This window comes from Fibrobacter sp. UBA3629 (genome assembly GCF_002374005.1).
GTDB lineage: Bacteria > Fibrobacterota > Fibrobacteria > Fibrobacterales > Fibrobacteraceae > Fibrobacter.
Window position 1 is genome coordinate 57,672 of the sequence record NZ_DFLC01000015.1, and the last position, 57,671, is coordinate 115,342.

Here is a 57,671-nt window from a genome sequence, read left to right on the forward strand (position 1 = left end):
CTTCAATACCATTATTCTATCTATTCTGATATTTTATCTACTAAACTCTAATTACTACTACTTGTCTGGATTGCCACGTCCCCTTACAGGGGCCTCGCAATGACGCCGTTCTGCCTACCAGGTTCTAATGACCGCTTCACATCTAGATCCTTCGATTCCCCCTTTTACAGGGGTCGCTCAGGATGACACTCCAAAACATTGCACATCCCATATTCCATATCATCAATCATCAATCATCAATTATCAATCATCCATCATCAATCATCAATTATCAATTACTCCGCCTGCGCCGCGATGGAGACCTTCTTCACTCCGGCCAGGTTGCACATGTCGATTACCTGCACGAGCACGCCCGTCTCGGCACCCTTATCCGCAATCACTACGGCCTCGCGGTCGGGCGCCTTCGCGAGCGACTGCTTCAAGATATCCTGCAGGCTCGCGAGATCCACCTGTCGCTCGTTCATGTGGATTGTCCCTTCGCGCGTAATCGCAATCAGGAGGTTCTCCTTCTCGAGCTGGCTTGCAGACTGTGCCTGCGGTTTCGTCACGTCCACGCCCGTCTCGCGGGTAAACGAGGAAGTGACCACGAAAAAGATGAGGAGGATGAACACGATGTCCATCAGCGGGCCCATCTCGATGCCCATATCCTTCTGCTTTCTTCTCGGCAAGTTGAATTCCATAATAAATCCTTCATTCCTAGATTGCCACGGCTTCTTTCGAAGCCTCGCAATGACGAATCACGGGCACTTCCTCTCTACAAAATAATTCTCTATAACGGTCGCGCCGAGTTCCATCTTCTGGCGCAGCATTTCTACGCGCTCGTCCAGGCGCTGTTTCAGGAGTGTGAGCGGGAACGCCACCAGGAGTCCGCTCTGCGTAGATATTAGAGCCTCCGAGATGCCGTCGGCCATGAGCACCGGGTTCTGGTTCCCGTACAACGTAATCACCTCGAAGGTAGAAACCATTCCCGTCACCGTGCCGAGCAGGCCTAGCAACGGCGCTGCAGACGCCATCACGGATACGATATGGTTTCCCTGCTCCATGTAGCGCACCGTCTTCATCATGCGCACCTGCATATAGTCACGGAAGCCCTCGGGATTGGTGCTCGCGACGTCAATCGCATAGCAGAGTTCCCGCGAGAGGAGCCCACCACGCTTGCGCAGCCTGCGGAGAGCCTTCTTCACGCTGGGCGGTTCCGCATTCTTCTCGTCTTCCTCGATTCCGCCGTTCAGGTCCACGCGCATGCGCTTGATGACCTTGTGGATGTCGGTGCGGAAAAAGTCGCTCCCGATGCGGAACCAGCTCGAAAACAGGTAGTAGAAACCCACGACACCCGCCAGGAGAATCGGGAGCATCACCACGCCGCCGGCATGGTACGTATTCTCGAGCGACTCGATGAGTATGTAGTGGGTGTTAGTCATGACGCGGAACTTATTCTTTCTTCCCGAAAATGCGGTTCAGGAGTGCGGTGCTCTGCACGTACATCTCGCTCGTGACCTTCTCGATTTTTTCGCTCAGGAGGCCGTGCAATATCATCACGGGGATTGCAATCACGAGGCCCGTTTCCGTTGTCACGAGAGCCTCCGAAATGCCGCCCGCAAGCACGCGAGCGTCGTTCGTGCCCACCTCGGTAATCACCGTGAACAGCGTGATGATACCCGTCACCGTACCGAGCAGGCCAAGCAGCGGGGCAATCGAGCCCATCGCGGCAAGGAGCCCCATGCGGCGTTCCAGTTTCGGCTGCTCGCGGAGCAATGCCTCCTGCAGGGCGCGTTCCGCATCCTCGCGCTTGTCGCGGGCGCGGTTCAGCACCGCAAATAGCACCATCGAGAGGCTCGTTTCTTTCTTGAGGCAGAGGCTAGCCGCATCCTCGTAGCGGTTCTCCTTCACGAGGGCATCGAGCTTGCGGTTAAACCTGCGGCTCAGATGCCCGCGGTAGCTGAGCACCAGGAAGCGTTCCAGGCAAAGCAGCAGCGCGAAAATCGCCGCCAGCATGAGCGGGTACATCACGATACCGCCCTTCTTGAAGAACGCCTGAAATTCCTCGCGCCAGGTAAGTTCCTTCGTGTCGGTAATCGCGTTCTTGACCGCCTTGTTCTGCAATACATCCAGCGGGATCGTGACAACTTCGGAAGCCCCCGAGGCCTGCGATACGGCCTGCTTTATATTCGCGGCCATCTCCGGAGGGAGCGTCGCGTTCCATTCGAATATCTTGCCCTGCAATGCACCCGAGCGGAGCAGCGCCTGCACCTCGCCGTTATCCTGCGCGACCTCGCCCAAAAAGACCGTACCCAGGCGCAAGCGGTTCACGTTCACGTCGGGGCGGTTGCCCACCTGCGAAGTCTCGCGCCCGTAGAACTGCGTGTAAGTCAGCTCGTGACGCAGCAGCAGGTCGTTCATGAAATTCTGCACCGCGCCGACCGTATTCGGTACCTTCTTGTCGGCATCCTCGGAGGCCTGCTTCAGACGAATCAGGCGCCCGTTCATGCCCACCGGGTAATCGCCCATCACGTCACCGAGAGTCTTGTCAATCGAAAGCTTCACCTGCGTGTTGAGCGCATCGTACGCCGACTCGTCGGCCTGCGCCTTCTCCTCGGCATCGCCCGTCATGCTCCTGCTCGCCATGACCTCCTCGTTCACGCGTCCAAGATCCGTCGAGAGCTTGGAATAGCGGCCGTCAAGTTCACGCGATGCCGCCTGGTGCTCCTCGGTCAACTGAGATTCGGCATAGCGCTTGCGCCAGTGTTCCGCCTCAAGTTTCTCGAGCGAGTCGGCCTTCTGCAGGCGAATGCGGGTAAGCGCCTCCACCTCGCGCTGCAAGCTGCGCACCTCTTCCATCTGCAGGGAATCCTTGATGCGCGCCTGGTCCTCGGCGGTAGACTTCTTTTCGCCCGATGACCACGGCCAAGCGAATGCGGATGTGGCACACAGGAGGACTGCGATTATCTTCTTCATTTTTCACCTCCCACGATAGAGAGGCTTACGGGCAACTTCACGATCTGGGGCGGCTTCTTCGCCTGCTTCACGTCGAGCGCGAGCTTCACCGCCGCGCGCTCCTCCAGGTTCAATTCCTCGTTCCATTCGTATGCGACTTTCCCGTCCACGACCTTGCGCACCAGCGCACCGAAAACCGTGCCGTTGTCATCGCTGTAGACCATCCACTGGTTCCCGATACGCAGAATCGAGGCGTTGATGAGTTCGCCGTTCTTGCGGGTGAGCGGACTGTTGATAATCGCCACCTCGTCACCGAACTTCGTCTCTTCGGCAATGAGCGACTTGAGACGCGAAAAGCCTTCCTCCTCGCTCGCGTTCCCGCTCTCGATATCGCGGGTAAGGGATTTTACGCGGTCGAGCCTGCTTTCGAGTTCCCAGGGCACCGTCTGCGCCACCTGTGACTCGAGCCTCTTGCTGATGCCCGCAAGTTCAGCGCGCAACGCCTTGCGCTTTGCGGCCACGTTGTCCGTGCGATTCTTCGCGCGGGCCTGCTTGTTGCGTTCCGTCTGGAGTTCGCCCGCAACCGCCTTTATCTTCGCGTTCAGGCTGTCGATTTCGGCACGGCGGCGTTCCGTGTCGGCCTTGTAGCGCTGTTGCAGAGTCCTGTAGCGGGAATCGTCCGCCTTGAGCATCGAATCCGTCGCCGAGATCTGGCGATTCAGCTTCTGGATTTCGGAATTCAGCTTTTCCTTCTCGAGCTTCAGGTCCTGAATTTCGGAAACGCGGTCGGCAAGGGCCGGGCCCGAAACAAGCAGCACCAACAGCACGAAAGGCAATAATCTTAAACGTTTCATAACTTTCCGCAATGGTTAGGTATCAAAATTACATAATTAAAACACCTAAACCCGCCAAAAGTGTCACCGCAATAGAAAAAATACCCCACAGGACAGCCTGCAGGGTTATTGACCGATTTGCCGGACTTAATTTTTTTACAAATTACTCCACGACTTCGACTTTCTTGGCGCTGAATTCCTTCGTGTCGATGCTCGAAATGGTGGAACCGTCACCAAGAGAAATCTTGCGGATTTCGCCAACGTCATACATGGCAACCCATGCAGTGTTGTTGTCGATAGCCACGATATCATAGGGATTGTCCTTGTTAAGAGCGGCCTGCCAGGCAACCGTCTTGGCGCTGGTATTCACTTCAGCAATGCTACCCTTGTCGCCACGGTCCAGCACTATCAGCTTGCCATTCACATTTCTAATGACAGCGTCGGCAGAGAACTGAATGCGATCTTCATCATTGAATTCACCTTCTTCAAACCAGTACAGGGCACCAGAGCTATAGTCCGAAACATAGACGAACAGTTCTCCGCCTGCGACGGTAATGCTGTATGGCTGATAGAGGAACTCATAGGGTTCTTCAGATGTCAACGAGGTAAACGTCGTTCCATCATAGGCGCGAACACCCATGTCACTCGCTTCGAAGGTTGTCAAATCCACGACGCCACGGTCACCAATGTAAAGGAGGTTTTTATTGGCATCATAGAACAATCCGCCAGTCGCATCAACCTCCTTGCCAACGCTCTTCACAGACTTGCTCGCCAAATCAACTTCTACAACAAAGACATCACCATAAGCCCTGTAAACAGCGACATAGGCCTTGCCTTCCTTAGCATTCACTTCCATGAGATTCACGCCACCACCGAGTTCCGCGCCGCTTACCCAAAGTTCAGACTTTTTGTTCTTCAGGTCGATTTTTTCGATACCGCGGTTATCATCGGCATCAATACCCCATGTAACAGGATTGTATTCGCCCTGAGTACCCACGTACACATTACCCTTCACGACCTTGACAGCCATCGGGTTCTTGGTCAGAAGCGGAATCGTATCAAGAAGGGTTCCATCGCTCAACTTATACATGGCGAGAAGGCCCGGTTCCTTGAAATCTGCACCGCCAGTAACCGGAACATAGCGCTGGAACACGGCAAAAAGCGTATCGCCAGAGACTTCTAGGTCTGCGGCGTTCGGCGTTTCGGAAAGGTAGGTTACCTTCAGTTCGACAGAACTGCTCGATTCCGGCTCTTCGGAAGAACTGCTCACCGCCTCGCTGGAACTGGACTTCGCTTCGCTGGAGCTGGAAGCGGGCGTTTCGGAACTGCTGGACTTTTCATCCTTCTTGCTGGAGCTGGACTTGGCGTCCTTTTCGCTCGAGCTAGACTTTTCGTCTTTCTTGACAGAGCTGCTCGACTTGGCCTTCGAAGAACTGGAAGACTTCCCCTTCACGGAGCTGGAGCTCTCGTCGTCGGAAGCGCTGCTGAGATCATCGTCCAGACAGCTTTCGTTCTCGAGGCAATCCACGCCGGTGCTCGAGCTGTTGTCGTCACCGCAAGCGCTCATGAAGAACGCAAGCGACATTGAAGCAAGTAATGTGAGTATTTTCTTGTTCATGGTTTGTCCTTTCTGGCTTTACGCAATTACTTTGTCATAACCCTATGTACTCGGTAATGCGCGGGGGCTAGAACCCCTGTATGAGTGTAAACCTGTATTCTCGACCGGGCGCCGGGAAGGGCGTATAAATATTGCGATACGTCTCATCCGAAATGTTGTCTACCACGAATATAACCTGCGTCTTTTCCCACGGTTGCCATGCGAGCGAAGCGTTGTAGCGGGCAACCGGGGGCTGCCTCGTGAAATTCATGCGGTCACTGAAAATTCGCGTCCTGTAAGTCGTCTGGAAAATGGCCCTCAAATTGAGCGGCAAGAAGAACGTACCCTCGACAAAGTAACTGTGCACGGGTTCACCCGGCAGCAATTTTCCATTGTAGGCCCTGTTCGCGCCGTCATCGCGCGGGTCCTGGATAGTCCCGCGCAGCACGGTCTGGAAAAATTTCGCCGGACGGCTTTCCAGTTCGAGTTCCACCCCGCGGATAAGCGACTTGTCGACATTGAAGGCCTTCATCAAGTTGGTACTCGTAATCCAGTATATACCGTTCTCGACATGGTTCTCGAAATAGGTGGCACGCAATACCGAACGGTTCTTCGGGGTAGCAAACGAAAGACCTGCCGCAAAACGCAAGGCCGATTCATCCTTGAGCGTGGGGCTAGAAAGGGTTCCCGGATACACACCGTAGAGTTCCATCAGCTGCGGCTGCCTGTAGAAGCGCCCGAACGAGACGTTGCCGCCGATCCAGGAATCCTTCTTCCCGAGTTTCGCCTGCACCATTCCCGCAAGACTCAGGTCACGATCCGTCGCCTCGTCCACCACCGCAGAGCCCGTAGTCATCAGCACCTGGCCACCACCGATATCGTCGTACGTCTTCAGGATGTTGCCTTCGGCAAACAGCGAGAACCAGTCCGTAAAGTTGTATTCCGCATTGCCCGCAATCGAACCCGCGAGGCGTTCCAGTTCAAACTTCTTGAGCGTACCGCGCGATTCCCAGAGCTCCGCGCTTCCCGCAAGTCGCAAGTAAGCTTCAAATTTATCCAGCAGCAAGTTCGCCGACATTTCGGGAATAGCCCTGTAGCCCGCAAGCCCGTACTCCCTGAAATCCTTCGAGAGAAATCCGATCTTGTCGAGCGGGTAATAAGACGAAGACATGTTCTTCTCGAACTTGCCGGTAACACCCGCCGTCAAAAGCAAGATATCGGCAACCGTCGGGAATTCCAGGCGGTAGGCCACCTGCATCATGTCGCCCACGAATTCCGCGACATACGTCTGCAGGTCTTCCATGCCGGGGTTCCCCGCCTGCGTGTGCAACGCGCTTGCAGACAGAATAGAGAAGAACCCGTTCCCGTGGAGCATGCGGTACTGGAAACTGCCGGAATATTCCGTGAACTCCGCGTTCCTGCGCCTGTCCTTGAAATCGTCCTCGTCGTTATAGAGCGTGCCGTTCCGGTTGTCGAACTCGTAGTCGTTATCGCTGTGGCGCATGGAAGCCGTCGCCGAGAACTGCACGCTGTCCTTGATGCTCGCGGAAACCTGCGCGGAACCTTCGAACGTGTTGTGCGAACCGTAGCTCGCGATGACGCGCCCCTTCGGGGTCTTGCCGCTATGCAGCGCATCCTTCGTTACAAAGTTTATCGCGCCACCGAGACCCGCACCGCCGAACTTCGCCGGAACCCTATCCTTGTAGACCTCTATCCTCTCGATATTGTTGAGGTCGATTGCCCCCAGATCGGCAGCACCGCCACCCGCATCGTTCAGGGGAATGCCGTCGATGCAGACAAGCACGTTACGCGCGGCAATCCCGCGGATGGACACCGTCTGGAAACTGCCCATGCCGCCCTGCTTGTAACCCTGGATGCCCGAAAGCGATGAAATGACTTCGGAAGCCGAAAGGCCTAGGCCCTCCCATGCGGAAGGCGTAATTTCCATGTAGTCCGTTCCCGGATTTTCCGTCTCGGCGATAGCGTAGGATTCGACCTCCGAAACGCCCAGGTCCTGCACGGGCGCAGAATCATCGACAGCGGTTTCCTTGGAAGACGATGGAACTTGTGCGTGGGCATTCACCCATGCACAACACAAAAACACCGCAGACACAGCGGCTTTGCAGAAAGATGTCGTTCGCATCGTTCCTCAACATCACGTTTCCCGCAGTTCTTCTGGCTCGGGGATCACCCTACTCCCGGCTCCTTCACATGCGACTTCTCGCACATTGGTTCATGCCGGTTTCGTCCTCCCTTACAGCGGCGCGACCGCCCCCGGCTTTCACGGGGTTCTCTCCTTGCGGGCAACCGGGGCCGCCTGCAAGAGCTTTTCAGGGCACAGGAAACTTTTCGCCAAATATAAAAAAAGGGCATCGCCTTTTCAACGAATACGCATACCGAGCAACTTCCGACGCACAATTTGCGTAAAATAGACTATATTATTTGCATGCTGTTCATCCACCAATTTCCCGACTGGACGCGCTTCAGGTTCGACTCCGCACGGGTGCTAGACGCGCTCGGCAAGGCACGCTTCAGCGAGGGCAGACTCGCGGGCCTCCTCTCTTTCGCAGGCACCAAGGACCTGGAGACGGACCTCATCACCGAGGACATCGTCGCGAATTTCGCCATCGACGGGACCGAGCTCGACACCGACACCATCCGGACAGAAGTTTCGCTCCGCGCCCAGGGAAGCAGCGCCCATGTACAGAACTACATCGGCGCCATCGAAAATTACACGATTCCCCTCTCGCAGGACCGCCTCTCCAACTGGTACGGCTCCCTGGTCGGGAACCGGGTGGCGGCATGGCGCAGCAACGCCAGCGAAATCTCGTCCGACACGGAAGGCCTGCACTTTACGGGACCGGGTCCCGAACGCCTGCCTGTCGAAATGGAAAACTTCCTGCGGTGGTTCGAGAATTCCTCCACGGACGGCACCATCAAGGCAGCCATCGCGCACTTCTGGTTCCTGACGCTGCGTCCCTTCGACAGGGCGAACGGGCGCATCGCGCGCGCCATTACGGCACTGCAGTTGAGCCGTGCACAAAAATCCGCACGCATGCACTATTCTCTGAACCGCCAAATCCTCAAGAACCGCGACGATTACTTCCGCACGCTGAACAGGGCCCAATGCGGCAACGGGGACCTCACGGAATGGATCCTGTGGTTCTTGAGACAAATAGAGGAATCGGTACAGACAAGCGAATCGGCAATAGAATTCGAGACCAAGCGCTTTCGATTCCTGGCAAGACATTCGGGAGTGCAGACAACCGAAAGGGAGCAGCTGCTCCTGAATTCGGCCCTCACGGAAAAACTTCCCAGGAACTTCACCGCAAAGGACGTCGCCGCCCTCTTCGGCACAAGCCACGACACCGCATTACGCGAAATACAGAGCCTCATCGAGAAGGGGCTTGTTTCTGCAAACAAGAAGGGCGGACGCAGCCAGACCTACAGCGTCGTGGAATAGCCGCCGTTTTCGCGCATGCGCTTGCGGGCACGGCTGCCCGGGCGGTTGCGACGATGCTTATGGCGGGGCATACCGTTTTCAGGGCGCACGTCACCCTCGCGTAGGCGAGGGTCTGTATGCTTCTGTTCGGCCCGGCGCTCGTCTTTTTTCGGCGTTAAACCGCAGGCGGGCTTCTTCTCGCGGGACTTCTCGGCACGGGCCTGCGCCTCGCCACGGTTCATGCGGCCGCGCGCATTGCGCATCTCGCTCTCGGCGGTCTCCTTCTGCGGGGGCGGCAACTTCTCATATATCGCCTTGTCGCCTTCCGGGATACGGATGCGCGTCAATTTTTCGATGGCGCGCAAGTCCTGTTCCTCGTCGGGAGCGCAGAACGAAATCGCGATGCCGTCCTTGCCCGCACGGGCCGTACGTCCGATGCGGTGAACGAACGTCTCGGGCACATCGGGCAAGTCGTAGTTGAACACGTGCGAAACGTCGTCCACATCGATACCGCGGGCGGCAATGTCAGTCGCCACAAGCACGCGGATCTTTTCGTTCTTGAAGTTCCCCAGGGCTTCCTGCCTGCGGTTCTGACTCTTGTTCCCGTGAATCGCCGCGCACTTGACGCCCGCCTTTTCAAGGACTCGCGTTATCTTGTCCGCACCATGCTTGGTGCGGCTGAACACGAGCACCTTCGTCATCTCGGGATGGGCAAGCAAAAGTTCCTTCAGCAGGGCCCCCTTGCGGCGCTTGTCGATGCGGTAAAGTTCCTGGCGGATGCGTTCGATGGGCGTGCTCTGCGGAGCCACTTCCACACGCACCGGATCCGGGCGCAGGATTGTCGCCGCAAGCTTCGTGATGTCGTCGGGCATCGTCGCGCTGAAGAACAGGTTCTGGCGCACAGGCGGGAGCAGCGCCACCACCTTGCGGATATCATGGATAAATCCCATGTCGAGCATGCGGTCGGCCTCATCGAGCACAAAGAACTCGAGAGCCTTCAGCGACACCGCCTTCTGGCCAATCAGATCGAGCAGGCGGCCCGGAGTCGCCACGAGCACGTCTACACCGCGGACAAGGTTTCGCTTCTGGGAAGCATCGCTCACGCCGCCAAAGATGCACGCCGTCGAAATCGCGGTAAACTGCGCATATTGCTTAAAGCAATCCTCCACCTGGATGGCAAGCTCGCGGGTCGGCAGTAAAACCAACGCGCGGCAGGTCTTAGGCGCACGGAACTTTCCGGAATCGAGCAGGCGCTGCAGAATCGGGAGCGCGAACGCCGCCGTCTTCCCCGTCCCCGTCTGGGCAATACCCAGCAGGTCGCGTCCTTCGAGCAGGCTCGGGATGGAACGCTCCTGAATCGGAGTGGGTTTTTTGTAACCGACAGCGCGCACCGCGCGCTGCAGGGGATTTGCAAGGGGAAGTTCCGAAAATAGCATAACGCGCCCAAAGATAGAAATTTACGACGCACCGCCCATGCTTTTCATCTTAGTAAATAAACAACATCTCGCGATACTTCGGCAGAGGCCACATCTCGTCGGGCACAATCTTCTCGAGACCGTCCACCACCTTGCGGAGGCCAGCAACGGCAGCGATGATTCCCTCATGTTCGCCTTCGAGAGCCGTTTCAAGTGCAGCTATCGATTCGGTGAGCGAGCGGCAGCCTTCCCCGATGGACTTCACGTAGGTATCGAGTCCCGGGAAACCCTGGTTCAGTGCCATTTCGTTTGTACGCAACGACTTCTCGTAGGCTTCCACCACCTTCGGGAGAATCACGTTCTTCGCGAGGTCGCGGGCGACTTCACCCTCGATGTGGATTCTCTTGTGGAAGTCTTCCACGTTGATTTCGTAGCGCGAAAGCATCTCGCGGCGGTTCATCACACCGTACTTTTCGAACAGTTCCACGTTCTCGTCCTTCGTGAGCGCCTTGAGGGCCTCGAGAGACGTGCGGATGTTCGGGAGTCCGCGGCGTTCCGCTTCCTTCACCCATTCGTCGGTGTAGCCGTTGCCGTTGTAGAGCACGCGCTTGTGTTCCTTCACGATCTTCTGCAAAATCTTCTGCAGGCCCGTGTGGAAGTTCTTGTCATCGAGCTTTTCGAGCTGTTCGGCAATCATGTCGAACGCCTCGGCCACGATCGTGTTGAGCACCACGTTCGGTTCGGAGCAGCTCTGGCTACTACCCGGCGCGCGGAACTCGAACTTGTTGCCAGTGAACGCGAAAGGCGATGTACGGTTACGGTCGGTGGCGTCGCGCGGGAGCGGCGGCAGCATGTCGCTCCCGAGCTTCATCGCGCCCGCCTGCTTGCTGGACTTCGCGGAGCCCTGCTCGATCTGGTCGATAACGTCCATCAGCTGATCGCCCAGGTAGATGGAGATAATCGCCGGAGGAGCCTCGTGCGCACCGAGACGGTGGTCGTTGCCAGCACCCGCGCAGGTCATGCGGAGCAGGTCGGCGTGCGTGTCGACGGCGTAGATGATGGCACAGATCGCGGTGAGGAACACGGCGTTCTGGTGCGGGTCCTTGCCCGGATTCAGGAGGTTCCCCTTGCCGTAAGAAAGACTCCAGTTGTTGTGCTTGCCCGAACCGTTCACGCCGGCGAACGGCTTCTCGTGCAACAGGCACACGAGCCCGTAGCGGTCGGCCACGTTGCGGAGCGTTTCCATGATGAGCATGTTGTGATCGCATGCGAGGTTCACCTCCTCGAAAATCGGGGCAAGTTCAAACTGCGCGGGAGCGACTTCATTATGGCGAGTCTTCGCCGGAATGCCGAGCCTCCAGAGTTCCTTCTCCACGTCATTCATGAAGTTCAGGATACGGCTCGGGATGCTCCCGAAGTAGTGGTCGTTCATCTGTTGGTGCTTTGCGGGAGTGGCACCGAAGATAGTGCGGCCGGACTGGTAGAGGTCGGGGCGCTGCAGGTAGAAGCGCTTGTCGATGAGGAAGTATTCCTGTTCGGCGCCGAGCGTGACGGTCGTCTTCTTGGGGCCCGCCTTGAAGCAGGTCATGAGGCGGCGGGTGGACTTGGAAAGCGCCTGGAGGCTACGGAGAAGCGGGGTCTTCTTGTCGAGCGCCTCGCCGGTGTAGCTACAGAACGCAGTCGGGATGCAGAGCGTGGCACCGTTGCCGTGGCGCTTGATGAACGCGGGGCTGGTCGGGTCCCAGGCCGTGTAGCCGCGGGCCTCGAACGTAGAGCGAAGGCCGCCGCTCGGGAAACTCGATGCATCCGGTTCGCCGACGATGAGGTTCTTGCCGCTCAGTACCATGATGGCCTTGCAGCCGCTCGGTTCCAGGAAGGAATCGTGCTTTTCGGCGGTGGAACCGGTGAGCGGCTGGAACCAGTGCGTGAAGTGCGTGGCACCGCGGTCCATCGCCCACTTCTTCATGGCGTGCGCGACATCGCCCGCGATATTCGGGTCGAGAGGGGCACCCTCGTCGATGGTCGCCAGGAGCTTTTCGCAGATATCCTTCGGGAGGTAGCTGCGCATGGCTTCGGCATTGAACACGTCCTCGCCGTAAAAATCGACATTGACTGGTTCGGCGGGTTTCGCGGGGGCCGGGGTGGCGGTCGCGATATCGTAGATGGTTTTTGTACGCGTAGTGGACATTTTCACGTTCCTTTTCTTTATTACGCGGCAAAATTAGAAAGAACGGGCACGCATTGCACGGAATTTTTCGCCTTTTTCAGCCCCGTTTTGTTACACTTTTGTAAAATCAGACCATTTTATTACGTTTTTGTAAAGCACAAACGAGAAATCCGGCGACAAACCCGTGGAAACAACGTATATTTTAGGCATGGAAACCGAACGCATCGAAAAGGAAGCCCTCGAAAAAATCAAGCGGGAACTACACGGACGCTCCGCGCGGGCCCTTTCCGCGCACATCCACGACGTTCTCGACAAGGCATTCGACGACCTGCGCGCCGCACACGAGGCGGAATGCGAAAAGATCCGCGGCATCGTGGAAGGCCGCGCGGGCGACATCATCGGCAACACCCGCGAAATGCAGGAGGTCGCGCGGCAGGCAAGGCACATCGCCCCCACCGAGGGCGTCGTTCTCGTCCGCGGCGGCGCGGGCACCGGCAAGGAACACGTGGCCCGCTACATCCACCAGCATTCCGAACGCGCAGCCAAGCCGTTTACCATTCTCAACTGCGACACGCTCGAAGGCAACACCACCAGCGCGTTCGAGGCGGAACTGTTCGGCTACGAGCGCGGCGCGTTCACGGGCGCCACCAGCAGGCACATCGGCAAGGCAGAGCAGGCGAGCGGAGGCACGCTCTTTTTGGACGAAGTAGCGGAACTCTCCCCCGCAAGCCAAGCACGGCTCCTGGAGTTCATGCAGGGGCGCACCTTCAAGAGACTCGGGAGCAACATCGAGCAGCACTCCGACATCCGCATCGTCGCAAGCACCGGCAAGAACCTCGAGGCCATCGTGCAGCAGGGGCTTTTCCGCGAAGACCTCTACTACCGCCTCAACATATTCCAGATAAACTTGCCCGACCTCTCGCAGAGAAAGACCGACATCCTTTTGCTCGCCGACCACTTTATCGAGAAGATGAACCTCAAGTACGGCAAGAACATCGCGCGACTCAGCACCCCCGCCATCGACATGCTCATGAGCTACCACTGGCCGGGCAACGTGCGCGAACTCGAGAACTGCATCGAGCACGCCTGCCTCGCCACGACCGACGTCGCCATCAACGCCTACGACCTGCCGCCCACGCTCCAGACCGACATCACGAGCGGCACGGCGCTTATCCCCGAAGGCACCGCGTCGCTTACGGCACTGCTCGAAAGCTACGAGAAGGAAATCCTCACCGAGGCGCTCCGCCGCAACAACGGGAACCTGAGCGCCGCCGGCCGCGACATCTCCGTAAGCCCGCGAATGATGCATTACAAGGTGAAGAAGTTCGGATTATAAAAAGTCCCTTCCCGAAGGAAGGGACCCTCTCAACTAACCCCGGAAGAATCACTCATTAACTTTCGTCAACTCCGACAGAGACTTCGCTAGTTTTATTCTCTCCCACAATTCATCTTTGTGGCTTTTTATTGTAGCTAGAGCCCTCTCATTTTTTACAATATCCTCGCAGAGGGCACAAACACATGTATATTTATTCTTGAACTCGATATCAGGATCAATAGACGCCAAACAATCTTTCAACTGCAATGGGCCAAGGTATTTGATCGCTTGTATTACAATGTTCTTTTCGGCTTTTTTCACTATCGAGCTCATCGTCGCCTTAGACAAATCCCCTATATCCAAAGCGCTTCCGTCTCCACATTCGAATCCACAACAGGCCCACACGTGATTAGACGGAGAAACAATCACCGAACTCATGATTGTCGGGCACTTTCCGAGGAAAAAGTTTGTATTGCGCTTAAACTTGAACGACTTGTCACTAAGTTCCTCTGCTGCACGCCCTGATTTGGTAACCCATGTATTTGAAATCGCGTAAATCGTTCCGTCCTCATCCCTTTTGTCAAGAGGAAGTTCTCTCTCCTTGCTATTGAATCTGCGCTGCAACTTTTCATTAAATTGCGCTTCAACAAATTCAGGAGTTATTTTAGATTCCTTGGAGTAGGACACTCCCACAATTACGGCATGAAATCCTTTACCATGGCAAGCCTTCCAAGCGTTTTTCACATTTGAAAAAGGAACATATTTCACGTGATAATCATCAGTACTTATGTTGATTTCACTCAACCCACATTCAGCCAGGGTCTGGACCATCCTTTCCGCATCTTGGCGGGTTTTTGCCCAATGCGCATTTGTGACGATTCGAGAAGGAATTCCCAAACTGTCAGCATACGCAATGGACTCAAACAAATCCTCACCTAGAAGGGTCGGCTCGCCACCCGTAAAAATAAGCATGAAGGGGCCCCTCGAAACTTTTTTCATTTGATCAATGTTGTTCTTGATTTGGTCAAATGTCAAAATCTCTTTTCGGCCTTTCCCGGAACACATGATGCAATGAGAACACGCCGCATTGCACCTGTTTGTCGTTATTATGGTTAATTGAGCAGGTCTTGCTATCGATTGCTCCATCCTATTTCACCTCGACAGACGAAATCGTACATACGCGATCCTTGAGCCGTATCGTTGCACGAATCCGTACCCCTTCCCTTACATACTCGACCTTGCGGGTTATAACTTCGTTTGTTTTTTTCTCTTCAAGAATCGAAGTGGGATTAAGCACAGCTCTTCTAAGCATAGCCTCGGTTCTTAATTCAGTAAGGTCCAAATCCTTCATTCTTTTCAAGTCTTCATGGAACTGCGCATATATCGCAGTCGAGACATTGAATTGCACCCTCGAACTGAGATCTCTTGGCACGGATATACTCGTTGTTTTTGTCCAAAAATGTACATACGTCCACAAAAAAGTCGTATTATACAAGAATGCATTGATCGAGGCAGAAGCATAATTCGACAAGAAGCTGTTGACAAACTGTTTTGCCTTAGCCTTTGTTAAAGGAGAAGCAAAATCTTCCACGCTCAAGTAGACACCCTTCTTCTCCGTAGGGAATTTCAAGAATCCCATATATTTGGAAATGAATTTATGCGGGTCAGAATCAATCAGGGCAGCGACCTTCGCATTCTTTTTAACGGTCGCTATGAGCGACGTGATATTGTCCTGCAAGGACGCCAACTCTTTCTTGGTATAGAAGGAAACTGCATTTTGCAGACAGGCTTCTTCTTTTTGCCTACTTGCAGATTTAGTCAGCTTTACATCTCGAGCCGTAGCAGTCCGCGAATTTTTAAAAGTTGCAGTTGTTCTTGTTGCCATAGTAATCCTTTTTTTTGAGTGGTTTTTGAGATAACTTATTTCCAGAATTCCTTTTCATCTTTACAGCATTGGCATTTTGTCGAGATGCGTTTTGCAAAATTGGCCTTAGTCAGATCGCCAAATTTTTCTGCCTGTTCAGGGTATTTCACCTTAATGATTCTACTCAGCAGCGAACCATTCTCCTTGAAAAAGATTCTGTAATTGTCACTATTTTCTATTTTCGACACAACTCCAGCAAGCTTAGGACGTTTTTTCGTTTTTGCCAATTTCTTTAACTTCGCAATCGAATTCAGGGCCATTTGCGTAAACGACTTTCCAGAATCATTCGCAAAGAGTTTATCAATATTCGTCTCGAAGATTTCATCTGCATTTAATGTAATCTCAACTTTGTTGTTGGTACTGATATTCCTTTTTCGAGCAAAATGCCCACAGCATTCGTGCTGCTTATTTTGTAAATGAAGTGTTGAATCTTCGAAATTCAAATACAGCGTTACAGGCGGCTTGTAGCGACCAAAACTGTGGCTCCGTTTACTGACGAATTCTTTTCTGTCCTTGTATTTTTTTCGCCATGCGTCATTAACATAGATAACCTTCTTTACCTTTTGCACTTTTTTATAGAAGTCTATATCAACATCGTAATAATGCGGTTTTTTGGAGCTACACGTAACCGTATAATGCGTATCACTAGGAATATCTTTTGTATTGATTGTATAATTTATAGTCCCCAAGGATTCAGAATCCCTTATTTTTGTAAGCCAAAGGTCAACATCATCATTGTCCGAGGCATGAGACCAGTAATTTAAATTGATATTTTCGCCGGCGCGAAGGAAAGAATTCCAACATATTCCCTTTGCAGCCAAGGAGACAGTCTCCCCTGTATCCGCCTTTATTCGGCCTGTCGGAGGAGCCTTACGACCATTAATTGAATTTTCCATATAAATTTCACCAGCACCACACGGATCGGTATCATCCAGGACATGCATCTGCTTTACCTTTACTTCCAAATCGGCAGCTCCCGGTTCCGTGGTCTCGGTTTTCTCATCTACTTTATCGAAGAAATGCATGATCAAACCAGCAGTGTGCGAAATCGTCTCTGGAATCAAGTCGCTTGCAATTTCCACACAGGCGGAGTTTCTCAAATCTCCATTCCATTCCCTTTCTAACTTATATGTATACGGATCAAGCGGATTAAAATGTTCCCAATGATACGGATGTCCCTTGCTTTTTCCATCTACATCATCACTGTCATAACATCTAGATTTTTTCCCGAGATCCTTGAAGTAATCTATCATTTCCCATTCTCGCTTGTATGTTGCAAGATCAGTCGACGCCACGTTCCAACGAACAGGCAAAGCTTTTTCATACGCCGTATCATTCTCTTTGGCCAACACTTTAAGATTATCTTCAATAACAAGACCGGTATAATACTCATATTGGTCATCATCAATACCGGTTCCATCCTTCGTATCTATCAAGCCACCCAGCCCTATCTTTTCTAGAATCATCGCAACCGGATAAAATCCGGCATGCGGATCACCATGCATATGGCAAGGCGTTCCAACATCGGCCAGCAAGTGACAAACTCTTCCAAGGTTCAAATACGCCCTTTCTTTTTCCCCTTCTTTATATTGTTTTATCAAAAGCTTCCAATATTCCCTCGCACGTACCGGTGCAGAGCGGAATTCATCCAACGTGAGCGTTCCAGCCTTACACAAGGCAGTAATTGGAGCGGCGACAAGCTCAATTATTTCTGAATTTATCTCGGACAGCAATTCGCCCCAAAGATGACCTCCCAAACATTCTGCAATAACATCACATATGTAATCAATATCCAACACCAGCCCACGACTTTCGTCCATACGATCATTCCAAAAATGTTCCATCCAATGTTGGTATTTGCCTGGTGCAGCCTTTTCGAAAGCAGCCTTAACAAGAGGATCACGTATTGTCGGCTCACTAATTTCTGATGGAATTTTGGGTTTGTCTTCTAAATACGCGCCCAGCATGACAAGATCAAAATAAGTTTCTTGTTTCAATCCACCGACATCATCCACACCATTTATACCGAGTTCACTTTTTATTTGATTCCATTTCGTTTGCCGGATCTTTTCTCCCAGCAATTTCAATGACATATCACCAAGGAGTTGGGCGGCAGCCTTTACAATCACGTAATGAACTTTGGTATTCATTTCAACCTCTTTTTTAATTTATATTAATAATACATTCTACTACCACGTCATAGTCGTCTACAACGAGTAAAAATTGAATTACAGGAAATTGTTTACAAAATAAGCAGGATGTTTCTTTTTACAAGCAAGTTAATCTAAAACAACATAACATTCACACACGCCACAACAAACTCATCAACAATGTAGTACTTAAGCCATACAACAAAAGAAAGCGATTTGTTAGCAATCCTGCTCTACGTCAGAAGCAAGCCAGAGTAAAATTTTACATTTCGAATGAAGCCTAAGAGAACGAGTTACTATGGGAATAGATTGTATTCATCCGTCCACTCAGCGCTCCCTATTTTTTAAAATGTATCTCTAGCAACAAATCACACACAATACTTTGTATGGCGATTGTAATACAACAAGTATATAAAGTACAATTTAATCGAAGCCCAAGATTCCTTACTGCTTCGGGAACCGTTTCACATCGAACGGCAGACGGTTTTCTTGAATGGTCATGCGAGCAAACATGTTGACCGCGGCAGAAACGGTAATACCCACCGATTTGCAGAAATCCGTGAACTTTTCCTTTGTTTCCTTGTCCATTCTTACGGAAATTATGCCCATATTCATCTTATAAATCAATCCCACAGTTTGTTTTTACGTATAAATTCAACCTCATCAAACAAACCCGATTCAAATAATAAAAAATTTCAACCAAAAAATAGCTTGTCCATAGTAAAAAATGTGAATTTTTACTTCTTTCGTTTTCATCCGATTTAATAAAATATTCTTAATTTATATATATTTTTACATATATGAAAGACCAGAGCAAACTCCTTACCTCTCGCCAAAAAGAAATTCTTTCCCTGCTCCGCAAAGGCCTCACAAACAGTGAAATCTGCAGGGCACTGAATATCTCGGCCAATACCGTCAAAGTCCATCTCGCCAACATCTACAAGGCGCTCGAAGTCACAAACAGGACAGAAGCGGTTTCAACGGATATCACCAAAAGCGCAAGAAGGCAAACAACGGACGACGACATCCACATCACCATTACGGGATGCGACGGCTTAACCGCCACGCCTCTGGCGAAGGGGCTCTCCCTCGCTATCGTCGAAGCCCTGCACCATTACCACCTATTCCGAATCAACGGCAGCATCGCGCCACAATCCCCGCCGACCTACCAGATCCAGGTAACGGGAACGCCCGAGAAAGACGAGAACCTGTTCGTCACGCTATACAGGGGCGACACATCCGAGATCCTGTGGTCGGTCTCGCAAAAGATCGGGGACGGGGACGACATCCAGTTCCTTGCCTCGCAGATTACCATCCAGCTGTTCAGCCACATGGTCTCTTCCGCAGCGCACGCCTACGAGACCGACAGGGAAAAGTTCCCGCAATGGTGGTTCGCCTCCTGCTACGCCAATATCCAGACCGATAGCGGCAACAGGGATGCCTTTGACGAAATCGTTTCGACTCTAGAAGCGCTGCACGGTGAAGAAAACCACCACACCTACGTGGCCTACTCGCTCGTTTCGGCCTACTACGTGGCAATCAACGAATCCTGGGTAGATGCCGAATGCTACGGCGCCAAGATAGGGGAAATCGCATGTTCCGAAATGCGCAAGAACCCCTACTCCATCTATTCGCAGTTCATGATGGCGCTCTACAACATCGTCATCGGAAACAAGAGCGAGGCCATCGCCTATTTCCTGCAGATTTTGGACGCAAACCCGAACGATTTCAGGGTCAGGCGCATGCTGGCGCAAATCTACATGCTCGTCGGGAAAGAGGACAAGGCCCTGGCCCTCCTCAACGAGAACGAGCGGTTCTTCCCGGAATCGTCCGGTCAACCGTTCCAGTCCACGCCAAGGGCGTTCATCTACTTTTTGCAAGGGAGATTCGCCGAGAGCGAGGAAGCCGCAAGGCAGGTCCTGCTATTCCACCCCGAGACGCCCCTCGCACGCCTAATCCTCATCGCCTGCAACAACAAGAAGGGCGACTTCGAACAAAGCGACAAGCACATCCGGAAATTTTTCGAATACCACCCGCACTTTAAAAAATCGGACCTGGAGCACCTTCTCTCAGGGATTGCCCCCTCAAAGAAGGACATCATTCTTGACAGCGTCAAGAATGTCTTTCCGTAAAGATTAGCCTCAAAAATAGTCCATTCGGGTTATGGACAAATAGTACTTTTGCAGTTTATCTTTAAAACCACAAACAAAGGAAACTGCGAAATGAAAACAGAACCCAAGAATCCAGACGATTTTTACAAACAGAAACTCACCCTTTTGAATCTGAAGGCAGGGGATATCCTCACCTTCGAAGGCGAAGACAACGACCTCATTTCGAGCCTCATCATGAAGCTCACGAATTCCAAGGTGACGCACGGGGCGCTCTACTTCCAGGACAGTCCCGTCCAAGCCCTTGCCGATGCGGGCACGACCGGCCTGCACGCCCATGAAATCGCAGACAAGGAAACCTCCAGACGCGCCTACGTCTGCCGGCTCACGCAACCCGGAAGCAGCGATTTCTTCTCCGATGCCGAAATCCTGCCCGTGATGCAGGCCGCCAAGATTTACCTCGACGAAAACCTGCCCTACCCCTATTCCGACCTCCTGTTGCTCGCCATGATTCTCGTCTACAAGGACATTTCCGGCGTAAGCATCAAGCAGCACGTCATTATTGGGATACTCAAGATTGTCTCCGCCGAAATCAAGAAGCTGATCGACGAGAAGGTGCACGAAGGCAAGCATACGATGGTCTGTTCCTCGTTTGTCTACCAGTGCTATCTGGACGCATCGAAAAAAGACGGCCGCCTGAAGATTGACCTCGACAATGCAGACATCCGGGGCATCCGGCAGGCGAACAATGTCAAGACGCTCTTCGATCTTTACGCCGAACACGCCGCGGAATACAACTTCAGCGAGAACGCCTTCTCGGTCCAGGAGAACTCCGGCAAGGAAGAAAAGCTGGAAGACCTTCTTAAGGAAGCGCTGCAGGATACCGACAGCGAACACGTGATGTTGCTGAAGAACAACTTCCTCAGCAACGCAATCGAGGATTTCCTCAAGACCCTCCTGAAATTTTTCGGATACACGTTCTCTTCCATCAAAGAACTCATCGAGAACGCCCGCGAGCTGCAGTCGATGTTTGTCACGCCGAACGACCTGTGCTTCAATATCGAAAACGCACAGAAGATCGGTTTTGTCAACCTGGACCGCACCAGCGAAAATCTCCCCAGCGACAAGATTACAACCAAATACAACATCAACCTCTAACTATCAAAAAGGAGCATTATCATGGCTGAAGAAATCAAGACAGTCAAGGCATTCACCCTGCACAACGACGGAGCGTTCGTCGCCCGCATCAGGGTCCACTGGATCAACCCGAAGGACGGTTCGAGCGGCGATTACGAGTCCTCCGGCTACCACGACATCTGCGCCGCCGCCGAACGGACCCTCAACCTGAGCGAAGCGGGATTCGCCGAAGGCACCCTCGTCCGCCTGCACGCGGTGGTCGTGCTCGGCAAGGACCAGGACGCCGACCGCTACTTCGTCTACAGCGCAACCGGTGGCATCGCCGACTACACCATCTCGGGGACGACGCTCATCAATTCGCTCAAATTCAACGGCCTGAACTAATTTCCGGCACGCGAAAAGCTCTCCCTATGGCGATTTTGATTCAAAATCGCCATTTTTGGCGTTGAAGAAAGAGCAACGGAAACTTGATCCGACACGCCCTCCCCCGGGACGCTCGCGCCCTTATTTAGGTAAATTTTGGATATGGTTGACGTACTCGAATACCTTGAATACCGCGATTTCCTGAAGGACTGGTTTGCCGAAAGCAAGAAGGACAACCCGTTCACCAGCTATCGTTACCTGAGCCAGAAGACCGGCGTGGACCCGGCCTGGCTCGTGCGAGTATTCCAGAAGGGCGGGCACCTCAACGAGGACTCGCTCCCGGTATTCATTCGCCTCTGCAAGCTCGACGACCGCAGGGCGGAGTACTTCAAGACGCTCTACCGCTTCAACAAGACAAAAGCCAAGCAGGCGCTCAGCGAACTTTACTACAAGCTCATGGAACTGCGCGAGATGGAAACGCGCGTGCTCACCGAGCCCGAACTCGCCTATTTCGGGAGCTGGAGCTGTTCTGCGCTCCGCGCCCTCATCGGCATCACGAAGGACACGAGCGACATTCCGGAACTCGCGACCCACCTGAACCCGCCCATCTCGCACGACGAGGCACGCAGCGCTCTCGAGATCCTGAAAAAGCTCGGGCTTGTCGCTCCCGACGGCAACGGCGGCTGGAACATCACCGACCAGATCCTTTCTACCGGCGGCGAGGTCAAGAGCCAGGCCGTACGAAATTTCCACAGGCATACCATCGAACTTGCCCAGGAATCCATCGACCGCCACAAGCCCGAAGAACGCGACATTTCGAGCGTGGTGTTCACCGCGGCAGAGGACGACCTGCCCGAAATCAAGCACCGCATCGAGGAATTCCGCCGCGGACTCCTGCAGTTTGCCCGCAAGAGCGAGCGCGCCGACCGCGTGTACGCCATGAATATCGCGATGTTCCCGCTCTCCGACAGGGTCGAAGACCCGGCTACCGCAGACGACGGCAACCCCAGCCCGAAAAAGGAGGGCTAGGCGATGCGCGGACTTTTCAAAAAAATGTATTTTTCCAAGGTGCAGCGGAACATTTCGACATTCGGCCTGGGACTGATCGCGCTTTCGACGGCGGCGGTCCTTTCGGCATGTTCCAACACCGACAAGACGGCAGGCGGCGGCCCGAGCGGCACCGATGCAGGCAACGCCATCATGGCACAGCTTACGGTCAATGGGCAGCCCGCCGCTTTCGCGAGGGTCAAGCTCAGCGAGAGCGAAAGCCTTGACGCGGCCGACAACGAATTTACCAAGGCCGACAAGAACGGCAAGGTCGTATTCGAAAACGTGGCCGAAGGTACATACACCCTTGAAGCTAGACTCGACGGCAAGGCCCTCCAGAAGGAAGTCTCCGTCGAAGGTTCCGATGTCGACCTGGGCAAGGAAGCGCTCGAAGAGACGGTCTCCATCGCGGGTTCCGTAGGCGATGGCGCCGAAGGCACGGTGAAAGTCCGCGGCATGGCGCATTCGGCCAAGGTAAAGGACGGCAAGTTCTCCATGGACTCCCTCCCGGCAGGGCCGATTAGCCTGGTGTTCATCCCGAACAAGAAAGGCGCCGACACGAGCAGCACCTACATGAAGGTCATCGCAGGCGAAAGTTCCACCGCGAGCACGTTCGCCGAAGAGAGCCGCGCGCTTCTGCTCGACGACTTCCAGGACTCCAACTACCAGAACCGATTCATGCCCGCACGCACTTACGACGGCGGCTGGTGGTATTTCGACTACAACGAAGAAACGGTGACGCCCAAATTCACCGACAACGGGTCCAGCCACAGGTTCAGCCTCGAAAGCGAGGATGGCAATATCGTCGCGCATGTGGCGGCGACATTCGGCGAAGCGGTCAAGGATTCCTCCGGCGAGACGCAGTGGCCCTGGGCGACGGTCGGCATCGAGCTCGGCAAGAGCGACAAGAGCCTCTGCAACGACATATCCTCCGTGGATTCCATCGCATTCCGCACGAAGGGCGAAGGCGCCATCGTATTCGGACTCATCGACGAGACGCAAAGCAGCCAGATTATCGCGCAATCCGAATTCACGCTCGGCGATAAGTGGGAACGCATTTCCATACCGCTGGCCGACATCCTGGATCCGCAATTCTCCTACACCTGCGTGAACCAGCTCGTGTGGAGCTTCAAGCCCAACAACGAAGAAAAGACCGTCAACTTCTGGCTCGACGACATCGAGCTTACCGGCGGCAAGCGCCTGAGCATCTGGAAGCGGTAATGTCCGGAGCCCGCGCGGTCACCACCAACCAGACCGATATATACGACAAGCTCGAAGAGGCCGTACGCAAGTACGCCTCTACGGAGTATTTGCGCCCGATTGCGGACCATACGCGCATGGCATTCGCGGAAGCGGAGAAGTTTGTTTTAAACTTTTATGAGAGCGCGAGCCACACCACATATAAAGTAATTCTCGATTCGGGTTGCGGCACCGGCGAAAGCACGTTAAACATCGCATTAACAAATCCGGGCATTCCCGTCATAGGCATCGACAAGTCCGCGGCCCGGCTCACGAAGGCCGGCGGTGCAGGGAACGGGACGGCAACCTTCCCGCAGAACGCATTCTTCGTGCGCGCGGAACTGCTCGACTTCTGGCGGCTCGCCCTCGAGAAGGTCAAGGCAGGCCAGTGGCACATTCCCTACCATGCACTCTACTACCCGAACCCGTGGCCCAAGCAGAGCGAAGCCACGAGGCGTTTCCACCTGCACCCGATTTTCCCGACGCTCCTCCAGCTCGGCGATGCCATCGAGCTGCGCACCAACTGGGAAATCTACGCTAGGGAATTTGCAGAAGCCGCACGGATTGCCGCTCCCGACCGTACAATCGCCCGCGAGCCTTTTGACCCCGAGCGCCCCATCACCGCGTTCGAGCGCAAGTACAAAGAAGCCCGCCAGCAGCTGTGGCGGGTCATCGTCTCACGCGATTGAAGCTACCCTAGTCGCGGTCGGCAAGCCACTTCAGGTAAGCCTTGAATTCCCTCGTCGACTGCACATGCACCTCGGTTCCATTCATAATCATGAATTCCGAAAGGCCATACCTGTCGCCCTTCGAGCCCCAATCATAAGTGTATCCCAGACGCGTCCACGGATAGCCATGGGCCTTGTAGTTCTTCGCCCAGGCATCGTCGAACCAGTTCCTGAGCCACATGCCGAGGCTATCCAGCTGCGAATCGTCTTCTTCGTTGAACCGGCAGGTCATCTCGGCGCTCGCGATGTCGGGAATGTAGGCGGGACGGATCATGTCCTTGGGGTTCACCCAGACCGTCGTGAAGTGCGTCAGTTTCTCCCCGCGCGGGAGCCCAAGGAGCTGACGGATGCGAAGCGGCCAGTTACGGACCGACTTGCGGTTCGTCTTGAACCATTCCAGCATTTCCTTGTCCGAGAACACGCGCACTTCGTTGTCGAACGTGACCTTCTGGACATCCTTGAACATATCGGGATTGGCATGCGCCACCACCATCAGCACCATGTTCCTGTCACCGTTCCACGTTACTTTGTTTGAATTTTCGTCAATGGAGATCAACGGGCGGATATCCTCACACGAACCGTCGCGGGCAGATTCAATCGCGGCCTCGTATTGGACATCCAGCAGGGAATCCTTGTTCGCGAAGCTCTGTACGGAACCGTCGGTACTTACGACTTCGCAATAGGGTATATCCGACGCAGCCACTGCGACCTTTTCCTTCTTGAAAAGTTCATCGATCAGGGCGTCATTGTGGTCGAACAGCTTGTCTCCCTGGACAAAAGAAATCACGATCTTGCAGAATCCGCTATCGGGGATAACGATTCCCGAAGAGCCCTTGTTCGCAGAAGTCGTGTCCAGGACGAACTTATTGTCGTTATCGCCACAGCTATAGCTATAGCTATAGAGGGTCGCGCGGCCCGGCTTAAGGTGGGTATAGAACAGGTTATCCTGCTCCTCGCTCCACGCGGGCTTCACGACAACCGTGGAGTCTCCAATCTTTGCGTAGTGGGGATTCGCCTCGCTGCAATAAAAGGCCGGCTGGCGGAACACACCGATGACCCCGGATTTCCCCTTGAAGGTAGCGCCATCGCGGACGAGCAACCCGTGGGTACATGCGGAAACAAGGACCAAGCCCAAAAGGGCGGCAAAGAGCCTGAGAAGACCCAATCTTTTCATCTTTTTACCTTCCTAAACGCCTAAAAGGCATTTTACCGATAAATTCCCTATAAATATAACTCCCTTTTGCAAAAAAACAATGTAAATTTCATGAGGGGATTCTTGGAAGGAGTTTCCAAAGAAGGTGTCCGGATTTATGAAAAACTTTCTTTTGGCCAAATCACACAGTCCAGCGGCCTACTGGGCCTGTGCCATAGCGCTTATCGCATTCGGGCTGCTGCTCAACATTGTCCCTGCCAAGCTAGCCCTATACTTCGAACTCCCCGTATTCCTTGATTCTATCGGCACAATCCTTGTCGCCATGCTGGGCGGCACGCTTCCCGCCGTCATCGTCGGCTTTTTCTCCAACGCCTTCAACGGCATCTCCGACATCACGACCCTCTACTACGGCATCATCAGCATCCTGATCGGCGTCGCGGCGGCCCTTTTCCAGCAACGGAAATTTTTCCTCCATGTCCCGAAAATCATCGCAAGCGTCCTCGTTTTCTCGCTTATCGGCGGCGGGCTCGGTTCGATTCTCACCTACTTCCTCTATGGCTACGACTTCGGCGAAGGCATCTCGGCCCCGTTCGCAAACGCCATCTACAGTACCCTCGGTTTTTCCAAGTTCTTCTCGCAGCTCTCGGCAGACATCGTCATCGACATTTTCGACAAGGCTATCGTCGTCGCGGCGGCCATCATCGGCTACAGGTTCATCAACGACCACTTCAAGCACCTCTTTGCAAAGGTGTTCCTCTTCGAGCCCTACATCAACCACCAGCACAAGCTTTTCAAGCATTCCCTGCTCAGCAAGGTCGTCATCATCGTCATCGCGGCCGAAATCCTGCTCGGCGCGCTAGCAAGTATCACCGGATTTATCCTCTACAGGCAAGTTTCCATCGGCAAGTTTACCGATATCGCCAATGGCCTCTCCGAGGCGGCATCCGTCGTCATCGACGCCGACCGTGTCGACGAATTCATCGAACAGGGGCACAACGCCGAAGGCTACGACGCGATAGAGAAGCTCCTGTACAGGATCCGTGACGGGTTCCCCCAGGCACAGTACCTCTACGTCTACAAGATTCTCGAGGACGGCTGCCACGTCGTATTCGACCTCGTGTCCAGGGACGGCGAAGCGGGAAGCAGCCCCGGAGATCTCGTCGCATTCGACCCGAGTTTCAAGCCATACCTTTCCAACCTACTCAAAGGCGAACCCATCGAGCCCATCATTTCCGACGACCAGTACGGATGGCTGCTTACCGTCTACAGGCCCCTGAAGAACAGCGCCGGCAAGACGGTCGCTTATGTCGCGGCAGACATTTCCATGGGCGAAATCGTCTATGACCAGGCAAAGTTCTTCATCAAGCTGCTCTCGATGTTCTTCGGGCTTTCCATTATCATCATGAGCATCGTGCTGGAATTCGCAAAGCGCGGAATCGTGCATCCGGTGAACAGGATCGCCTCGGCGGCCATCCACTTCGCCTACAACTTGGAACAGGGTCGCGAAAACAGCCTCAGCGAACTCAACACCCTGAATATCGGCACCTCCGACGAAATAGAGCACCTCTACAAGGCCATCAACAAGATGGGCATCGACTCCGTCGAATTCATCCACCGGTTCGAGGCGGCAGCCGATCGCATCGCGAAGATGCAGGACGAAATTATTATCAACTTCGCAGAAATGGTCGAAGCGCGCGACACAAGTACCGGAAGCCACATCAAGAAGACAGCCTTCTACGTGGAGGCCATCGCAAAGGAACTGCAGCGCGAAGGCAAGCTCCCGGACATCATCGACGACGCCTACATCGCAAAGCTCAAGCGCTCGGCGCCGCTCCACGACATCGGGAAAATCGCCGTGTCGGACCTCATCCTGAACAAGCCGGGAAAACTCACCGACGAAGAATTCGCCATCATGAAGAGCCACACGATCGAAGGGTTCCATATTCTCGCGAAGATTGTCGACAATACCAACGATTCGCTGGACGACGACTATCTAAAGGAAGCCATCGAGATGGCGCATTACCACCACGAAAAATGGGACGGCACCGGCTACCCCACGGGAATCAAGGGAGATGCGATTCCGCTTTCGGCAAGAATCATGGCTGTCGCGGACGTGTTCGACGCCCTCGTGGCCGAACGCATCTACAAGAAGCCCTTCACCTACGAAAAGGCCATGTCCATCATTACCGAAGGTTCCGGCAAGCATTTCGACCCCATGGTCGTCGATGCCTTCTGCAAGATTTCGGAAAAGCTCTACAATGAGCGCACCAAGCTTAACGAGGACGGCAAGCCCGCATAGCACCACACAGCAGGGTTATTCCCTGTGCTCATGCAGATATAGGTTCGCCTCGGGTACTGCGAGGTCGGAGCCCTTTATTTTCCACTCGTCGTCCGTTCCGCTGCGGTACTTCACCACCACGCGGTAGCGGCTGTCCGTCTGCAATACGGCCTGCGGGACCGTCCAGAAGTTTTCCGTACCCACGACCATCTCGAGCTCGCGTGACTCGCCGCCCTCACCAAGAATCATGATGGACTTGACCATGTCCTTCGGGTTGCGTACCTGGATAATGCTCCAGAATTCGCTCGCACCTTCCTTGACCCAGATGGACGTTGAATCGCCCCACACGCCGTCGACGCCTTCGCAGCTCACGAACTCCCATTCGCCCGAATAACGGCCCACGCGATTGCCCATGATGTCAGCGGCAGGGGCACCACCCAAGTCTACACCACAGTTTGCGTCGGGACAGCGGTCCGTAATGCGCACGGTCACCTCTTTCCAGCCTTCGGGCGTCCGCGCCTTCACATGCACACAGCCGCCGCAGGCCGCGCCACCATCCCACGGGCCCTTATCATCACCCGGAGAAACATTCACATGGATTGCCGCGTAATACCGTATGTTCGTTTGTCCGTAATTGCAGGCTCCACCCAGGCTCGTTTCTTTTGCGGTAATGCTCCCGTAGGTGGTCACAGAACCCTTGCCGCCGTTTTCGGTGAGTTCGGGGTCTGCCGCAGTGTAGCTATCGCAATCGGCGCACTTGCCGTCGTCGCCGGAGGAAGTCGGCGTCTCCGAACTCGACGACTCGACCTCAGCAGAACTCGAACTCAATTTTTCTTCGGCTGAACTCGATACCGGCGCGACACTCGAAGACGAACGTTCAGGCGACTGCACGGAACTCGACAGAGCCTGCTCCGAAGAACTTTCCGTAACTGAGGCATCCGTACCGGAACTGGAATCGTCACCGCAAGAGGCAAGGGATGCCACCAGGAAGGCTGCCAGAACAAGAACTTTATAGTTTTTCATACACATAAACCTAACATCTTATTTCATCGGCATCAAGACAAAATCGTTGAGTTCCTTGCGGACTTCTTGCCAGAAGGGCATGTACTTGTCGAGCAGCGCGATGTAATCTTTGTTGTGGTGGCGGACTTTCAGGTGCAGGAGTTCGTGCAGTATCACGTAATCCAGGCAGCGGATGGGTGTGTGTGCCAAATGCAGATTGAACCAGAGTTTCCCTGCGGGGTTGCAACTGCCCCACTTGTTCTGCATAATTTTTGTCTGCCAGCCGTTGCACTTTAGGTGTGTTTTCTTTTCCCAAGCGGGTAAGCGTTTTTCAATTTCGGCGACAAGCATTTCGCGGAGTTTTTCGTTCACGTAGTTTTCGCGCTGTTGTGCGGTGCTTACTTCGCGAACTGTCAGAATCACATTTTGCCCGTCGATTACAAATCCATTCACGCGGTCGTGTTCTACTCGCAAATAATACTGGCGACCGAAAATAAAAATGGATTCGCCGGAAACGTATTCGCGTTCGCTCAAGCGCGCCTGATTTGCAAATTTTTCTTGTTGGCGTTTAATCCAGGCAACCTTGGTACGCACGAAAATCTTGATGGATTCATCAGAAAGGTTCAGCGGTGCAGAAATTCGCACAGCGCCATCGGGCGGCATCACCGAGAGGTGAATGTTCTTGATATCCTTTTTTGTAACGGCAACTGTAATGCCCGACACTTGCATCCGCATTAGAACTCACTCTGCTTGCTGATGAGTTCATAAACGCGATCAACTTCGGCATCATCGTCCAAGACTTCGGATAGAGCGCGCTTAATCTTGTTGATTTTCACCGGGCTGTTACGGAAATCGGCTTGCATGCTACTCATAACGGCATCGTAAATTCTATTCGTCATGTCCTCATCATTTCCGCAGTTGTCATAAATTGCGCGTTTTGCAGCACTTCCCTTGACGGAGGCCGGATAATCTTCGCTTGCAGCCGATGAATTCACCTTCTTGGCAAACTCAATATAGCGTTCCAGCAACTTCTTGTATTCAATCAGGCCGTTCTTGCGTTCTTCAATCAACTGGTCAAGAATTTCTGACATTTTGTTGTAGTACGCAGGGTTGACATTTATCTGGTCAACGATTTTGCGGCGGATGTTGTTCTCGATTTTTTCGGCAGCGCTTTCGCGAACCTTCTTCTTGCCAGCCGTCAAATCAAACTTGCAAAGTTCGATGATATCCAGCAAGGTCGTGTCGTCAAATTCAATAATCTTTGTCGAATCGCCAGCGGCAATGTAATTGTCAATGAGGTGGCGCATGTCGGGCTCGCAAGCCTTCAAGTCCACAAAGTCGCCACTCGCCTGCATAATTGTCTGGCGCAGATTTACATAATCATTGGTACGCTTTTCTTTTTCGTTCCATTCGGCTTCGGTATAGGGTAACGACAGAATTTGCGATTTCAACTCGGCAAACGCACGTGCCAAGCTGCTCGCCAACGAATAGAAACGTTCACGCAGGCGGGCAAGTGCCTCAAATTCTTCCGGATTGTTCAACCAACTGATATTTTCGCCACAGAAAAAGTGAATGTAGTCCGACTGTTCCTTAGGCGGTTTCACGTCTTCGCAAAGCGTCTCGATTTCTTCAAGAATCTTGTTGAAATATTTCTCGGCTTCAGTCGCACGGTCCTTAATCAAACCATCGACATCGCTGTCATCGTAACCTTCGAATGCCCCCGATGTGTATTTGTTCATACTGTCGGTCACATCGTCGAAAAGTTCCTTGTAGTCGATGATGATACCGAAAGGCTTCGTCTCGTCATCCAAACGGTTCACGCGACAAATTGCCTGGAACAGGCCATGGTCCTGCATCTTTTTGTCGATATATAGATATGTGCAATGAGGAGCATCAAAACCAGTCAACAGCTTATCGACTACAATGAGCAACTTCATGTTAGCCGGTTCTTCAACGAACTTGCGCTTGGCTTCCTTTTCAAAAGCTTCCACCTTCTTGTCGATGCGGGAAGTATCGTCGCCTTCTTCGACTCCGACCATCTTCAGGTAAATCTGGTATTTCCTGAAAGTTTCCGTATCCTCATCGAGGCTAACCGTATCGGTACGCAGGTCGCCCGGATTCGGCGTATAAGAAGAAATGATAGCGCATTTCTTAAAACCCAATGCCTGAAAAATTTCGTAGAAGCGGCAAGCCGTAAAAATGGAATCCGCGACAAGGATAGCGTTTCCGCGACCTTCCGCCAAACGGGCATCCTTTGCAAAATCAAGGATGATATCGTTCGCAATCGCTTTCAGGCGGTCGTAAGACGAATAAACCGTGCGCATATTCGCCCAACGGGCTTTCAGTTTTGCCTTCGCGACAGGCGTCATGCCACGCGTTTTCAAATCAAACCATTCATCAATCTTTTCGCGAGAGCGGAGATCTTGCGGAACATCGCGGCCTTCGTAACGCAAGTCAAGAATCACGTGGTCGCGTACACCTTCGTCGAATTTATACGTGTGGATGTAACTTCCGAAAACTTCCAGACTCGTCTTCTTGTCTTTCTTCAAAAGCGGCGTGCCGGTAAAGCCCACGAAAATCGCCTTAGGCATCAAAGCAGTCATCGCCTTGTGCAACTTGCCCGATTGTGTGCGGTGGCACTCATCCACGAATACAACAAAATCGCCTTTCACGCTAAAGTTCGGCGGTAGCGAATCCTTGATTTCTTTCAAGAACTTTTCGTAATCACCGTCGGTAACTTCGCCGCCGCGGCGACCGAACTTGTGAACCAGCGAACAAATGATAGAACCTTCGGTAGAATTCAAACGGTCCAACAAATCGCGACCGCTCTTGGTGCGAATAATCTTTTCTTCCACACCCTTGAACAACTGCTCTATTTGGTCATCTAGTTCGTCGCGGTCAGTGACAATCAAAATTCTGCGACTCGGATTGTTCAGCAACAGGCGCTTGGCAAGCCAGACCATCGTGAGCGATTTGCCCGAACCCTGCGTGTGCCATACAATACCGCCCTTCTTTTGCGTGGTAACCCTGTTGTACGTGCGGTGAATTGCGTAATACTGATTGTAGCGGCAGACCTTCTTTACACCATTATCAAAAATGATAAAGTTATGAATCAAGTCTAGGAAGCGGACCTTGTTGAACAGCGAATAAAGACTCTCGAAAAGAACGCCGTCAAACGACGAACTCTTATCATCGATAATCAAATCGTTGTCGTCAAGTTCTTGCAAGCGTTCGCGGAACGCCTCCTGCTTCCAGGTCAAGTACTTCTTCTCTGGCGTGGCGATTGTCCCATAGCGGACACCTTCGCTTTCGTTTGCCGCCAGGCAATACTGAATCGTGGTAAAGAACGACTCAATGAAGTCCTGCTTCTGGTTCGTCAGGTTCTGGCGAATGCCATCGGCGACAGAAACGGAACTCTTCTTGAGTTCAATTACTGCGACCGCAATGCCGTTTATATAAACGACAAGGTCCGGGCGCTTGGAACCGAAAGAACTGCTAACCGTCACCTCTTCGGCAATGGCAAAATGGTTGTTGGCCGGATTTTTAAAATCAATGTAATAGACGCTGATATTTTCGCCATCCGCATCAGAAACCGGGTGCGAATACTTCAGCAAACTGTAAACCGTCTTGTTCGCAGAATATAAACCTTGCTGTAAGTCGCCCGCCGCATGTTGCAAATCGGCGATGGCCTTGCGTGCAACCGTTTCCGAATAGTGCTGCTGGCCCACCAAGAACGCGAACAGGTCATCATCACGAATGTTCTTGTTCGGCACTTCACACAGATTGCCCAGGTAATCGTAATGCAATTCGTCCTTGAAGAACTTGATTACCTTCGCCTGCGTCTTGCGTTCGGGAATGTTGATATTCGGTTCGGCCATTGTCTAATTCCAATTTTACCAAAATATATATTTTCGACTACTTGGCAACGCGCATTCAATAAAAGGCGACGACAGAATTGCCCGAATTTCACCAAAAACGCACATTTCGGCCTGAAATCATCCGAAAACATTAAATTTTCTACGGCATATTTGCAAAATCGCCGTAATTTTATTATATTAGAGATATGCCCAAATACGACGGAAAAGAAATTGGCAACACCGAAGGCTTCATGGTTCGCGAAAACATGAGCGCCTACCAGTATCACCAGGCCTTGCAAAAAGTCCAGTCTGGCGAGCTGCTTCGCCTGCGCCCCGGAGTGTTCGCTGAGCCAGCCTCGCTGGCAGATACCATGCTCGACATAGATGTTCTTGTGCCTGGCGGCGTGCTGTGCATGTACTCCGCGTGGGAGCATTACGAGCTGACTACGCAGATTCCCTCCGCATTTTGCATCGCCATCCCACGCAAACGCAAGCTCGTATTGCCCGAATTCCCCCCAGTAACGCTTTATTACTGGTCAGATCATCTGCTAGAGTTCGGAACCACAGCGGCGGAAGTCCATGGCCACAAGGTACGCGTCACCGACCTGGAACGCTCCGTCTGCGACGCCATCAAATACCGTAATAAAATCGGCTTGGATGTATGCGCCGAGATTCTCAAGACATACCTGCATCGCACCGACAGGAACATCGCGAAACTCATAGAATATGCAAAAAAACTTAGAGTCGCCGCAACCCTGAAAACATATTTGGAGATTGGGATTTAAGATGGTTCAGGATATTGCAAAATCAGTGCGAAATCGTCTACTGGAGCAGACAAGAAAAACGCATGGGAACTACCAGCAGGTTCTCATACGCTTCTTTCATGAACGCTTGATGTATCGGCTCGCTAAAAGCAAGCACAGGTCTTCGTTCTATTTGAAGGGCGGTTCATTACTGTTCGCTTTGAATCCTATAATTGCACGCCCGACTTTGGATGTGGATTTGCTTGGCATAAATTTCCCTTCAAAGCCAGAACTGCTCCGCTCCATGTTTGCAGATATATGTTCGCAAACGTGTCCTGAAGATGGCATTACTTTTGACATCGATTCCATTCAAGTTGAAGACATCATGAACGACAAGGAATATCTCGGACTTCATGTGAAAATACAAGCAAATCTGGATTCTATTCGCCAGTGGGTTGCCATCGACGTTGGTTTCGGAGATTCGGTTGTTGGCGTAAAAGAAATGGCATACCCCACACTTCTCGACAATTTGCCTAAAGCGAATATTTTCGTCTATTCAATTGAATCAATTGTTGCGGAAAAATTTCATGCCATGATTGCCCGCGACGAAAGCAATAGCCGGATGAAGGATTTCTTTGATGTCTATCAGATTTTGACAAATCACAAGATAGACAATCAAGTTCTTGAATCTGCCATCAAGGCGACATTCCGTGCAAGGAAAACGGAATATTCTTCCAATGCAAACCTTTTTTCCGCCAAATTCGCCCGTGACGAATCAAGACTTGCACTCTGGAATAACTTTTTACACAAAATCAAATACACAAATCCATTGAATTTTGAAGATGTGATGAATTTGATTCGTGACAGGCTAGGAATGTATTGGACAAAAGAGACGCTGGGGTAAACATGACCATAGAATTCCCTAACTTAAGCAATCGCTTTGATGCAGAAGACATCCGCAAACTGCGCGAATACAATTCCCTGCGGCATTCCAAGATGTCGCACAAGGAAATCCTAGACGATATTCGACAGGGTGCAGAAGCCTTTATGTCGGAATACAATAGTTTCTTTGTGGTTTCCAATACAGGTGAAAAGAAATAAAGCAACTAGTTCCATTTTGGAACTAGTTGCTTTCTATTTCAGCACTCGCTTTATAAGGCTGCGGAAAGATTTTGTAAGAAGGAGTCTATATTAGATTCGGTTTCTATTTTTTCGTAGGCTGTTCCATTTTTGAAGAAACCATTTTGCAATAACACAGCCTCATCCTTTTGCCTAGTTGAATTAGGTAAATCTGATATTATCAGCCTATATTTTGAATCATCAATGTAATAAATTGAAACAGAAACTATATATGGAGCCGACCGATACTCACATTTAAAATAAGGCGGTTCATTTTCTCGACAAGTGCGTTTATAAGAAACATTTAATGGAGTACCTGCCAATCGTTTGTAAACAACATAAGTGAATATTTCTTCATGGTCGCTAGTAATATTCTTTTTAGTGATCAAATCAATTTCATAATTATCAACATTATTACGAGAATGTGACACTCCACTCTTATCATTCCAACGCATAAAACGATCAGGGCCAAGTCCATCAAAAATTTCAGGATTATCTATAAAAGCCAAACGCCATTTTTCAATTGCCGAACTCCTATTTTTTGCAATCAAATCTAATGAATTTTTGACGTTCTGCACATTAAATAACGGGTCATCCAGAATATCTTTGAAATATTTTTTTTGCGAATAATCGTTATCTTCTTTTTTTAGTAGCCTTCGCCAAGACAAATCACGACCATTATTTTGTAACAAAGAATAATTACTATTGGAAAGGACCTTATAATCACCCTTTGATAACATTGCACGAATCAAATATAAATCAAAAGAACATCCATTCATATCGGGGAAAATGGAACGGACACGGTCAATATAGTTGTTAAAACATGCTATTTTAGAGGCGTCGCCAACATCCGTTGCAGACAAGTTACAGCAATCATAAATTTCAAAATAAAAATGTCCATTAAAATATTTTAACTCATCAAAAGCTTTTACAAAAGCCTGTTTCCATATTGGGTTGTTAGACAAAGTCGCCTGAAGAACTTCTTGCTCCAACTGATAATGATCCAAGGTTACAACTTGATCTATATCCTTTTGGATTAATGAAACCTGTATATTTTTATCATATAGATATTCTAGGCCCTTCAAACTATTGCAATATGTATCTGCTGTATTCGCCAAGTTGGTGCTATTTTTCACAACGGCAAAAACAAAGCGCATCCAATCTTCAAATTCATTTTGGTTTATGTTTCCTTTAGTTTTTATCAGATAATCTAAATATCCAAAATAAATCACCTTATTACCATAATCCACATTCTTTTCATAATCATTTGCAACTTTAACAAAAAATGCTTCTTCGTCAAAAAACCAAAGGGGATTCGAGAAGTATTTTCTCAAGTGACAATTATTATTTTGATCTTTTTCAGACAATAAATCCAGTAATCGCACTAAATCAAAAAAATGATCATTATTTTGCTCAAACAATATACCAAGAAGCTTTTCATAAGAAACCTTGTTCTTCAGCTTCATCATGCTTTCAATTTCAATTTTAAGGGGATCGTTTCTAGAAATAGACATTACCCCACTTTGAGACATTGTGTGAATTATGTTACGGTATATAATATAATTGCTTATAAAGCTAAGCATCATTTCATCAACTGTACACTCTTTTACGCCAGTTTTATTCCATTCATCCCAAAATATATCCGTCCACTTAGTATCTATCATCAATGCCACATAGTCACGAAGTTTTGCATAATTTTTAGAATCTCGAACATTTATTTCCGATAGAAACGATTGTGTTTTAGATAAGCTTTCTATAGAATCTATCCTGTGCAATATTTTTGATTTTAAATTCTCAAATCGTGTTAACGGTTTCCCACGCGAGTTCATCTTGATGTATAGTTCATCGGTAAGTTTATACTCGCCCATATTTAGGAAATTGAATGTTATACAAGCTCCACTTCCACTATTATCCAATTTTTTATAGATTTCTTTTGCAATATCATATGGGAACTTCTTTGCAATTGAATCAATCATGCAACACATGTTTAAAATCGTCGGATCTGTATTCCAATGCAAAAAAAACCATTTTTCATCTTTTATTGCTTGAGAATTTAATTCACCCTTTTTTAACAAATCTATAAAGTATTCTGCACGATCAATCCAGTGATTCGTAGAAACATCATTCTTTTTTATGCGCAGATTTACCAGGCTGTTACAAAAATCACTTGAGGAGAATCTAGTTTTATAAGTAAATCTTGAGGACAATTTGGAATCATCCCACATCATTTGCCTAAAAGATTCAAAAGTCTCTTTCCCAGCAGCCAAGGCAAAGTACCAATGAAGCAAAAACAATGTTGTTATTCGCTGCTGACCATCTAACAACGTTAAGATTTTGTATCCATAAGAGGAATCAATTGAACCATAAACAAAATCTAGTTCATGGCTAAAATCCGAAGTGACCAAGTATTCATATAGTTTTGTCAGAAATTCATCTCTTTTTTCGGACTCTTCTTCTCGTCCATAAGCATAATCACGTTGCAACATCGGTATTTCAACAACCAAATGTTCTTTTTTAAATAAATCGACAAAACTCAAATGTTGGAAAGACATTCTTTCATCTCCTTCAAATAATTTTTTGCATCAGAATCATTCCAATTCATTAAATCGGATAAATTAATACTATATGCTTTTGAGAAGACATTTTTTGTACATGGTAAAATGTAAACACCATTTTTTTCTCGTTCTTGAATTCGTTTTCTTTTCACAGGAAAAAAGGCATTTCCATAACTTCGATTAGTTGTACTGTCTAAAAGCACCAAATTAGATATACTATGCTCGTTATTAAACGTTGAACTTTCTTTAAAAACATCATCACGTAGTTTTTTATAAATATCCGTTTCTGTGACATCCTGTTCACTATCCAACAAAAATTTCAATGGTTCACACAATTCCCATAAAGAATTTCCATTCACGCATTCCTGCTCAAGTTGTTCCTTATTTTCATCTATTAAAATTTTATAGTTGTCGGCTATTTTTTTTGCAAATTCCTTACTATTAAAAAGCCGTTCTCCATTTTCCTTTCGTTTTTCATTCTCTTTTTCCACCTCGTCAACTACAGGATCTAATGGTATCCCAGAAAAATATTGCAAGCATGTTAATATCCAGTCCGTTCTTGCCGCGCCCGAAGGATCTTTGGGTGTTTGTGAGCGCACATGTTCAAGATCCCAATCTTTTTCATAAAAATCTTTAAATGAAAATTTCAAATCTTTTTCCTTACAATTATACGCCGTCATAACATTAAACAATAACAATGTATCTCTCAGACATGTTCTAGAATTCTCTTTATAATTAAGATTTTCTATTTCATCAATCTCTTTTTCCATTACTTCTTTTATCTTCTTTTTTAAACTCGCTTCAAAAGAACTATTTGAGTCCGCTTCATCTTGAAGTTCACGAATTTTTAAAATTTCGATTTTTTTATATCGCAAATAACCAATCAAATGATATATGTTTCTGTTTTCATGCCAATTTCTTATTAGATGATACAAATCCATCAATTCTTTCCATGCGAAAGAAGTGCCTTGTCTGGGAGTTAATGTTGGATTTTCTTCACATTTTTTAAATTGATCTAAATATTCGTTGAATGTAAAGTAATCATTTTCTTCATTCTTTTTCTTTTCCTTCAAAATATCAAATAAAAATTCTATTCTAGTACTATACTTCTTATCATCTTCCCCATATGCAAAGGACCATAGATTTTGATCTTGCAGAGCATTCTCAACTTCATCCCACTCAACAGCTATTTTACTTTGCTGTGCATCAATAAGTCTATTTTTTACAACATCGCCTTCAATATCCGCATTTTCTTTTTTTACTGTATTTAGAAAAAGTGCCTTAATTAGTTCTGCATTAGTCAATCCTATTTTGCCAACATTCAGTCTTGAAAAAATTTCTTCACTAGAATTTGTACCAGCTTCAATTTCATCAGTAACATCATACCAAATAAATTTTACCATTGGCTTTTTCTCTGAATTACTGTAATTCAAAATATCTGACGGGAGGTCAAATTGCAAATTTCTTTCGGCAAGCCAATTCTCAATAGTTTTATAAGCATTAAACATGTGGAAGAAATCAATATTTTGATTTTTTTTACTCTCTTCTATATTTTGTAAAAAAGAAGCACTGTCGGGTCTACTTTGATAAGATAGATTAAACAACTCAAAATCTTTAGCAGACGCCTGCAAAACATTTTTTTGGCTCGAGAGTATTAAATACAAAGTAGTTAAACGTTGTTGGCCATCAATCACCTCCCATTCTTGCCTTCCCTTATTGTAGTACACAACGAGGGGCTGCATACAATAAAAAGTCCCCCTTTCGTAATTTTCGGTAAATTCATTCAGATCTTCAAGCAACTTCGTCACTTCAAAATCTGTCCAACGATAGCCTCTCTGGTAATCAGGTATATAAAAACTGTTTCCCATCAGTTCACTGACAGAAACCATATCCAGCTTTTGTTTTATGCTTTTATTTTCGGCATCATTCCACAGTTTCATACTACTGCATCCTCCCAAAATCAAATCATTAATTGATATAATTCATAATTATCGATCGAATTAGAGCTTCGCTTTTTAACATTAATAAGAGAAACTCTGATATTTTCTTTGTCTACAACTTTCTTTAGCCTAAAATTTATTCTTGGCAAAATTTCATCAGAACTATTTTTGGAACAGTAGGTTGAAATTTCCTGCAAATCATTCTTCGTCTTTGAATCCACTGGCGAACCATCCTCATTCAGCAAGTTGTCGTAAGAGAGGCCTCTAATTTCAACTAATAGCGGAGATGAATATATACGCAAAAATCCATACAAGTTTTGATATTTGTGATACATCTCACCTCGAACATTTTTGTAGTTTATGTCAATTAGCTTTTGTAAATATTCCAAAGTATATGTCAATATTTCAGAACCCCATCTTTTTTTTGCGGTATATTCAACTGATAATTTTCGGCTTACACTGGTATAAACATCTCCATGTTGATAATTTTGTGCAATTGAATAAACTTCTTGCTTTACCATTTTTTTAAAAGAATCAAACCTATAATCATCCTTGAAATTTTCTTCCACATAAGGGAAGATCTCTCTTGCCAATTCAAGAATTCCCCATTCTTTAACAGCATTGATTCCACCTAGCCCATTCTCTAGGATGCTAGGCAAGAAAATAGACGATGTTCCATGATATAATGTTACAGGGCAAATATTATGCATTTTTATCCTTTCCTAAAATTACATTAGGGAGTGTAGAGACCACCCCAATAACTACACAGGCGACCACCCCACCAGCAACTTTTACTTTATCCCAAAATTCTTTCTTTTTTCGTTTACACGATTCGCAAAGTTTGTCGGTATTTTCTATTTTCTCACACCCACATTTTTTGCATTTATTCCACAGTTTCTCAGCCATTGTCAATCTCCATAATTCGTTTGTTTTCTAATTGCAATTTTGCATTTTTTCCAATATTTTCCAGCTTGCCTTCGATTCTTTCAATATTGGTACCAACGGTCTTTGACCAGAAATTCAAATCATCCTTTTTATCGGTTTGACTATTCAACAAAAGCAACGTCTCTTTTGAAAAAAGAGTTGCGATTTCGGATTTAATCTGTTCCGTTGTCACCGCAAGAGCCTTAAATTCTTGAGCCTCATTCAATAATACACATTGCGTGCGGCAGGCATCAAAATATCCTTGGGTATGTGCATATACTTGGCTTAAAATCTTTTGACATTCTGCATTCTTTCTTTTCTTGAAATCCTTACACATTTCAAGTTCAGATTTTAAGGATCTTTGAATTTGGCTGTGAGCAATACTGTTTTGTGCTATTGCCGTAGATAACAAATCTTGCCGGGTCTTCTCATTCTCACAATTTAGAGCAGTCCACAAAATACGTTTTGCACCGTCAGTAAGTGCCAGGCGGTCATCCCATTGACCAATAAGGACTGTATTGACAGATTCTGCAACATTTTCCACAGCGATGGACAAATTTTCAATTTGTTTTGCCATTGCCGCCATCGTAAGGGCTTGTGTAAAATCTGCGGGGTTTGATGCAGGAAGTTCCATCTTCTTTAGCTTTGCATGTTTCTTGATGACATTATTTGCGTCTCTGAACATGGAATCAAATCTAGTTGGGTCACCCTTAAACTTTTTAATTTCGTAACCCTTGTCAAGCATTTCCTTAAAGAAATCCTCATCCAAGGCAAAAATTTCCCTTGCCTTTTTGGGAAACGAAGTAACGATATTTACTGCATCCGGATACTTCTTCATGAGAGTTTCAAAGGCGAACTTTGTTTTGTCCTTGATCCATGATTTCGTCTGGGCTTCATAATTGCATACTTCGCCTTCCAAGACCTTCTCAGAAGACTCTGCAATTTCAAGAGCAAAATCTCCTATATCGACTTTCAGTGGATATACCTTTGTCTCTTTCGTAGATTTCCTACTCATATTATACCAACCTGATTTTTCCGGTGAGGAGTTGTTGCATCATGCCGGTTTTGAGGGTGCGGTATTTTGCGAGTTTGGTTTCGAGGGCCGAGATTTCGGTGTCCATGTCGCTGAGGACGTTTGCGATGGCTGTTTGTTCGTCTTTTGAAGACGGAACAATAATTTGAACTTTCTTGATTTCATCTACAGCGACGCCTTTAATGGACGTGCCCTGCGATTCATTTGACATTCGTTTCATGACAGGATGTAATGCGTATGCAAGAAACTTGGAGTCATTTTCTTTTGAGGGAATTAGATTGCAAAAATCTTGACTTGTGCAAACTTTTTGTTGAGACAAAGCTAGTTTGCCAACTCCAACACGGGCGATAATGAGAATCGTTCCCTGGGGGCAAATCTGCGTTGCCGAGAAATTCACGGCTTCTTGAGTAATGAATCTTGTCATTGAAATGTGTTCAATATCATCGTCGTTTAAATCCGCAGATGAAATCCAAGGGATAGTTCCTTTCCAAAAAGATTCATTCTTGGTGCTTGGAGTTCCTCCTCCTAAAAACAACCCTAATTCCTTTATCGGTTTCACTTCCCAATCAATGGGTATCAATCCGAGTTCGGTCATTTTGTAGCCACTGGATTCTTCGCGTTTTGCGCTTCGCTCAGAATGACACTCCTTTCGTCTTTCGTCTGTAGGGCGTGAGCCCGTTCTTTCGTCTAATCCGAATCCGGGGAGGCGTTTGCGGCCGGTGAGGAGTTGCTGCATTGCGCCTTGTTTGATGTTTTTCTTTTTGGCGATGAGTTTTTCTAGGTTCGCGATTAGGGTGTCAACATCGGAGAGGGCGTTTGCAATGCGTTGTTGTTCTTTCGTTGTTTTAGGAATGCAGACTTGTAATTTCCTTAATGAATCTGTAGTAATATGAACGACGGCATCACCTTGAGCTTTCATAGCCTTTTGTTTGGCTATGGCAGGAAAATTCAGAATATATCCTAGAAACATAGAATTGACGGGACATTTAGGAGACATGATTATAATGTCTCCTCCTGCATACGCCTCTATTGATTCTAGAAAAGCGACTGTTTTTCCAATATCTTCTTTTGTCTCTCCAGATGCAGAAAAAAGAACATCTCCCCGATAAATTCTTGTCGACTTATTTGCCACTTCTTTCGAAATATGTGAATAAAAAGCTTTTATATAGTCATTATGCTTAGTATATAATTCTCCATAACGAATAGCCGGCAGATTGCCGCTATTTGACTCACTTCTAGAAATTCCGGAACCTTTCGAAAAAGAGCCTATTTCACTCAAAAATTTCACTTCCCAATCGCTTGGTATCAATCCGACCTCGGTCTGTTTGAATTTCGTTTCTTTCATACTGCTAGATCCTTCGACTCCGTTACACTCCGCTCAGGATGACACGCATGGATCCTATCGCTTCGCTCCAGGATGACAATCTTTCGGCTCTTGTCTTAATCATACCTCGAATCCCATTTCTTTGAGGTGGTTCTTGACTTTGGTTTCGTAGTCGGCGACGGTTGCTTCGAGGTCAGGGAGTGTGTTTTCGTAGCGGTCGGCGAGTTCGGTCACGCGGGTTGCAATCTTGTGGCTGGTGGTGTCGTAAAGGCTCTTAATTCCTTCAAAGATGTCAAAGCTCCATTTCTGTTTTACGAGCAGGTCCTTGATTTCTTTTTCGGTGAGTTCGGCATACTTGTTCTTGACGGATTCGTCCAGGGCCTTGTTCAGTTCCTTGACGATGCCTGCCTGGTTTTTCGCGGTGGCGGCAAGTTCGGTGTATTTGGCAAGCACATCGAATTCTTCGCTCTTGTTGCTTGCCTTTTGCTTTTTCAGTTCCTTCAGCTTGGCGGCGATTTTCTTTGCGTCCAGTTCTTCGCTTTCTTCCTTGGCGTAGTCGGCCAGCACGCTGCCTTCGCCGCTGTTTTCTTCCACGAATTCTTCGAGCCTGGATTCGCTTTCGGCGACAACTTGTTTGGCACGCTCGATTTCGGCTTGTTCCTTGGCAAAGTAAACGCGCTCAATGACGGTCTTGGGCAACAGTTTGCCTTCCCAACCGATTTCCTTGGGCTCGGCCTTTTTCTTGCCATCATTTTTTCCGGTTGGTGAGCTTGCCGAACCATTCTTGGATTCCTTCTTGAAGATTTTCACGATTTCGGCGCCGGCCATGTAGCCGTCGTACTTGAGCACGAAAACATCGTCGCTCATGGTCTCTTGCCAGTAGGCGAGCAGCACCTGATAAACGTCGTAAAAGTCCACGAGTTCAATGTGGCGGAATTCGTCTATCAGCGATTCCGAGAGTTCTATGATAAACTTCTTCACATCTACCGTGCCGTCGATGTTCATCAACTTCTTGGAAGACTTCTTGAGCCATGCGTCAAAGGCGTTGTCAATCTGTTCGGCGTAGGCCTTGAATTCTTCGTCGTTGAAGATTGCACTGCGGATTTCGTCTTTTTCTACCTTGAGCTGATAATAGCCCGCACGGAATTTCTTGAAGAGTTTGCTCTTGAGGCCCGGGAAAATATTCCAGTAGCGTTTTAAGGAATCCACGTCGCCTGCGGGGATGCCGCCGTTCAGATGGGCGTCGATGGACTGTTCGTCTTCGGCGTCGCCGCTGTCGATGTAACGCGGGATGTTCAGGTTGTAACCGTTCTTGACCTTGATTTCTTCCATCGGGACAAAGCGCGCGTACTTGGGGTCGTCTTCAATGCGGTTCACGAAGGTCTGCACAATTTTGTAAATGTCGCGTTCGCGCAGGCGGTTCTTGGGGCCGTCTTTCACAAAGTCGTGGCTTGCGTCAATCATGAAAATGCCGCCGTTATTCCCTTGGCGTTCGGCAGCGTCTTCCTTGTCCATCACGATGATGCAGGCGGGAATACCCGTGCCGTAGAAAAGGTTCGCGGGGAGCCCGATAATGCCCTTGATGTAGCCGCGATCGATGATGTTCTTGCGGAGGGATTCTTCGGCGTTGCCACGGAACAGCACGCCGTGGGGCAAAATCACTGCCGCCTTGCCGGTGGGCTTGAGCGACTTGAGAATGTGCAGGAGCCAGGCGTAGTCACCGTTCTTTTCGGGCGGGCGATCGTCATAGCCGTCGAAGCGGCCAAATTCCTGCAAGCCGTCGGTCCAGTTCTTGAGCGAGAACGGAGGATTCGCGACCACAAAGTCGAAACGTTTCAGAGCGCCGTTGTCCAGGTATTGCGGGTTCGAGAACGTGTTGCCCGACTTGATTTCGCCACTTGCCTTGTTGTGGAGAACCAGGTTCATTTTTGCAAGGCCCGCCGTCGTGGTTTCTTTTTCCTGGCCGTAAATGGCGATGTCGAAGGGGGCCTCGTCGGCTGCGCGGATGAGGAGCGAGCCCGAACCGCATGCGGGGTCGTAAATGGTGGTGTTCCTGTTCTTGACTTTCCCAAGGCCGATGACTTTCGCCAAGATGCGGCTGACTTCTGCCGGGGTGTAGAACTGGCCCTTGCTCTTGCCGCTTTCGGTAGCGAAGTTACGCATCAGGTATTCGTAGGCATCGCCCAGAATGTCGTCGCCGCCCGCCTTGTTGTTGCTAAAGTTGAATTCCGGGCGTTCAAAGATAGACACGAGGCCGGTCAAGGTATCCACCATGTCCTTGCCGTTACCGAACTTGGAATTGTCGAAGAACTTTGCATTGTCGATGACGCCTGTCAAGTTGTTCGCTTCGGCGAGTTTCGCGATGGCCTTGTCCATCTTTTCGCCAATGTCCTTGTTGTTCTTGAGCGCGACGAGGTCATCAAAACTACCGCCTGCAGGAACGTTGATATCGGCGTACTTCTGACCCTTGAACTTGTCGGTCACGTACTTCACAAAAAGGAGCGTCAGAATGTAGTCCTTGTACTGGCTAGCGTCCATGCCGCCGCGCAGTTTATCACAAGATTCCCAGAGAGAAGAGTAGAGTTCGTTCTTCTTGATAGCCATATAAAAACGCTAGGTAGAGAGGGGGTTTGTTTGTTTCGTAAATATATATAAATGGAGGTGAGGGGTGCGATTTTTTTGTTGCGTCCGGGGTTTTAGGGGGCGGCCTCCCCCTTTTAAAAAAACGCGCGGGCCTATTGACAAACTGGATTTTTGAATCTATATTTAGTGCACAAGTGTATAGTCTTTGGTATTTTTCCGCTTGTATGCCAGAGGAGTTGACGATGAAGAAAAAGGATATAGTGCCGGCTGTCGAAAAGAACGAAATTGTCGTTTACCAGCCGGAGGGTGGGGAATTCCACATCGAAGTCCGAGTCGAAAACGAGACCGTCTGGCTCACGCAGGCGCAGATGGCGGAACTTTTCCATGCCACAAAGCAGAATATCAGCCTGCATATCGCAAGGATTTTCAAAGAAGGCGAATTAGACCCAAAAGTGGTTGTCAAGGAATACTTGACAACCACTCAACACGGCGCAATTACTGGAAAAACGCAAGTTCACGCCGTAAAAAACTACAACCTGGATGTCATCATTTCTGTAGGCTATCGAATAAAGTCAATCCAGGGCACGCGCTTTCGTCAATGGGCTTTGAACATTTTGAAAGAGTACATGCTCAAAGGCTACGCTGTAAACCAGCGAATGCTGGCACCCCAGACTCAACAAAAACTGATTGAAAACGTCAATACCCGACTCACAGCAGTCGAGCAGCGCGTAGATTTTTTCGTCAATACAGCCCACTCCGCCCAAAATCAGAGAATCGAGCAATTGTCCAACGACGTCCAGAAGGTCATGGCAAATTTCATCGACCCGAGCACCTTCAAGCACTTTCTGATTCTGAACGGGCAGCGGCTGGAGGCCGATGTCGCCTACACGCAGATTTACGGCATGGCGAAGAAGTCAGTGCTGATTGTAGATGATTACCTGGATGTAAAGACGCTCGATTTGTTGCGGTGCGTGGAGAAGAACGTTTCTGTCAAGATTTTCAGCGAACAGCACGGTCGCACCCGCCTGACCGAGAGCATGCTGGCAGACTTCAGGGCCGCTCGCCCAGATGTTGAACTTGGCGATGTTCGCACCACGGGAAACGTGTTCCACGACAGGTACATCTATCTGGATTTTGGCACCGACAGCGAGAAACTTTTCCACTGCGGGGCATCCTCAAAAGATGCCGGAAACAAAATCACGACCATCATGCAGCTGGAAGATATCGCCGGGTATCACGCACTTTTCGAGAAGTTGTTGCGAGATGAAAAATAAAGAAATCATTGCGCTCGTTGAGCGCAAGACACGGCGCCTCGGTCATGCCGGCAAGCAAGCTTGCCGTCGCGGAGCTCGCCTTACCAGTCTTTCGCAGGTCTTGCCTGTCCGCGGATAGGTTTCCAGGGCTTGCGTTCGCCGTTCTGCTCGTCGAAATCCTTCAGGAGCTGTGCAGCCTCTTCGGGGCTCATCTCGCCCATCTGCACGGGCTGTTCCTGGGGTTCTTCGCCACCCTGGCTGTCGCTGGAATTTTCCTGCGGCTGCTCGGGTTGCTGTTCAGGCTGTTGCCCACCATTGCTGTCGGAACTTTCACCGCCCTGGCTGCTGCTGGACTGGCCACCGCCATTCTGATTCTGGTTTTGGTCATCGCCCTGGCTCGAAGAACTCTCAGACCCGCTGGAATTGCCATCGCCGTTCTGGTCCTGGTTCTGCTGGTCCTTATTCTGGTCCTGATTCTGATCTTTATTTTGATCCTGATTCTGGTCCTGGTTATTGTCCTGGTTCTTGTCGTTCTTCTTGTTCTCGTTCTTCTGCTCGTCCTTGGCTTCCTTGATGCGGTCAAGAAGCATTTGCAGCTTCTGGTCGTTCGGGTAGTATTGCAGGCCCTCGTTGCAGGTGATTTCGGCAGAAGGCAGGCGGTTTTCGATGTACTGGAAGGCCGCATCGCTGTAGTAGGCGCTCGCGCTCTTCGGGGCGGCAAATGCTGCTGCGGACAATAGCAAAATCAACACAATGGACCCTATCGCTGCGCTCCAGGGTGACATAAGTCTAAATTCTTCGCGCATCAGATCACCTCCAGGTCGTTGTCGGTGTTGCTAGCGTCAATCTTCGCCTTGGGCTTGCGGCCGGCCTTGATTTCGATGACGTCGTCGATGCGCTGCACATGGCCGCTCAACTGGCCCGCAGTCTCGTCCTCGGCAATCAGGTTCTCGAGCATCTCCTTGGCTTCGGCGTACTTGCCGTCCTTGCAAAGTTGCAATGCGCGCGCCAGAACTTCCTTCGCCTTGTCGGAAAGCGGCGGCTGTTTCTGGTCGTTGTTCTGGTCCTGATTCTGGTCCTTGTTCTCTTTCTGCTTGTCGAGTTCTTCCTTCAGCTTGCGCTGGACAATTTCCACGTTCTTCTTCGCATTCTCGAAGTTGTTGTCGAGGTCGATTGCCTTTTTCAGATATGCTACGGATTCGCGCCAGGCCGCAATGCGTTCGCTACCCTCGGCAGCCTTTTCGCCCATGCGGAAGTGCGTATTCGCGAGGTTGTAGGCAGCCTTCGCTGCCATCTTCTTGTCGGGCATGCGCACGGCGCTCTCGAGTTCCTTCTTGGCCTCTTCGTAATTGCCGAGCCTGTACTGGCACGTTCCGATATTGTAGAACAATAGCGGGTTCGCGGGTTCGGCCTCGCGGGCCTTCATGTACTTTTCCAAGGCACCGGCATAGTCGCCGTTCTTGAACAGTTTATTGCCGTCGTTTATAGGCCGCGCCCAGAGGGCAACCGACAGCACACATACTAAAATCAAAAAAAATCGCATTTTCAAGCCTTCGTATTCTCTACATGGCAAGAATATACAAAATCGCCGTGCTCAAGACAAACAACGAAACAAGTGCATAACCAAGCACTTTCCACTTGGTCGACGCCCCTTCTAGAGAAACTCCCCAGCCGACAAACGGGACGAAACTCAAGATGACCGGTGCGATGTACCTGAAATCGTTGCTGCAAGAATACGGCACCTTGATCCGCAGGAACATGAGCGCAGCGAAGAAGGCCGCGCCCTGCAAAAGGAGAATCCAATGAATCGCGCCAAGTCTCGCCTTCCAGAATCCGCGGGCAGCATACACGAGCATCCCGAGGAAAGACACGCTCATCAGGGTCGCAAGCGTCCTTCCGGTCTCGTTGCGCACCAGCTCGAATTCACCGAACATCGACGACTTGAACGCATAATTCCAGAAGAACTCGCGTCCCCATTCCTCGTTCCAGGCACTCGTGTAAGGATGCGTCACGAAGGACTTCAGGTCAAAGAAAATGTAGTTGAACGCCTCGTTGCCAACCCTGAGACGTCCGTTCAAGCCGCTCGAATTACCCACCAGGTCGGCATCGCCCAGCAGTTTCTGCAGGAGGATTCCGGCAATCAGGGCTACAAACATTCCCCAGGCCACCCATTCGGACTTGGACGCGGTAAGCCGGCGGAAATTGTGGACATAGCCGCACACGGCAAACAGGAACGTCGTCCCGAGCGTCACCACGGCAGTCGTCTTGGTCCACATCGCAAGCGCCGTAGCGACAACGGACACAATCAGGTACTTGCCTTTCCCCTTATTCAGATAGTTGATACCTCCCCAAAGGCAAAGGACATGCATCAGATAGAACATCTGGTCGTTGCCAATGCGGGGCGCGACAAGAATCATCAACGGCCAGAAAGTCCACAAGAGCGAAGAAAGCCCGAGCGCCGCACCGCCCATGAAGCCCTTGAGGAAGAACAAGCCAAGCAAGAGCGTCGCCACCGAGAGCAGCAGGCTAAACGTCTGCAATCCCGTAGTGCCGCCCACGCCTATCCCGTTGCCAAACACGAACGAGGGCACCGACGACACATAATAAACAGGCGGATGGTAGCAGGTCCAGCAGTCATCGACTCCCGGAACGGCATGCTTTTCGAGAACGTACTGCACGTAGGCGACATGGCCGTCGACATCGTTCGAATAAGTCGTGTAGGGAATGTTCGCAAAGAAAACCGTCCTGATAGCCACGCCAAGGAAGAAAACAAAGAGAAGCCCTCCGCGGAGTCCAAGCCTACGCCCAACCAAGAGGCACAGGACCGCAAAGAACAGGACCGCCCCCACATTCGAAGCAGTGGCAGCCGCCGAACTCTGGTAGACAAACAGGTTCAGGCCCGCATCGCCCCCGTTGTTCTTCAGGCTGAACGCAAAGTGCGCCTTGTCCCCGACCCTGTGGGGTGCAAGCACGCTATCCTTCAGGAGGAAGCCCTTCGAGAAATTGCAACGGTCGTGGAAGCCCGACACGTCAACTTCTTCCCCGTTCACGACAATGCTTTCTGCGCAGTCATCCGGAACGACGCGCAGGTCGTATGAGGCGTTAAAGGGATTGTGGATATCCAGTTCCACCTGGAACAGTTCGCCGTCCGCCATCTTTTGCGCAACCGGGAAGCTCACCTTTTCGGGATCGCCGTCCCTGGTCAACACGACATTGTCAATGGAGACGCGCATGGCAACGCCCGTGACGACACAGGCCACGAGCAGCAGGGCGCAATAGAGTTCAGGGAGCTTGAAAAAAGCTACGACACGTTTCATGGTCTACGACTTCTTGCCTTCGTGGTATTCTTCTTCGCTGTTCACGTTCCAGAGCGCGGTCTTGTCAGCGGAGTTCTCGCGGATGCACTTCACGACTTCCATGGCGCTGAGCATGCTGTGGTCCATGTTGTTGTACTTGTGCATGCCGTTTCGGCCCATGAGGAACAGGTTCTCGATGGGGTCCACGTATTCACGGATCTTGTCAAACTCGCCGTAGGTGCCGAAGTAGGCGGGATACGCCTTCTTGATGTGGAACACCACGGAATCGCGCACGTCTTCGGGACGGGCGACATCTATCTTGTCGAGTTCGGCGATGGCAAACTTGATGAAGTCCTTGTCGGGCATGCGCCACATCTCGTCGCCCTCGGTGGCGAAGTATTCGAGGCCGATCCACACCTTCTCGGGGTCGGCCACCAGGTAAGGGCTCCAGTTGTTGAAAATCTGGATGCGGCCGAGTTTCACGTCGGACTCCTGCACATAAATCCAGTTGTCGGCCACGAACTTGAGCTTGCTTTCGGGAGAGCCGGGCTTTGCCGGATTCTTGATGAGCAGCTTGTCGAGCAGGAGGCCCACGGTAATGAAGTCGCGGTACACGAGGCCATCGGCGACGCGCCTGACATCGGCAGGCACAGGAGTCTTTTCGCTATCCATCGCGGAGACGAGTTCCTTCACCGGCATCGTGCTGAGGAAATAGTCGCAGGCAACCGTTTCGTGCATGACGACGCCCGTGCCGTCCATACTTTCCACGACAACGCTTTCGACGCGCTTGCCGTCGGCAGTGCGGTTCACGCCCACCACCTTCTCGTTCATGCGGATTTCGCCACCCGCTTCCTTCACCTTCTCGGCAACTGTTTCCCACAGCTGGCCGGGCCCGAATTTCGGATAAAGGAACTGCCCGATGAGGCTCGTCTCAGTATCCTTCTGGCGGATGTCCGCTCCGTTCGCGGCCCCCGCGGCCGGTTTTTTCTTGCCGGCGAAAATCTGCTTCACGGCGTGCACCACGGTCTTCGTGATGGAAAGTCCCTTGATGCGCTGGCCACCCCAGTCGGGGCTGATCTTGCTGCACGGCACGCCCCACACCTTCTCGGTGTAGTCGCGGAAGAACGTGCGGTAGAGTTCCACGCCGAAGCGGTTGATCATGAAATCTTCGAGGCTCTTCTCCTTGCGGGCAGGGAGCAACTGCACCTTGATGTAGCTCATGCCAATCTTGAACATGCGCCACAGCCCGAGGTTGCGGATGGTATCGCCGTTCAGGCTCACCGGATAATCGAAAAGTTTGCGGAGGAAAAGGATTCGGCTGAGGCGGCTGCGGCAGAGCATCACGTAGTCCGTCTTCTCGGGATCGGGGCCTCCGGCAACCAGAGGCACGCTGCGCCCGATGGCGATATCGTCCTTCGAGGCGACACCCTGCAGCGGCAGAATTCCCTGCCACCAGTCCATCACGGTATCGCTCTTGCTGAAGAAGCGGTGGCCACCGATGTCCATGCGGTTGCCATTGTAACGTGCCGTCCGCGAGATGCCGCCGATGACATCCTCGGATTCAAATATCACGGGCTTCACGTCCGTGGTACGCAACAACTCCAGTGCCGCCGTAAGTCCCGCAGGACCGGCGCCCGCAATTACAGCAACTTTCTTCGATTCGTTCTCCTGAGCCATTTTACACATCCTTCTTCTTTTTAAAAAGCAAAAGCTTTCGCGCCCCAAAATTCCACATCAGCACGAGAACCGCGGCGACCATCTTGGACACCATCTCGTTCAGCGAAAGCCCATCGACCATCAGGTACATGAGCAGCTGGTTGATGCCGACTCCCGCGATTCCCACCAGGGCAAACAGGACAAACTCGGCAACCTTCTGCTTTTCGAGCGTCCGCTCGCATGCGGTAAACACCCACACGATGCTCATGGTATAGTTGAGTACAAGCCCCGCCACAAGTCCCACGAGGTTCGCGAGCAGGTAATGCCATCCGCAGACATAAAGGCAAAGCGCGAACAGCCCGAAATCCACTACAAAGGCAAGCCCTCCCGTCACCAGGTAACGGAGGAACTGTCCCAGCAAGGACTTGCGAGGGAACCGGTCTCGTAGCGATTTTATCTTATCAGCAATCACGCGTCTGCAAATATAATTAAGCCAAAAAGACTAGGCCAAGATTTCGCAGCCATACAAGGCAGAAACTAGGCCAATCATGCTCTCGTGATCCTTTACCGCAGTCATTTCGCGGATACTGTGCATGCTGAGCATGGGCTCCCCGACATCGACTGTCGGGATTCCGAGCGCAGAAGAAACGGTGGGCCCGACGGTGGAGCCGCAGGGCATGTCGTTACGCATCACGAATGTCTGGTACGGGACTTTCGCCTCCTTGCAGAGCATCTTGAACCGTGCATTCGAAAAAACATCGCTCGCATAACGTTTTTGCGAATTTGTCTTCAATACAATTCCCTCTCCTAGAATCGGGGCGTGGTTCTGCTCGTGCTTCTGTGTAAAGTTCGGATGTTCGGCATGCGCCATGTCGATCGAAAGGGCAAGGCTAGACGCAAGCGCCCTATTTAAGGAGACATCCGGCGCAACCTCTTCCAGGACGCTCCTGAGGAAATTCCCGCCAGCTCCTTCGCGCGTCTCGGAGCCGACCTCCTCGTTGTTGAAGAACGCGGCCACCAGATAATCCTTCCTTGGCACGGGGGCGTTCGCCATCGCAAGTGCAACCGCATGGCAACTACTCAGGTTGTCGAGCCTGCCGGAGTATATCCATTCATTATCGAGCCCGCCCAGCCTTGCAGGCTGCGCATCGAAGAACTGCACGTCAAAATCGAGCAACTCCGCACCTTCGGGTAGTTCCCCTTTCAGCGCGTCCACAAACTTCGCCCCCTCGCGGCTTGTCCACAGCGCATTCAGGTCCGTCTGCGGATTCACCTTCAGGCCGTCCTGGTTCACGCCTCGGTTCAGGTGGACCGCCAGTTGAGGAATGCGGACAAGTTTGTCTGAACGGAACACCTTCGTCTCGATTTTTCCGCGAACCCCGTACGCCAGAATTCCGGCGTATCCCAGATCGCGGTCGAGCCAGCTCGTATAAATCGGGCTCCCGTAGATTTCGGGATGGAGTGTCTGGATACCCGCCGAGCGCACATCCGGGTTCGGGGTCACCTTGAGCGCCGGGAAGTCGGTATGGGCAAGCGCAATCCTGAACTTCGAGTCCGCACAGGCTTCTTGGGGTTCCCGGACAGCGACGAGCGCACCGCCACGTTCCCAAATTTTCAGTTTTCCAGCCTTGGATTGCGACAAAAGCGCCCTGATTCCCTCGACCGTATGGTAAGGGGTGACCGATCCGTCCAGAAAATCCAGAAATTCCATAAAAACCTCTCTTTTCCCTGCAAAATAAAAAACACGAAACCGCCTTTGCACACTGAAAATAAATATTTATATATTTCGCAGTATGATATTCAAGCCCGTCAAACAAATCAACTGGATGGAAATCTCCGGCCTCCTGGTCGGCGTGTTCTTTACCGTTGCAGTTACGATTTTCGGGATTGTCCTCTATACGAAGCTCTTTGCCAGCGGCATGATCGGCGTCGAGGAATACAGCCTCCACAGCACCTTCGAAAAGGCGCTCGGCCTCCGACCCGGCACCCGCGTCCAGATTAACGGCGTCGACGTCGGCCAGATTTCGGATATGGAAATCGAAGGCGACGGCGTCCATATGGAATTCGTCATCCGCAAGCAGTTCCAGAGCTGGATTACCGACAGCGCACAGGTCTACGCCATCCGCGACCAGAACCTGATCTCGGCGCGCGTCATCAACATCGACGTCAAGAAGGGCAAGGGCCGAATTCTCGACGACGGCGACTACATCACCCCGGGCAAGGCCCAGGATATCGAGACCGTACTCGAAACCACGAACGAACTCCTGGGTCGCGTCAACGAACTTATCGATGCGGCGGACACGCTTGTCGCCATGGCAATGGACACGGGAACGACCGTCGGCGCACTCTTCGGTTCGCGCACCCTCTACGACAACCTGAACATGCAGTTGCACCGCCTCAACGACATTACGCTTGCCGGAAAGTCCGCCCTCTTCAAGACTTCCAGCCTGCTCGACACGCTGCACAGCGACATCCCCGGACTCTTGCACAAGGTCGACGGGATTACGGACGACGTATCCGGGATGATGAACGAACTCAAGCCCCTGCCCGGCAAGGTCGACAAGCTCATGGGCAACGTCGAAGGCCTGATGGGCGACGTAGGCAACACGATGGGCAAGGTGGACGGCCTGCTTAAGGAAGTGGGCCAGGTGACCACCGGGCTTTCGGATTTCATGGAATCGACCGAACAGACCTTGCAGAACGCCGACGACCTCATGACCGGCATTTCGAACATGTGGATCATCCGCAGGAACATGCCTAGCAAGGATTCCGTACCGTTCATGGTGGAGACGCTATGGTAATTCGCAAGTTCGGCATCGCAGCGCTACTTTCGCTCGCAACGCTTGCAAGCGCATCGGAATCGGGCATTCTCTCGTCCCGCGCGCAGCGTTCCCTCGATGCAGGCAAGATAGCCAAGAGCTACGGCCAGCTCGAACGCGCATTGCTCGCCAGCCGCAAGGAATCGGACCTCCGGGCCGAAGCCCGCGTGCTGATAGCCATGGCACAAATCCGCACCATGAGCCTCGACTTCGCGTTTGCCGATTCGCTGCTCGCCCAGGTGCGCGAGGAAGTTCTCGACAAGACCTCGAAAATCCTGTTCCTCCAAGGGAAAGCGGCACTCGCAAATGCGCAGGGCAAGTTCGACGAAGCCCTCGGACTCTGCAGGTCCGCAGACCCCAACTCGTTAAAGAAGGTCGACGACCCGCTGCAGGCGGCGTTCTATTCCGAATGCGCCATCGCGCAGGCAGCAGAACGCAGGAGCGAAGACGCAGAGGAATCGCTCAAGATGGTCGGGAAGCGTTCCGACAAGAAGGGCGGATTCTACGCCTGGACCGCGGCGCGCATGGCAGACCTTTCGGGCAAGGGAACCGCGGATTCGCTCTACAGGGAAGCCGAGAAGAAATCCATCCGCGGCAACATCCCCTACATGACCGCGACTATCCTCTACCACCGTTCGCAGCTCAAGAGCACTCCGGCAGACGAAGCGGCCGACCTGAAGCTCCGTTGCAAGAATGCGTTCGAACTGATGGGCCTCCCGAACAACGCAAAGCGCTGCGGGGAATGATTGCAACCCCCGGGATGCTTATTTCGGGGTGTTTAGTATCGTAGAAAACCGCACAACGGCTTTTTCGTGGAAGCTCGCGCGGGCAATACGGTTCCAGGAGACATAATATATATTCCTCATTACGGGGCTTCCCGTCCTGGTTATGTGAGGTGATTATGGGAAACTTTTTCAAACCCGCGGGTGCAATTCTCGCCATCGCGGGGGCATCTCTCGCCGTCCACGCAGCGACCGGCGAGGGCGATTTCAACTGGAGCAACGTGAGCATGGGCGGCGGCGGGTTCGTAAGCGCCGTCATCGCCTCGCCTGTTGAAAGGAACGTGTTCTACGCGCGCACCGACGTGGGCGGCGCATACCGCTGGAACGAGGAAACCAAGCGCTGGGAATCCATGATGGACTGGGTCGACGTGAGCGAACTCGGCCTGCTCGGGATCGAGGCTATCGCAGTAGACCCGAAGGACGAAGGCAAGGTGTACATGATGGCGGGCACGAGCTACTTCAGCAACGCCCGCAGCGCCCTCCTGCGTTCTACGGACTACGGCAAGAGCTGGGAAGTGCACTACACCTGGGATTCCACGGGCGCGAAGGGCGGCGTGGTGATGGATTTCGGCGTTCACGGCAACGGCATGGGCCGCGGGAACGGCGAAGCGCTCGCCATCGACCCGAACAATACCGACATCATGTTCTACGGTTCGAGAAGGTCCGGGCTCTGGAAATCAAACGACAACGGTTCCACCTGGAGCCACGTTGATTCCTGGACCGCGGCCGCCGGGAGCGATACCACCTGGAACGGCTCCGGGTTCAGTTTCGTGCAGTTCGCGCCGGGCAGTTCCAGCACGCTCTACGCCGGATTCCTGCGCGAAGGGAGCACGGCAAAATCCACGTTCGAAAACGTGTTCACCTCGACCGACGCGGGCAAGACCTGGAAACCGCTCCCGATTCCCGACGCGCTCCGCACTACCGCAGGTGGCGCGAAGGTACGCCTGATGCCGCAGCGCGCGGTAGTCTCGAAGGACGGCAGCACGCTCACCGTCACGTTCGCCGACGGCGCGGGCCCGCATTCCATGGGCTGGGACGAGGGCTGGGGCATGATATACGACGGGTTCGGCCGCGGTGCGGTGCTGCAGTGCGACATCGCGACGCTCACCTGGACCGACGTATCGCCGGAAGACTACATCGATGACGGCAACACGGGCGCATCGGAATACGACAACGCCGACTACGCCGACATGGAAAACTACTCCTATATCGCGCCCTACGGCGGCATATCCATCAATCCGGAAGACCCGAACGAGATGGTCGTCACCACGGAAGGCTACCGCGGCCCGCAATTCTGGTATATCGCTACCGACGGCGAAAACGGCAAGTGGAGCGACCAGTGGGGTTCCAACATCTTCCGCACCACGGACGGCGGCAAGACATGGGTCGCAAGCTTCAAGTACTACTGGATGGAAGGCGGCTACTACCCCACCGTCAAGCAGATGGACGAGAACGGAATCGGCTGGATGCAGGGAGGATCCATCCACTGGTCGGGCAGCGCGGCAATCGACCCGTTCAACCCCAAGCGCGTATTCGTGAGTTCCGGCAACGGCATCTTCCGCTGCGACAACATGGACGACTACGAGGTGATACCTGCGGGAACGTTCGATTCCACGACAAACTACTACTATTCGAGCGACGAGGCGGTCCAGGGCCAGATATGGCACTTCAACGCACACGGCATCGAGGAGACCGTCCCCTACGAGGTGGTGAGCATTCCCGGAGGCCCGCTAGTTTCCGTCATCGCCGACTATGACGGATTCAGGCACGAGGACATCTCGAAGTTCCCCACCCACAGGCACCTCACCTCCGTCTCGGGCACCAACACCTCCCTCGGTTCCACGTGGGCACTCGCCTACGCCCCGAAATCGGGAACGCTCGTGAAGGTGAGCGCCACCCGCGCCTACGAAGGACAGTACAACGACGTGCCCATCGACCCGGTGCAGGTCTCGAAGGATTCCGGGCGCACCTGGAGCGTGGCCACCTACGGAAGCCTCGACAAGAACTACAAGGAAGGCACAGTCGCGATTTCCACCGACGGGAGCACCATCGTGTGGGTACCGGGTAGCGGAACCACCACCGTTTACCGCCAGGTAAATTCCGGATGGGAAACCGTATCGGGAATCGACAACGCGGCATTCGTCGTGGGCGATCCCGAAAACGCGAACGTGTTCTATGCATACAACCGAACAACGGGAGAATTCTTCAGGAGCGAGGACAAGGGCGGCACGTTCATGAAGGTAAGCGAACCCGGCAAGAGCAACGACAAGAAGTTCCGCGCCATCCCGGGATACGAAGGCGACCTCTGGCTCCCTATCGCCGAAAGGAACGAGACCGGCGACCCCGTGACAGGCAAGCTACTCCACTCCACCGACGGCGGCAAGAGCTGGACACCCGCAGAGGGCATAGGCTACTGCGAGGCCGTAGGCTACGGGAAGCCTAAAGCTGCAGGCGGCTACCCCGCGATCTACGCGTTCGGCAAGGTGGGTGAAACCGTAGGCGTGTTCGGGAGCGACGATGCAGGCAAGACATGGACCCGCGTGAACGACGACGGGCACGAATACGGCGGGCTCGCGAACGGCGAGTTCGTGATGGGCGACATGAACACCTACGGAGTCGTCTACATGAGCACGGCGGGCAGGGGAATCGCGGCACGCGTCCCGAGCGACTGGAACATGGGCTCGAGCGAATCCGGCGGAACGACTGCGATTGCCCGGAAGGCAAAGCCCGAAGGATTCGGGAGCGTGAACTACAGGAACGGCAACCTGGAATTCGTGCTGGACAACGCAAGCATGCGCCTGACCGTATTCGACATGCGCGGGAAAAACGTGTACGACAAAACCTTCGCAAAGTCGGGTCGCGTACCCGTAAGGAGCCTCGCGAAATCGAAGGGCACGTACTACGTGAGGGCGACAAGCAACGGCAAGATGCTGTTCAGCACCCGCATTGCAATAA

46 protein-coding genes and 1 riboswitch (2 of these 47 cut by a window edge) are annotated in these 57,671 nt (G+C 51.3%); of the genes, 16 read left to right on the forward strand and 30 right to left on the reverse strand.

What is annotated here, in order from left to right:
* From B2310_RS05665 to B2310_RS05695, 7 genes are all read right to left on the reverse strand, one after another.
* On the reverse strand, positions 1–6 hold the start of the coding sequence (locus tag B2310_RS05665; RefSeq protein WP_290729380.1) for an energy transducer TonB. 639 nt of this gene lie to the left of the window's left edge; 6 of the gene's 645 nt are visible here — the first part of the coding sequence; it begins with the start codon at positions 4–6; the stop codon falls past the left edge of the window.
* 269 nt (positions 7–275) lie between these two features.
* Positions 276–680, reverse strand: coding sequence for an ExbD/TolR family protein (locus tag B2310_RS05670; protein WP_072798016.1), 405 nt, complete (start codon positions 678–680; stop codon positions 276–278).
* 57 nt (positions 681–737) lie between these two features.
* Positions 738–1,421 (reverse strand): MotA/TolQ/ExbB proton channel family protein, encoded by a 684-nt coding sequence (locus B2310_RS05675; protein WP_072811763.1) that lies wholly within the window; start codon positions 1,419–1,421, stop codon positions 738–740.
* A 10-nt stretch (positions 1,422–1,431) separates the two neighbouring features.
* A complete protein-coding gene (locus tag B2310_RS05680) occupies positions 1,432–2,955 on the reverse strand; it encodes a MotA/TolQ/ExbB proton channel family protein (protein WP_290729386.1) in 1,524 nt (507 codons plus the stop codon).
* Positions 2,952–3,788, reverse strand: a complete 837-nt coding sequence (locus B2310_RS05685) for a DUF3450 family protein (RefSeq protein WP_290729389.1) — start codon at positions 3,786–3,788, stop codon at positions 2,952–2,954. Before B2310_RS05685 ends, B2310_RS05680 begins: the two co-directional genes overlap by 4 nt.
* Positions 3,789–3,930: 142 nt before the next feature.
* On the reverse strand, positions 3,931–5,385 hold the full coding sequence (locus tag B2310_RS05690; RefSeq protein WP_290729391.1) for a hypothetical protein: 1,455 nt from the start codon (positions 5,383–5,385) through the stop codon (positions 3,931–3,933).
* A gap of 67 nt (positions 5,386–5,452) precedes the next feature.
* Complete coding sequence (locus B2310_RS05695) at positions 5,453–7,507, reverse strand: TonB-dependent receptor (RefSeq protein ID WP_290729394.1); 2,055 nt, start codon at positions 7,505–7,507, stop codon at positions 5,453–5,455.
* A 5-nt stretch (positions 7,508–7,512) separates the two neighbouring features.
* Positions 7,513–7,704: riboswitch (cobalamin riboswitch) on the reverse strand.
* Positions 7,705–7,810: 106 nt separating this feature from the next.
* On the opposite strand from B2310_RS05695, the gene B2310_RS05700 reads away from it, so the two are divergent.
* On the forward strand, positions 7,811–8,827 hold the full coding sequence (locus tag B2310_RS05700; RefSeq protein WP_290729397.1) for a Fic family protein: 1,017 nt from the start codon (positions 7,811–7,813) through the stop codon (positions 8,825–8,827).
* Here the strand turns inward: B2310_RS05700 and B2310_RS05705 are convergent.
* Together B2310_RS05705 and B2310_RS05710 are read right to left on the reverse strand one after the other, a co-directional pair.
* Positions 8,809–10,242, reverse strand: coding sequence for a DEAD/DEAH box helicase (locus B2310_RS05705; protein WP_290729400.1), 1,434 nt, complete (start codon positions 10,240–10,242; stop codon positions 8,809–8,811). The genes B2310_RS05700 and B2310_RS05705 overlap by 19 nt on opposite strands.
* A 49-nt stretch (positions 10,243–10,291) precedes the next feature.
* Entirely contained in the window at positions 10,292–12,409 is a 2,118-nt protein-coding gene (locus tag B2310_RS05710; RefSeq protein ID WP_290729403.1) for a glutamine synthetase III, read from the reverse strand.
* Positions 12,410–12,596: 187 nt separating this feature from the next.
* On the opposite strand from B2310_RS05710, the gene B2310_RS05715 reads away from it, so the two are divergent.
* A complete protein-coding gene (locus tag B2310_RS05715; RefSeq protein ID WP_290729406.1) occupies positions 12,597–13,724 on the forward strand; it encodes a sigma-54 interaction domain-containing protein in 1,128 nt (375 codons plus the stop codon).
* 48 nt (positions 13,725–13,772) lie between these two features.
* On the opposite strand, the gene B2310_RS05720 is transcribed toward B2310_RS05715, so the two are convergent.
* The 4 genes from B2310_RS05720 to B2310_RS05735 form a co-directional block, all read right to left on the reverse strand.
* Positions 13,773–14,849: a radical SAM protein gene (locus tag B2310_RS05720; RefSeq protein WP_290729409.1), complete on the reverse strand. Its 1,077-nt coding sequence runs from the start codon at positions 14,847–14,849 to the stop codon at positions 13,773–13,775.
* 1 nt (position 14,850) lies between these two features.
* Positions 14,851–15,588 (reverse strand): hypothetical protein, encoded by a 738-nt coding sequence (locus B2310_RS05725; protein WP_290729412.1) that lies wholly within the window; start codon positions 15,586–15,588, stop codon positions 14,851–14,853.
* 35 nt (positions 15,589–15,623) lie between these two features.
* Entirely contained in the window at positions 15,624–17,777 is a 2,154-nt protein-coding gene (locus B2310_RS05730; protein ID WP_290729415.1) for a hypothetical protein, read from the reverse strand.
* A 444-nt stretch (positions 17,778–18,221) separates the two neighbouring features.
* The gene (locus B2310_RS05735; protein ID WP_349678361.1) at positions 18,222–18,392 is read right to left on the reverse strand and encodes a type II toxin-antitoxin system RelB/DinJ family antitoxin; all 171 of its coding nucleotides are present in this window, start codon (positions 18,390–18,392) and stop codon (positions 18,222–18,224) included.
* A gap of 185 nt (positions 18,393–18,577) precedes the next feature.
* On the opposite strand from B2310_RS05735, the gene B2310_RS05740 reads away from it, so the two are divergent.
* From B2310_RS05740 to trmB, 6 genes are all read left to right on the forward strand, one after another.
* On the forward strand, positions 18,578–19,909 hold the full coding sequence (locus tag B2310_RS05740; protein WP_290729418.1) for a LuxR C-terminal-related transcriptional regulator: 1,332 nt from the start codon (positions 18,578–18,580) through the stop codon (positions 19,907–19,909).
* Between the two features lie 90 nt (positions 19,910–19,999).
* Entirely contained in the window at positions 20,000–21,043 is a 1,044-nt protein-coding gene (locus B2310_RS05745) for a hypothetical protein (protein WP_290729421.1), read from the forward strand.
* 21 nt (positions 21,044–21,064) lie between these two features.
* On the forward strand, positions 21,065–21,406 hold the full coding sequence (locus tag B2310_RS05750) for a hypothetical protein (protein ID WP_290729424.1): 342 nt from the start codon (positions 21,065–21,067) through the stop codon (positions 21,404–21,406).
* A gap of 141 nt (positions 21,407–21,547) precedes the next feature.
* On the forward strand, positions 21,548–22,414 hold the full coding sequence (locus B2310_RS05755; RefSeq protein ID WP_290725559.1) for a TIGR02147 family protein: 867 nt from the start codon (positions 21,548–21,550) through the stop codon (positions 22,412–22,414).
* A gap of 3 nt (positions 22,415–22,417) precedes the next feature.
* The gene (locus tag B2310_RS05760) at positions 22,418–23,653 is read left to right on the forward strand and encodes a hypothetical protein (RefSeq protein ID WP_290729427.1); all 1,236 of its coding nucleotides are present in this window, start codon (positions 22,418–22,420) and stop codon (positions 23,651–23,653) included.
* Positions 23,653–24,360: a tRNA (guanine(46)-N(7))-methyltransferase TrmB gene (trmB, locus tag B2310_RS05765; RefSeq protein WP_290729429.1), complete on the forward strand. Its 708-nt coding sequence runs from the start codon at positions 23,653–23,655 to the stop codon at positions 24,358–24,360. The genes B2310_RS05760 and trmB overlap by 1 nt, the downstream gene beginning before the upstream one ends.
* Positions 24,361–24,367: 7 nt before the next feature.
* On the opposite strand, the gene B2310_RS05770 is transcribed toward trmB, so the two are convergent.
* Positions 24,368–25,573 carry a hypothetical protein gene (locus tag B2310_RS05770; RefSeq protein WP_173381038.1) on the reverse strand — a complete coding sequence of 402 codons (1,206 nt, stop codon included), beginning with the start codon at positions 25,571–25,573 and terminating at the stop codon, positions 24,368–24,370.
* A gap of 136 nt (positions 25,574–25,709) precedes the next feature.
* Here B2310_RS05770 and B2310_RS05775 point away from each other — a divergent pair, with 136 nt between their 5' ends.
* On the forward strand, positions 25,710–27,851 hold the full coding sequence (locus tag B2310_RS05775) for an HD domain-containing phosphohydrolase (protein WP_290725553.1): 2,142 nt from the start codon (positions 25,710–25,712) through the stop codon (positions 27,849–27,851).
* A gap of 15 nt (positions 27,852–27,866) precedes the next feature.
* On the opposite strand, the gene B2310_RS05780 is transcribed toward B2310_RS05775, so the two are convergent.
* From B2310_RS05780 to B2310_RS05790, 3 genes are read right to left on the reverse strand one after another with little or no spacing between them, the layout of a single operon-like run.
* Entirely contained in the window at positions 27,867–28,853 is a 987-nt protein-coding gene (locus B2310_RS05780) for a hypothetical protein (RefSeq protein ID WP_290729432.1), read from the reverse strand.
* 18 nt (positions 28,854–28,871) lie between these two features.
* The gene (locus B2310_RS05785; protein WP_290729435.1) at positions 28,872–29,567 is read right to left on the reverse strand and encodes a M48 family metallopeptidase; all 696 of its coding nucleotides are present in this window, start codon (positions 29,565–29,567) and stop codon (positions 28,872–28,874) included.
* Complete coding sequence (locus B2310_RS05790) at positions 29,567–32,710, reverse strand: type I restriction endonuclease subunit R (RefSeq protein ID WP_290729438.1); 3,144 nt, start codon at positions 32,708–32,710, stop codon at positions 29,567–29,569. The genes B2310_RS05785 and B2310_RS05790 overlap by 1 nt, the downstream gene beginning before the upstream one ends.
* Positions 32,711–32,895: 185 nt before the next feature.
* Here B2310_RS05790 and B2310_RS05795 point away from each other — a divergent pair, with 185 nt between their 5' ends.
* The 3 genes from B2310_RS05795 to B2310_RS05805 are packed head-to-tail and all read left to right on the forward strand — an operon-like array spanning position 32,896 to position 34,533.
* The gene (locus B2310_RS05795) at positions 32,896–33,474 is read left to right on the forward strand and encodes a type IV toxin-antitoxin system AbiEi family antitoxin domain-containing protein (protein ID WP_290729441.1); all 579 of its coding nucleotides are present in this window, start codon (positions 32,896–32,898) and stop codon (positions 33,472–33,474) included.
* On the forward strand, positions 33,464–34,336 hold the full coding sequence (locus tag B2310_RS05800; RefSeq protein ID WP_290729444.1) for a nucleotidyl transferase AbiEii/AbiGii toxin family protein: 873 nt from the start codon (positions 33,464–33,466) through the stop codon (positions 34,334–34,336). Before B2310_RS05795 ends, B2310_RS05800 begins: the two co-directional genes overlap by 11 nt.
* Positions 34,337–34,338: 2 nt before the next feature.
* Positions 34,339–34,533 (forward strand): hypothetical protein, encoded by a 195-nt coding sequence (locus B2310_RS05805; RefSeq protein WP_290729447.1) that lies wholly within the window; start codon positions 34,339–34,341, stop codon positions 34,531–34,533.
* A 50-nt stretch (positions 34,534–34,583) separates the two neighbouring features.
* On the opposite strand, the gene B2310_RS05810 is transcribed toward B2310_RS05805, so the two are convergent.
* The 7 genes from B2310_RS05810 to B2310_RS05840 form a co-directional block, all read right to left on the reverse strand.
* Positions 34,584–37,103 (reverse strand): DUF262 domain-containing protein, encoded by a 2,520-nt coding sequence (locus tag B2310_RS05810; protein ID WP_290729449.1) that lies wholly within the window; start codon positions 37,101–37,103, stop codon positions 34,584–34,586.
* On the reverse strand, positions 37,085–39,046 hold the full coding sequence (locus B2310_RS05815) for a DUF262 domain-containing protein (RefSeq protein ID WP_290729452.1): 1,962 nt from the start codon (positions 39,044–39,046) through the stop codon (positions 37,085–37,087). The genes B2310_RS05810 and B2310_RS05815 overlap by 19 nt, the downstream gene beginning before the upstream one ends.
* 20 nt (positions 39,047–39,066) lie before the next feature.
* Positions 39,067–39,756: a hypothetical protein gene (locus tag B2310_RS05820; protein ID WP_290729455.1), complete on the reverse strand. Its 690-nt coding sequence runs from the start codon at positions 39,754–39,756 to the stop codon at positions 39,067–39,069.
* Positions 39,749–39,952: a hypothetical protein gene (locus tag B2310_RS05825; protein ID WP_290729458.1), complete on the reverse strand. Its 204-nt coding sequence runs from the start codon at positions 39,950–39,952 to the stop codon at positions 39,749–39,751. The genes B2310_RS05820 and B2310_RS05825 overlap by 8 nt, the downstream gene beginning before the upstream one ends.
* Positions 39,945–40,985: a hypothetical protein gene (locus B2310_RS05830; protein ID WP_290729460.1), complete on the reverse strand. Its 1,041-nt coding sequence runs from the start codon at positions 40,983–40,985 to the stop codon at positions 39,945–39,947. Before B2310_RS05830 ends, B2310_RS05825 begins: the two co-directional genes overlap by 8 nt.
* A gap of 1 nt (position 40,986) precedes the next feature.
* Complete coding sequence (locus B2310_RS05835) at positions 40,987–42,348, reverse strand: restriction endonuclease subunit S (protein WP_290729463.1); 1,362 nt, start codon at positions 42,346–42,348, stop codon at positions 40,987–40,989.
* A gap of 99 nt (positions 42,349–42,447) precedes the next feature.
* Entirely contained in the window at positions 42,448–44,931 is a 2,484-nt protein-coding gene (locus B2310_RS05840) for a type I restriction-modification system subunit M (protein ID WP_290729466.1), read from the reverse strand.
* 173 nt (positions 44,932–45,104) lie between these two features.
* On the opposite strand from B2310_RS05840, the gene B2310_RS05845 reads away from it, so the two are divergent.
* Complete coding sequence (locus B2310_RS05845) at positions 45,105–46,184, forward strand: virulence RhuM family protein (protein ID WP_290729469.1); 1,080 nt, start codon at positions 45,105–45,107, stop codon at positions 46,182–46,184.
* A gap of 80 nt (positions 46,185–46,264) precedes the next feature.
* Here B2310_RS05845 and B2310_RS05850 read toward each other — a convergent pair whose 3' ends face one another.
* The 6 genes from B2310_RS05850 to B2310_RS05875 are packed head-to-tail and all read right to left on the reverse strand — an operon-like array spanning position 46,265 to position 52,826.
* Complete coding sequence (locus B2310_RS05850) at positions 46,265–46,969, reverse strand: hypothetical protein (RefSeq protein ID WP_290729472.1); 705 nt, start codon at positions 46,967–46,969, stop codon at positions 46,265–46,267.
* Positions 46,969–47,679, reverse strand: a complete 711-nt coding sequence (locus B2310_RS05855) for a tetratricopeptide repeat protein (RefSeq protein ID WP_290725530.1) — start codon at positions 47,677–47,679, stop codon at positions 46,969–46,971. Before B2310_RS05855 ends, B2310_RS05850 begins: the two co-directional genes overlap by 1 nt.
* A 46-nt stretch (positions 47,680–47,725) precedes the next feature.
* Complete coding sequence (locus tag B2310_RS05860) at positions 47,726–49,480, reverse strand: glycosyltransferase family 39 protein (protein ID WP_290729475.1); 1,755 nt, start codon at positions 49,478–49,480, stop codon at positions 47,726–47,728.
* A gap of 3 nt (positions 49,481–49,483) precedes the next feature.
* Complete coding sequence (locus tag B2310_RS05865) at positions 49,484–51,136, reverse strand: NAD(P)/FAD-dependent oxidoreductase (RefSeq protein WP_290725523.1); 1,653 nt, start codon at positions 51,134–51,136, stop codon at positions 49,484–49,486.
* 1 nt (position 51,137) lies between these two features.
* A complete protein-coding gene (locus tag B2310_RS05870; RefSeq protein ID WP_290725520.1) occupies positions 51,138–51,587 on the reverse strand; it encodes a GtrA family protein in 450 nt (149 codons plus the stop codon).
* 30 nt (positions 51,588–51,617) lie between these two features.
* Entirely contained in the window at positions 51,618–52,826 is a 1,209-nt protein-coding gene (locus B2310_RS05875; RefSeq protein WP_290729478.1) for a M18 family aminopeptidase, read from the reverse strand.
* A gap of 82 nt (positions 52,827–52,908) precedes the next feature.
* Here B2310_RS05875 and B2310_RS05880 point away from each other — a divergent pair, with 82 nt between their 5' ends.
* The 3 genes from B2310_RS05880 to B2310_RS05890 form a co-directional block, all read left to right on the forward strand.
* Positions 52,909–53,916, forward strand: coding sequence for an MlaD family protein (locus tag B2310_RS05880; RefSeq protein WP_290729481.1), 1,008 nt, complete (start codon positions 52,909–52,911; stop codon positions 53,914–53,916).
* Positions 53,910–54,680, forward strand: a complete 771-nt coding sequence (locus tag B2310_RS05885) for a hypothetical protein (RefSeq protein ID WP_290729484.1) — start codon at positions 53,910–53,912, stop codon at positions 54,678–54,680. The genes B2310_RS05880 and B2310_RS05885 overlap by 7 nt, the downstream gene beginning before the upstream one ends.
* Positions 54,681–54,835: 155 nt before the next feature.
* On the forward strand, positions 54,836–57,671 hold the 5' portion of the coding sequence (locus tag B2310_RS05890; protein WP_290729489.1) for a hypothetical protein. 8 nt of this gene lie beyond the right edge of the window; 2,836 of the gene's 2,844 nt are visible here — the first part of the coding sequence; the start codon lies at positions 54,836–54,838; the stop codon falls past the right edge of the window.

Coding starts and splice junctions, on each gene's coding strand:
- B2310_RS05815 (WP_290729452.1), bottom strand. CDS start 39,046: ATGAAACTGTGGAATGATGCCGAAAATAAAAGCATAAAACAAAAGCTG.
- B2310_RS05755 (WP_290725559.1), top strand. CDS start 21,548: ATGGTTGACGTACTCGAATACCTTGAATACCGCGATTTCCTGAAGGAC.
- B2310_RS05675 (WP_072811763.1), bottom strand. CDS start 1,421: ATGACTAACACCCACTACATACTCATCGAGTCGCTCGAGAATACGTAC.
- B2310_RS05705 (WP_290729400.1), bottom strand. CDS start 10,242: ATGCTATTTTCGGAACTTCCCCTTGCAAATCCCCTGCAGCGCGCGGTG.
- B2310_RS05810 (WP_290729449.1), bottom strand. CDS start 37,103: ATGTCTTTCCAACATTTGAGTTTTGTCGATTTATTTAAAAAAGAACAT.
- B2310_RS05745 (WP_290729421.1), top strand. CDS start 20,000: ATGAAAACAGAACCCAAGAATCCAGACGATTTTTACAAACAGAAACTC.
- B2310_RS05740 (WP_290729418.1), top strand. CDS start 18,578: ATGAAAGACCAGAGCAAACTCCTTACCTCTCGCCAAAAAGAAATTCTT.
- B2310_RS05875 (WP_290729478.1), bottom strand. CDS start 52,826: ATGGAATTTCTGGATTTTCTGGACGGATCGGTCACCCCTTACCATACG.
- B2310_RS05735 (WP_349678361.1), bottom strand. CDS start 18,392: ATGAATATGGGCATAATTTCCGTAAGAATGGACAAGGAAACAAAGGAA.
- B2310_RS05790 (WP_290729438.1), bottom strand. CDS start 32,710: ATGGCCGAACCGAATATCAACATTCCCGAACGCAAGACGCAGGCGAAG.
- B2310_RS05680 (WP_290729386.1), bottom strand. CDS start 2,955: ATGAAGAAGATAATCGCAGTCCTCCTGTGTGCCACATCCGCATTCGCT.
- B2310_RS05720 (WP_290729409.1), bottom strand. CDS start 14,849: ATGGAGCAATCGATAGCAAGACCTGCTCAATTAACCATAATAACGACA.
- B2310_RS05835 (WP_290729463.1), bottom strand. CDS start 42,348: ATGAAAGAAACGAAATTCAAACAGACCGAGGTCGGATTGATACCAAGC.
- B2310_RS05830 (WP_290729460.1), bottom strand. CDS start 40,985: ATGAGTAGGAAATCTACGAAAGAGACAAAGGTATATCCACTGAAAGTC.
- B2310_RS05795 (WP_290729441.1), top strand. CDS start 32,896: ATGCCCAAATACGACGGAAAAGAAATTGGCAACACCGAAGGCTTCATG.
- B2310_RS05770 (WP_173381038.1), bottom strand. CDS start 25,573: ATGAAAAGATTGGGTCTTCTCAGGCTCTTTGCCGCCCTTTTGGGCTTG.
- B2310_RS05780 (WP_290729432.1), bottom strand. CDS start 28,853: ATGAAAAACTATAAAGTTCTTGTTCTGGCAGCCTTCCTGGTGGCATCC.
- B2310_RS05695 (WP_290729394.1), bottom strand. CDS start 7,507: ATGCGAACGACATCTTTCTGCAAAGCCGCTGTGTCTGCGGTGTTTTTG.
- B2310_RS05750 (WP_290729424.1), top strand. CDS start 21,065: ATGGCTGAAGAAATCAAGACAGTCAAGGCATTCACCCTGCACAACGAC.
- B2310_RS05725 (WP_290729412.1), bottom strand. CDS start 15,588: ATGGCAACAAGAACAACTGCAACTTTTAAAAATTCGCGGACTGCTACG.
- B2310_RS05685 (WP_290729389.1), bottom strand. CDS start 3,788: ATGAAACGTTTAAGATTATTGCCTTTCGTGCTGTTGGTGCTGCTTGTT.
- B2310_RS05760 (WP_290729427.1), top strand. CDS start 22,418: ATGCGCGGACTTTTCAAAAAAATGTATTTTTCCAAGGTGCAGCGGAAC.
- B2310_RS05670 (WP_072798016.1), bottom strand. CDS start 680: ATGGAATTCAACTTGCCGAGAAGAAAGCAGAAGGATATGGGCATCGAG.
- B2310_RS05805 (WP_290729447.1), top strand. CDS start 34,339: ATGACCATAGAATTCCCTAACTTAAGCAATCGCTTTGATGCAGAAGAC.
- B2310_RS05730 (WP_290729415.1), bottom strand. CDS start 17,777: ATGAATACCAAAGTTCATTACGTGATTGTAAAGGCTGCCGCCCAACTC.
- B2310_RS05850 (WP_290729472.1), bottom strand. CDS start 46,969: ATGCGCGAAGAATTTAGACTTATGTCACCCTGGAGCGCAGCGATAGGG.
- B2310_RS05840 (WP_290729466.1), bottom strand. CDS start 44,931: ATGGCTATCAAGAAGAACGAACTCTACTCTTCTCTCTGGGAATCTTGT.
- B2310_RS05880 (WP_290729481.1), top strand. CDS start 52,909: ATGATATTCAAGCCCGTCAAACAAATCAACTGGATGGAAATCTCCGGC.
- B2310_RS05825 (WP_290729458.1), bottom strand. CDS start 39,952: ATGGCTGAGAAACTGTGGAATAAATGCAAAAAATGTGGGTGTGAGAAA.
- B2310_RS05710 (WP_290729403.1), bottom strand. CDS start 12,409: ATGTCCACTACGCGTACAAAAACCATCTACGATATCGCGACCGCCACC.
- B2310_RS05865 (WP_290725523.1), bottom strand. CDS start 51,136: ATGGCTCAGGAGAACGAATCGAAGAAAGTTGCTGTAATTGCGGGCGCC.
- B2310_RS05700 (WP_290729397.1), top strand. CDS start 7,811: ATGCTGTTCATCCACCAATTTCCCGACTGGACGCGCTTCAGGTTCGAC.
- B2310_RS05715 (WP_290729406.1), top strand. CDS start 12,597: ATGGAAACCGAACGCATCGAAAAGGAAGCCCTCGAAAAAATCAAGCGG.
- B2310_RS05860 (WP_290729475.1), bottom strand. CDS start 49,480: ATGAAACGTGTCGTAGCTTTTTTCAAGCTCCCTGAACTCTATTGCGCC.
- B2310_RS05820 (WP_290729455.1), bottom strand. CDS start 39,756: ATGCATAATATTTGCCCTGTAACATTATATCATGGAACATCGTCTATT.
- B2310_RS05785 (WP_290729435.1), bottom strand. CDS start 29,567: ATGCGGATGCAAGTGTCGGGCATTACAGTTGCCGTTACAAAAAAGGAT.
- B2310_RS05775 (WP_290725553.1), top strand. CDS start 25,710: ATGAAAAACTTTCTTTTGGCCAAATCACACAGTCCAGCGGCCTACTGG.
- trmB (WP_290729429.1), top strand. CDS start 23,653: ATGTCCGGAGCCCGCGCGGTCACCACCAACCAGACCGATATATACGAC.
- B2310_RS05690 (WP_290729391.1), bottom strand. CDS start 5,385: ATGAACAAGAAAATACTCACATTACTTGCTTCAATGTCGCTTGCGTTC.
- B2310_RS05885 (WP_290729484.1), top strand. CDS start 53,910: ATGGTAATTCGCAAGTTCGGCATCGCAGCGCTACTTTCGCTCGCAACG.